The 55,265-nt window shown below is 69.1% G+C and carries 57 protein-coding genes and 1 riboswitch (1 of these 58 running past the window's edge); of the genes, 25 read left to right on the forward strand and 32 right to left on the reverse strand.

What is annotated here, in order from left to right:
• A partial coding sequence (locus VF536_RS09165; protein ID WP_331614531.1) for an amidohydrolase family protein occupies positions 1-2,032 on the forward strand: 2,032 nt, incomplete at its 5' end.
• Positions 2,033-2,098: 66 nt separating this feature from the next.
• On the opposite strand, the gene VF536_RS09170 is transcribed toward VF536_RS09165, so the two are convergent.
• From VF536_RS09170 to VF536_RS09180, 3 genes are all read right to left on the reverse strand, one after another.
• Positions 2,099-2,602 (reverse strand): hypothetical protein, encoded by a 504-nt coding sequence (locus VF536_RS09170; protein ID WP_331614532.1) that lies wholly within the window; start codon positions 2,600-2,602, stop codon positions 2,099-2,101.
• 260 nt (positions 2,603-2,862) lie between these two features.
• On the reverse strand, positions 2,863-4,758 hold the full coding sequence (locus tag VF536_RS09175) for a TonB-dependent receptor domain-containing protein (RefSeq protein WP_331614533.1): 1,896 nt from the start codon (positions 4,756-4,758) through the stop codon (positions 2,863-2,865).
• An 82-nt stretch (positions 4,759-4,840) separates the two neighbouring features.
• Positions 4,841-5,080: riboswitch (cobalamin riboswitch) on the reverse strand.
• Between the two features lie 147 nt (positions 5,081-5,227).
• A complete protein-coding gene (locus VF536_RS09180) occupies positions 5,228-6,205 on the reverse strand; it encodes a GMP reductase (protein ID WP_331614534.1) in 978 nt (325 codons plus the stop codon).
• Positions 6,206-6,451: 246 nt separating this feature from the next.
• Here VF536_RS09180 and VF536_RS09185 point away from each other — a divergent pair, with 246 nt between their 5' ends.
• Complete coding sequence (locus VF536_RS09185; RefSeq protein ID WP_331614535.1) at positions 6,452-7,573, forward strand: beta-ketoacyl-ACP synthase III; 1,122 nt, start codon at positions 6,452-6,454, stop codon at positions 7,571-7,573.
• Between the two features lie 82 nt (positions 7,574-7,655).
• Positions 7,656-8,018, forward strand: a complete 363-nt coding sequence (locus VF536_RS09190) for a hypothetical protein (RefSeq protein ID WP_331614536.1) — start codon at positions 7,656-7,658, stop codon at positions 8,016-8,018.
• Positions 8,019-8,143: 125 nt separating this feature from the next.
• On the opposite strand, the gene VF536_RS09195 is transcribed toward VF536_RS09190, so the two are convergent.
• The 12 genes from VF536_RS09195 to VF536_RS09250 form a co-directional block, all read right to left on the reverse strand.
• A complete protein-coding gene (locus VF536_RS09195; RefSeq protein ID WP_331614537.1) occupies positions 8,144-8,443 on the reverse strand; it encodes a hypothetical protein in 300 nt (99 codons plus the stop codon).
• Positions 8,444-8,474: 31 nt separating this feature from the next.
• The gene (locus VF536_RS09200; RefSeq protein ID WP_331614538.1) at positions 8,475-9,113 is read right to left on the reverse strand and encodes a glutathione S-transferase family protein; all 639 of its coding nucleotides are present in this window, start codon (positions 9,111-9,113) and stop codon (positions 8,475-8,477) included.
• 24 nt (positions 9,114-9,137) lie between these two features.
• On the reverse strand, positions 9,138-10,010 hold the full coding sequence (locus VF536_RS09205) for an AraC family transcriptional regulator (protein ID WP_331614539.1): 873 nt from the start codon (positions 10,008-10,010) through the stop codon (positions 9,138-9,140).
• Between the two features lie 156 nt (positions 10,011-10,166).
• Positions 10,167-11,816, reverse strand: coding sequence for a hypothetical protein (locus tag VF536_RS09210; RefSeq protein ID WP_331614541.1), 1,650 nt, complete (start codon positions 11,814-11,816; stop codon positions 10,167-10,169).
• Positions 11,817-11,917: 101 nt separating this feature from the next.
• A complete protein-coding gene (locus tag VF536_RS09215) occupies positions 11,918-12,913 on the reverse strand; it encodes a hypothetical protein (RefSeq protein ID WP_331614542.1) in 996 nt (331 codons plus the stop codon).
• Positions 12,867-13,406: a metal-dependent hydrolase gene (locus VF536_RS09220; RefSeq protein WP_331614543.1), complete on the reverse strand. Its 540-nt coding sequence runs from the start codon at positions 13,404-13,406 to the stop codon at positions 12,867-12,869. Before VF536_RS09220 ends, VF536_RS09215 begins: the two co-directional genes overlap by 47 nt.
• 21 nt (positions 13,407-13,427) lie before the next feature.
• Positions 13,428-14,636 (reverse strand): M48 family metallopeptidase, encoded by a 1,209-nt coding sequence (locus VF536_RS09225; protein WP_331614544.1) that lies wholly within the window; start codon positions 14,634-14,636, stop codon positions 13,428-13,430.
• Positions 14,637-14,721: 85 nt separating this feature from the next.
• Entirely contained in the window at positions 14,722-15,486 is a 765-nt protein-coding gene (locus tag VF536_RS09230; RefSeq protein WP_331614545.1) for an energy transducer TonB, read from the reverse strand.
• A 125-nt stretch (positions 15,487-15,611) separates the two neighbouring features.
• Positions 15,612-16,628: a ribonuclease T2 family protein gene (locus VF536_RS09235; RefSeq protein ID WP_331614546.1), complete on the reverse strand. Its 1,017-nt coding sequence runs from the start codon at positions 16,626-16,628 to the stop codon at positions 15,612-15,614.
• A gap of 12 nt (positions 16,629-16,640) precedes the next feature.
• A complete protein-coding gene (locus tag VF536_RS09240) occupies positions 16,641-17,432 on the reverse strand; it encodes a transporter (RefSeq protein WP_331614547.1) in 792 nt (263 codons plus the stop codon).
• A 12-nt stretch (positions 17,433-17,444) separates the two neighbouring features.
• On the reverse strand, positions 17,445-19,916 hold the full coding sequence (locus VF536_RS09245; RefSeq protein WP_331614548.1) for a PBP1A family penicillin-binding protein: 2,472 nt from the start codon (positions 19,914-19,916) through the stop codon (positions 17,445-17,447).
• Between the two features lie 144 nt (positions 19,917-20,060).
• The gene (locus tag VF536_RS09250; protein WP_331614549.1) at positions 20,061-20,903 is read right to left on the reverse strand and encodes a CPBP family intramembrane glutamic endopeptidase; all 843 of its coding nucleotides are present in this window, start codon (positions 20,901-20,903) and stop codon (positions 20,061-20,063) included.
• A gap of 173 nt (positions 20,904-21,076) precedes the next feature.
• Between VF536_RS09250 and sbcB the strand changes: the two genes are divergently transcribed.
• Both sbcB and VF536_RS09260 read left to right on the forward strand, forming a co-directional pair.
• Complete coding sequence (gene sbcB, locus VF536_RS09255; RefSeq protein ID WP_331614550.1) at positions 21,077-22,534, forward strand: exodeoxyribonuclease I; 1,458 nt, start codon at positions 21,077-21,079, stop codon at positions 22,532-22,534.
• A gap of 101 nt (positions 22,535-22,635) precedes the next feature.
• Positions 22,636-23,565, forward strand: coding sequence for a sensor domain-containing diguanylate cyclase (locus tag VF536_RS09260; RefSeq protein ID WP_331614551.1), 930 nt, complete (start codon positions 22,636-22,638; stop codon positions 23,563-23,565).
• A gap of 139 nt (positions 23,566-23,704) precedes the next feature.
• Here the strand turns inward: VF536_RS09260 and VF536_RS09265 are convergent, their stop codons facing one another.
• Positions 23,705-25,954: a TonB-dependent receptor gene (locus VF536_RS09265; protein ID WP_331614552.1), complete on the reverse strand. Its 2,250-nt coding sequence runs from the start codon at positions 25,952-25,954 to the stop codon at positions 23,705-23,707.
• 309 nt (positions 25,955-26,263) lie between these two features.
• On the opposite strand from VF536_RS09265, the gene VF536_RS09270 reads away from it, so the two are divergent.
• Positions 26,264-26,569 carry a flagellar basal body protein gene (locus VF536_RS09270; RefSeq protein ID WP_331614553.1) on the forward strand — a complete coding sequence of 102 codons (306 nt, stop codon included), beginning with the start codon at positions 26,264-26,266 and terminating at the stop codon, positions 26,567-26,569.
• Positions 26,570-26,636: 67 nt separating this feature from the next.
• Here VF536_RS09270 and VF536_RS09275 read toward each other — a convergent pair whose 3' ends face one another.
• The 3 genes from VF536_RS09275 to VF536_RS09285 are packed head-to-tail and all read right to left on the reverse strand — an operon-like array spanning position 26,637 to position 29,949.
• Entirely contained in the window at positions 26,637-28,616 is a 1,980-nt protein-coding gene (locus VF536_RS09275; protein ID WP_331614554.1) for a bifunctional 2',3'-cyclic-nucleotide 2'-phosphodiesterase/3'-nucleotidase, read from the reverse strand.
• A 5-nt stretch (positions 28,617-28,621) separates the two neighbouring features.
• Positions 28,622-29,137 carry a GAF domain-containing protein gene (locus tag VF536_RS09280; RefSeq protein WP_414710326.1) on the reverse strand — a complete coding sequence of 172 codons (516 nt, stop codon included), beginning with the start codon at positions 29,135-29,137 and terminating at the stop codon, positions 28,622-28,624.
• Complete coding sequence (locus VF536_RS09285; RefSeq protein WP_331614555.1) at positions 29,134-29,949, reverse strand: sigma-70 family RNA polymerase sigma factor; 816 nt, start codon at positions 29,947-29,949, stop codon at positions 29,134-29,136. Before VF536_RS09285 ends, VF536_RS09280 begins: the two co-directional genes overlap by 4 nt.
• A 122-nt stretch (positions 29,950-30,071) precedes the next feature.
• Between VF536_RS09285 and VF536_RS09290 the strand changes: the two genes are divergently transcribed.
• Positions 30,072-30,668, forward strand: coding sequence for an ATP-dependent Clp protease proteolytic subunit (locus VF536_RS09290; protein ID WP_331614556.1), 597 nt, complete (start codon positions 30,072-30,074; stop codon positions 30,666-30,668).
• Positions 30,669-30,680: 12 nt separating this feature from the next.
• Here VF536_RS09290 and VF536_RS09295 read toward each other — a convergent pair whose 3' ends face one another.
• The 5 genes from VF536_RS09295 to VF536_RS09315 form a co-directional block, all read right to left on the reverse strand.
• The gene (locus VF536_RS09295; protein ID WP_331614557.1) at positions 30,681-31,157 is read right to left on the reverse strand and encodes a DUF2269 domain-containing protein; all 477 of its coding nucleotides are present in this window, start codon (positions 31,155-31,157) and stop codon (positions 30,681-30,683) included.
• A 60-nt stretch (positions 31,158-31,217) separates the two neighbouring features.
• Positions 31,218-31,607, reverse strand: coding sequence for a DoxX-like family protein (locus VF536_RS09300; RefSeq protein WP_331614558.1), 390 nt, complete (start codon positions 31,605-31,607; stop codon positions 31,218-31,220).
• Complete coding sequence (locus VF536_RS09305) at positions 31,589-32,497, reverse strand: NAD-dependent epimerase/dehydratase family protein (RefSeq protein WP_331614559.1); 909 nt, start codon at positions 32,495-32,497, stop codon at positions 31,589-31,591. Before VF536_RS09305 ends, VF536_RS09300 begins: the two co-directional genes overlap by 19 nt.
• A complete protein-coding gene (locus tag VF536_RS09310; RefSeq protein WP_331614560.1) occupies positions 32,494-33,021 on the reverse strand; it encodes a DUF393 domain-containing protein in 528 nt (175 codons plus the stop codon). Before VF536_RS09310 ends, VF536_RS09305 begins: the two co-directional genes overlap by 4 nt.
• 83 nt (positions 33,022-33,104) lie before the next feature.
• Positions 33,105-33,635, reverse strand: a complete 531-nt coding sequence (locus VF536_RS09315; protein WP_331614561.1) for a GbsR/MarR family transcriptional regulator — start codon at positions 33,633-33,635, stop codon at positions 33,105-33,107.
• 181 nt (positions 33,636-33,816) lie between these two features.
• Between VF536_RS09315 and VF536_RS09320 the strand changes: the two genes are divergently transcribed.
• On the forward strand, positions 33,817-35,016 hold the full coding sequence (locus tag VF536_RS09320) for a hypothetical protein (RefSeq protein WP_331614562.1): 1,200 nt from the start codon (positions 33,817-33,819) through the stop codon (positions 35,014-35,016).
• Here the strand turns inward: VF536_RS09320 and VF536_RS09325 are convergent.
• From VF536_RS09325 to VF536_RS09340, 4 genes are all read right to left on the reverse strand, one after another.
• The gene (locus VF536_RS09325) at positions 34,981-36,243 is read right to left on the reverse strand and encodes a hypothetical protein (RefSeq protein ID WP_331614563.1); all 1,263 of its coding nucleotides are present in this window, start codon (positions 36,241-36,243) and stop codon (positions 34,981-34,983) included. The genes VF536_RS09320 and VF536_RS09325 overlap by 36 nt on opposite strands.
• A gap of 150 nt (positions 36,244-36,393) precedes the next feature.
• Entirely contained in the window at positions 36,394-38,130 is a 1,737-nt protein-coding gene (gene ybaL, locus VF536_RS09330; protein WP_331614565.1) for a YbaL family putative K(+) efflux transporter, read from the reverse strand.
• The gene (locus VF536_RS09335; RefSeq protein ID WP_331614566.1) at positions 38,130-38,471 is read right to left on the reverse strand and encodes a DUF4936 family protein; all 342 of its coding nucleotides are present in this window, start codon (positions 38,469-38,471) and stop codon (positions 38,130-38,132) included. The genes ybaL and VF536_RS09335 overlap by 1 nt, the downstream gene beginning before the upstream one ends.
• Positions 38,468-39,469 (reverse strand): folate-binding protein, encoded by a 1,002-nt coding sequence (locus VF536_RS09340; RefSeq protein WP_331614567.1) that lies wholly within the window; start codon positions 39,467-39,469, stop codon positions 38,468-38,470. The genes VF536_RS09335 and VF536_RS09340 overlap by 4 nt, the downstream gene beginning before the upstream one ends.
• A 109-nt stretch (positions 39,470-39,578) precedes the next feature.
• On the opposite strand from VF536_RS09340, the gene mltG reads away from it, so the two are divergent.
• The 11 genes from mltG (at position 39,579) to VF536_RS09395 (ending at position 47,511) form a co-directional block, all read left to right on the forward strand.
• Positions 39,579-40,574: an endolytic transglycosylase MltG gene (mltG, locus tag VF536_RS09345; RefSeq protein ID WP_414710331.1), complete on the forward strand. Its 996-nt coding sequence runs from the start codon at positions 39,579-39,581 to the stop codon at positions 40,572-40,574.
• Positions 40,575-40,670: 96 nt separating this feature from the next.
• A complete protein-coding gene (tmk, locus tag VF536_RS09350; protein WP_331614568.1) occupies positions 40,671-41,282 on the forward strand; it encodes a dTMP kinase in 612 nt (203 codons plus the stop codon).
• Entirely contained in the window at positions 41,276-42,340 is a 1,065-nt protein-coding gene (holB, locus tag VF536_RS09355) for a DNA polymerase III subunit delta' (RefSeq protein WP_331614569.1), read from the forward strand. The genes tmk and holB overlap by 7 nt, the downstream gene beginning before the upstream one ends.
• A 100-nt stretch (positions 42,341-42,440) precedes the next feature.
• Positions 42,441-42,830, forward strand: a complete 390-nt coding sequence (locus VF536_RS09360) for a PilZ domain-containing protein (protein ID WP_088407064.1) — start codon at positions 42,441-42,443, stop codon at positions 42,828-42,830.
• Between the two features lie 75 nt (positions 42,831-42,905).
• Positions 42,906-43,691 (forward strand): TatD family hydrolase, encoded by a 786-nt coding sequence (locus VF536_RS09365; protein ID WP_331614570.1) that lies wholly within the window; start codon positions 42,906-42,908, stop codon positions 43,689-43,691.
• Position 43,692: 1 nt separating this feature from the next.
• Positions 43,693-44,466 (forward strand): ankyrin repeat domain-containing protein, encoded by a 774-nt coding sequence (locus tag VF536_RS09370; RefSeq protein ID WP_331614571.1) that lies wholly within the window; start codon positions 43,693-43,695, stop codon positions 44,464-44,466.
• A 175-nt stretch (positions 44,467-44,641) separates the two neighbouring features.
• Positions 44,642-44,920: a hypothetical protein gene (locus tag VF536_RS09375; RefSeq protein WP_331614572.1), complete on the forward strand. Its 279-nt coding sequence runs from the start codon at positions 44,642-44,644 to the stop codon at positions 44,918-44,920.
• Positions 44,921-45,100: 180 nt separating this feature from the next.
• Complete coding sequence (locus VF536_RS09380; protein ID WP_331614573.1) at positions 45,101-45,781, forward strand: OmpA family protein; 681 nt, start codon at positions 45,101-45,103, stop codon at positions 45,779-45,781.
• Between the two features lie 68 nt (positions 45,782-45,849).
• The gene (locus VF536_RS09385; protein ID WP_331614574.1) at positions 45,850-46,515 is read left to right on the forward strand and encodes a hypothetical protein; all 666 of its coding nucleotides are present in this window, start codon (positions 45,850-45,852) and stop codon (positions 46,513-46,515) included.
• A gap of 225 nt (positions 46,516-46,740) precedes the next feature.
• The gene (locus VF536_RS09390) at positions 46,741-46,902 is read left to right on the forward strand and encodes a DUF1328 domain-containing protein (protein ID WP_067270282.1); all 162 of its coding nucleotides are present in this window, start codon (positions 46,741-46,743) and stop codon (positions 46,900-46,902) included.
• 60 nt (positions 46,903-46,962) lie between these two features.
• Positions 46,963-47,511: a hypothetical protein gene (locus VF536_RS09395; RefSeq protein ID WP_331614575.1), complete on the forward strand. Its 549-nt coding sequence runs from the start codon at positions 46,963-46,965 to the stop codon at positions 47,509-47,511.
• Positions 47,512-47,708: 197 nt separating this feature from the next.
• On the opposite strand, the gene VF536_RS09400 is transcribed toward VF536_RS09395, so the two are convergent.
• Both VF536_RS09400 and VF536_RS09405 read right to left on the reverse strand, forming a co-directional pair.
• Positions 47,709-47,927: a hypothetical protein gene (locus VF536_RS09400; RefSeq protein WP_331614576.1), complete on the reverse strand. Its 219-nt coding sequence runs from the start codon at positions 47,925-47,927 to the stop codon at positions 47,709-47,711.
• Between the two features lie 270 nt (positions 47,928-48,197).
• Positions 48,198-48,677 carry a carboxymuconolactone decarboxylase family protein gene (locus tag VF536_RS09405; protein ID WP_331614577.1) on the reverse strand — a complete coding sequence of 160 codons (480 nt, stop codon included), beginning with the start codon at positions 48,675-48,677 and terminating at the stop codon, positions 48,198-48,200.
• Positions 48,678-48,833: 156 nt separating this feature from the next.
• Here VF536_RS09405 and VF536_RS09410 point away from each other — a divergent pair, with 156 nt between their 5' ends.
• Positions 48,834-50,123, forward strand: coding sequence for an MFS transporter (locus VF536_RS09410; RefSeq protein ID WP_331614578.1), 1,290 nt, complete (start codon positions 48,834-48,836; stop codon positions 50,121-50,123).
• A 157-nt stretch (positions 50,124-50,280) separates the two neighbouring features.
• Here VF536_RS09410 and VF536_RS09415 read toward each other — a convergent pair whose 3' ends face one another.
• Positions 50,281-50,502: a hypothetical protein gene (locus VF536_RS09415; RefSeq protein WP_331614579.1), complete on the reverse strand. Its 222-nt coding sequence runs from the start codon at positions 50,500-50,502 to the stop codon at positions 50,281-50,283.
• Between the two features lie 337 nt (positions 50,503-50,839).
• On the opposite strand from VF536_RS09415, the gene VF536_RS09420 reads away from it, so the two are divergent.
• Positions 50,840-50,962: a hypothetical protein gene (locus VF536_RS09420; protein ID WP_331614580.1), complete on the forward strand. Its 123-nt coding sequence runs from the start codon at positions 50,840-50,842 to the stop codon at positions 50,960-50,962.
• Positions 50,959-51,351: a hypothetical protein gene (locus tag VF536_RS09425; protein ID WP_331614581.1), complete on the forward strand. Its 393-nt coding sequence runs from the start codon at positions 50,959-50,961 to the stop codon at positions 51,349-51,351. The genes VF536_RS09420 and VF536_RS09425 overlap by 4 nt, the downstream gene beginning before the upstream one ends.
• Before the next feature lie 107 nt (positions 51,352-51,458).
• On the opposite strand, the gene VF536_RS09430 is transcribed toward VF536_RS09425, so the two are convergent.
• Positions 51,459-52,154, reverse strand: a complete 696-nt coding sequence (locus VF536_RS09430; RefSeq protein WP_331614582.1) for a Bax inhibitor-1/YccA family protein — start codon at positions 52,152-52,154, stop codon at positions 51,459-51,461.
• Between the two features lie 105 nt (positions 52,155-52,259).
• Between VF536_RS09430 and VF536_RS09435 the strand changes: the two genes are divergently transcribed.
• From VF536_RS09435 to carB, 3 genes are all read left to right on the forward strand, one after another.
• On the forward strand, positions 52,260-52,661 hold the full coding sequence (locus VF536_RS09435) for a GlcG/HbpS family heme-binding protein (protein ID WP_331614583.1): 402 nt from the start codon (positions 52,260-52,262) through the stop codon (positions 52,659-52,661).
• 438 nt (positions 52,662-53,099) lie between these two features.
• A complete protein-coding gene (gene carA / locus VF536_RS09440) occupies positions 53,100-54,260 on the forward strand; it encodes a glutamine-hydrolyzing carbamoyl-phosphate synthase small subunit (protein WP_331614584.1) in 1,161 nt (386 codons plus the stop codon).
• Positions 54,261-54,278: 18 nt separating this feature from the next.
• Positions 54,279-55,265, forward strand: partial view of a carbamoyl-phosphate synthase large subunit gene (carB, locus tag VF536_RS09445; RefSeq protein ID WP_331614585.1) — the start only. The gene runs 2,280 nt beyond the window's last position; 987 of the gene's 3,267 nt are visible here — the first part of the coding sequence; its start codon is at positions 54,279-54,281; the stop codon falls past the right edge of the window.

A 55,265-nucleotide genomic window follows, 5' to 3' on the forward strand; every position in this document is an offset into this window, starting at 1 on the left:
GCATGACGATCTGGCGCGCCACTGGGCGCCGACCGCCGCCGACGCGCAGACGGCGCAGGCGGCGCAGGCCGCCTTGCCCGCGCCGCAGGTGCTGCCGGGCGCGAAGGCGCTGCTGTCGCAGGTCCAGATCCACGGCATGACCGTCGGCCGACAGGCGCTCAGCCGCCAGGGCGACGAGGTGCTGATCGACTACGCCTTCAGCGAGCGCGGCCGCGGCGACCAGCTCCGCGCGAAGTGGACGCTTGACTCGCGCGGCCTGCCGCTGCGCTACGAGGCCGAAGGCAACGACTACTGGAAAGTGCCGCTCACCGAGCGCTTCGACCGCGCCGACGGCAAGGCGTCCTGGAAGAACCGCGTGGAGCAGGGTAGCGCCGCGTGGCCGGAGGCGGGTGCGTTCTACCTGCCCGCCAACGCGCCGCCGGAGTTCACCGGCGTGCTGGCCCGCGCGCTGCTGAAGGCGCCGGGGCAACGCCTGGCCCTGCTCCCGGCGGGTGAGGCGACGCTGACGAAGGGCCCGACGATCGTGGCGGGCGGTCGGCGACTGACGCTGCACCAGATCTCGGGGATCGATTTCACGCCGGTGGCGGTGTGGCTGGACGAGCGCCAGCAGACCGCCGCCGTGGTCGACGACTGGTTCGAGGTGCTGGAAGCGCGCGACCTGCCGGCGCTGGCGCGCCTGACGGCCGCGCAGCGCGACGCGGACAAGCGCTGGTCCGCGGACCTGGCGAAGCGGCTGACGCACGTGCCGCAGGGCGACCTGCTGATCCGCCATGCGCGGCTGTTCGAGCCGCGCGACCTCGTGGCGCGTGAGGACATGCGGGTGCTGGTGCGCGGCGGCTTCATCGTGCGCGTCGAGCCCGACGACGGCTCGCCCGCGCCGGCCGGCACCGAGGTCATCGAGGCGGCGGGCCGTTTCCTGATGCCTGGGCTGTGGGACGTGCACCAGCACTTCTCCGGCACGGACGGCGTCTTCGACCTGATCGCCGGCGTATCCAGCGCGCGCGACATGGCCAACGACAACCTGCCGCTGATCGAGCGCGTGAAACGCTTCGACGCGGGCACTGAACTCGGCCCGCGCGTGGTGAAGGCGGGCATCGTCGAAGGCGTGGGCCCGCTGGCCGGTCCGACCGACGTGCGGGTCGAGACGGTCGAGCAGGCACGCAAGGTGGTCGACTGGTACGCCGATCGAGGCTACGAGCAGATCAAGATCTATTCATCCTTCAAGCCGGAGCTGGTGCGCCCCATCGCGGACATGGCGCATGCGCGCGGCCTGCGCGTCAGCGGCCACGTGCCGGCGTTCATGCGGGCGGGGCAGTTCATCGATGCGGGCGCGGATGAGATCCAGCACCTGAACTTCATCGTGCTGAACTTCTTCCCCGAAGTCGCGGACACGCGCGGCAAGGACCGCTACACGGTGATGGCGGAGAAGCTGCTGCAGCTGGACCTGGACAGCGCGCCGGTGACGGGTTTCATCGCGGAACTGCGGCGCCGGCACACGGTGCTCGATCCGACGGTGGCGATCCTGGAGGGCTTGTACTCGGGCGCGCCGGGCGAGCCGCCCGCGGCGCTGAAAGGCATGGTCGAGCGCTTCCCGCCGATCGTGCGGCGGCGGCTGCTGTCCGGCGCGGTGGCGGTGCCGCCGGGCAAGGAGGAGGCGTACCGGCAGGCATTGCCGCGGCTGCTGCAGCTGATCAAGCGGCTGCACGACGGCGGCGTGACGCTGATGCCGGGCACGGATGCTTTCGCGGGCTACACGCTGCACCGCGAGCTGGAGCTCTACGTGCGCGCCGGCATCCCCAACGCCGAGGTGCTGCGCCTGGCGACGCTGACGCCGGCGCAGGTGCTCGGCGTGGCCGGCCAGCGCGGCGAGATCGCCGCGGGCAAACAGGCCGACATGGTGCTGCTGGACGGCGATCCGCTGAAGGACATCGCCGCGCTGCGGCAGGTCGTGAAGACGATCAAGGCCGGCCGGGTGTTCGATCCGGTGCAGCTGGAGGCGGCGATGGGGATGGCGATCGGAATGGCGAGATGAAGGGGCCGCGACGGCCCCGCACCGCGACGCGTTCCGCCACCGCGCCTGACTGCGCCTGACTGCGCCTTACTCTGCCGGCCGGAAGACCAGGGCCATCGGGATCGGTGAGGCGCCGAGGTTGTAGTGATCCGAGGTGACAATCAGCACGTAGCGCTCGTCGCCCACGGCGTAGCCCGCGGGACAGACACGATTCACCGATTTCGGGCCGGTGTCGTTGATCTGGCCGCCGATGAGCTGGCAGGGGCCCTCGACGTGGCGCGTCATCACACCCGCGTCGATGGTGCCCGTCGCGGCATCCAGCTTGAAGCCGGCCGGCAGCGGATAGGTGGGCGCCTCGAGCCGGACCTTCAGGCCGCTCAGGCAGGCCTGCGTCATGCCACGCGGCTGCAGGGTCCAGGTCGTGGGCTGGTTCAGCCGATACGTCAGCGCGTCGCTGGCGTAGGTATTGGTGACGCGGATGCTGGGGGTGTAGACCACATCCGGCCGCTCGCCGGTGATCTTGCAATCGTCGCCGCCACCGCCGCAGGCGTTGAGCAGGCCAGCGACGGCCAGCGCCGCCAGAACGGCCATCACACCGCGTCCCCAGGACTTCGAAATCCGCACCATCCCCATCACCATTACCCGCTCCCCGACATGTCGTGTTTGTTGCTGAAGGGGCGGGATGCTAAAGGGGGCGCGTGTGGCTTCCGCGCGAAAGCGTCCCCCGCGTCGGGGGGAAGGGCCGTGAAGCGCTGTGATGGATGCCGCAGTGGCATCGCTACCACTGGATGCGCCTCCGATCGAGGGCCGCGCGGACGCGTCGCGCTCGGCCTCGATCGGTCTTGAAGCGCTTAGAAGCCCTTCATGTCGTAGCGCACGCCGATCCAGGCCTGACGGCCCAGGCCCTGGTACGAGTAGACCGGCTCCACGTCGCGGTCGGCGGCGTTGAGGACCTTGGCCTCCAGGCGCCATTGCGGCAGGAAGCGCCAGGTCGCGCGCAGGTCCAGCAGCGCGTAGCCGCCCAGGTTGCCTGCCGTGTCCAGGCGCTTGCCGATGTCGGTCACCGTCGCGCCGGCGCTCCACGCGCCGGCGTCGTAGTCGACGGAGACGCTTTCCTGATGCGCCGCGCGACGGATCAGGCGCGCGCCGGTCTCGTCGTTCTTCGCATCGAGGAAGTCGACGTTGGCGGCGAAGTTCCAGTTGCCCAGGCGGTGCGCGCCGGTCAGCGTCGCGCCCTTCAGCGTGGCCTTGCCGACGTTGGCGGCGCAGCCGAAGGCGAAGTCGTCGCTCGCCGGGCACAGCGTCGCATCGGGCGTGTACACGATCAGGTCCTTGACCTTGTTGCGATAGACCGTCGCCGACGCGCTGCTCGCGCCCGAGCGCCAGTTCAGTCCCAGTTCCGCGCTGCGGCCTTTCTCAGGACGGATGTCGTGATGGCCGTAGAAGGGGAAGTCGGTGTCGTTGAAGGTCGGCGCGCGGAAGGTCTTGCCGGCCAGTGCGCGGACCTTCAGCGTCGAGCTCAGCGCGTAGCTGCCGCCCAGGCTGCCCGTCGTGTTGTTGCCGTAGAGCGAGTTGTCGTCCCGGCGCAGGTTGGCTTCGAGCGCCGCCGGGCCGAACAGGCCGCTGTAGCCGGCGATGTAGGCGTTGTTGGTGCGCTTGAGCGTGCCGTCGGTGACGCCGTCGGCCTTCTCCTCGAGGCGCTCGTAGGCGAGCACCACCTGCTGGTCCGGCGCGATGCGCAGCGCGTTCTGCCAGGTGGCCTGATCGCGCGTGGTCTTGAAGCGGCCGGCGTCGGCCAGGCCGGTGACGGAGTCGTCGGTGCCGTGCGCCACCTGCAGCGTCGTGGTCCAGATCGGCGAGAGCGTGCCGCGGTAGTCGACCGCGACTTCGCGCGTCTTGAGCCGGTTGCGATAGTCGCCGGACGGGTCGGCCGGCGGGCCGAACTCGTAAGCGTCGTACTGCGCGTTGAGACGGCTCTGCGTCGCGCTGACGCCGATGCGATGGCCTTCGGCGGGCGTGAATCCCAGACGCGCGGTCGCGACCGTGCGGTGGTAGCCGTCGTCGTCCGGGTTGTAGGAGGGGCTGCCGCGATCGCCGCGCACGGCGGTCGTGCCGTCGCTGGTCTCGCGGCTGATGCTGGCGGCGTAATCGAAACCGGCCTGCGACCCGCTGACGCCGAAGTCGCCCTGGCGCGAGCTGTAGTCGCCGACGGCCAGGCCGCCGGTGACGTTCAGCGCGCCCTGGCCCTTCTTCGTGACGATCTGGATCACACCGCCGACCGCGTCCGCGCCGTACAGGCCGGAGGCGGGACCGCGCAGCACTTCGATGCGCTCGATGCTGGCCAGACTCATCGATTCGAAGGCCGCCTGGCCCAGCGTCGCGGAGCCCACGCGCACGCCGTCGATCATGACCACGGTCGAGCTCGTGTTGGCGCCGCGCAGGAAGTAGCCCGTGGTCTGGCCGGGGCCGCCGTTGGAGGCCAGTTGCACGCCGGCGTAGCGGCGCAGCACGTCGGCCACGCTGCCAGCACCGCTGTTGCGCAGCGTGTCGGCGTCGATCAGGACCACGTCGGCCACGCTCTTGCTGAGCGGCTGCGCCTCGCGCGTGCCGATGACGATGACGGGATCGAGGGAGGACTGCGCGAAGGCGATCGACGGCGCGATGGACAGGGCGGGCAGGGCGACCAGCGCGGTCGCGGAAGCACGGGCGACGGCGCGCAGCGTGGCGCGGGGAGTGGAGACTTGCATGTCGGAATCGGATGAACAGCGGCAGACGGCCGCTTCCCCGCGGCCGCATGCGGAATGGACGCACCATCCTCCTGGAAGGACGGCGACGATCCGCCTGTTGGCCGGTATCCGGGCTGTCGGAAGAATGAACCCGTGTTGCCTTCCCGGACGACCGTCCAGTGGTTCTCAGACACGAGCCGCGCGCTTTCCAGCTTTCAGAAGAAGCGCGCCTTCCGCTTACCGTTGCGGGGGCAGCTCAGGTTGGGACCGCAGTCCCTCCTGATTCCCGTTGAACTGCGCCGGCAGGGAGCCGGGCGCGAGCACCAACGGGCGGGATCATAACGGGAGGACCCTTGACGTCGTGTCGCCTGGCGCGGGCACTCCACGGTGCATGGGGCATCCCTCCGGGAACCCCAAGCACCATTCCGGCCCCAGCAGCACCCGCTGCCCTCGGGCCTTGGGCATGCGGGTGGACTGCGGGCCTTGGGGCTTACATGAACAGGTGTTCGCCGGCGTTCTCGCCGCCGAGGACCACGTAGTTCACCTTGCGCAGATCGCCGAGGGCTCGGCCACCAGCGTAGGAGATGGAGCTCTGCAGGTCCTCCTCCATCTCGCGCAGCGTGTCGGCCAGGTGGCCCTTCACCGGCTCGAGGATGCGCTTGCCCTCCACGTGCTTGTACTCGCCCTTGTTGAAGTCGGACGCGGAGCCGTAGTACTCCTTGTAGCGCTTGCCGTCGACCTCGACGGTGTTGCCCGGCGACTCCTCATGACCCGCGAAGAGCGAGCCGATCATCACCATCGAGGCGCCGAAGCGCACGCTCTTGGCGATGTCGCCGTGATGGCGGATGCCGCCGTCGGCAATGATGGGCTTGGTGGCGACACGGGCGCACCACTTCAAGGCCGAGAGCTGCCAGCCGCCGGTGCCGAAACCGGTCTTCAGCCGCGTGATGCAGACCTTGCCCGGGCCGATGCCGACCTTGGTCGCGTCGGCGCCCCAGTTCTCGAGGTCGATGACGCCTTCGGGCGTGCCGACGTTGCCGGCGATGACGAAGGTGTCGGGCAGCTTGTGCTTGATGTGGGCGATCATGCGCTGCACGGCGTCGGCGTGACCGTGGGCGATGTCGATGGTGATGTAGTCGGCGCCGACGCCTTCAGCGGCGAGGCGGTCGATGATGGCGTAGTCCGCCTCCTTGACGCCGGCGCTGATGGAGACCAGCAGGCCCTTGTCGCGCATGGTGCGGGCGAAGGCGACGGCGTCGAGGTCGAAGCGGTGCATCACGTAGAAGTAGCCGTTGGCGGCCAGCCATTCCGTGATGGACTCGTCGACGACCGTCTTCATGTTCGCGGGCACCGCCGGCAGCTTGAAGCGGCGGGGGCCGAACTCGACGGAGGTGTCGCACTCGCTGCGGCTGTTGACGCGGCACTTGCGTGGCAGCAGCAGGATGTTGTCGTAGTCGAAGATTTCCATGGTCCAAAGTCGCAAAGTCGGGCTGCGTTGATGCAGTGCACGCCCTGGGCTGCGAGCGCTTGACTTGGGACCCGGCCAAAAAAATACCGGGTCCCAAAATTTGGGCCCGGTGACCCATTCTACGCGTGCTCCCGGGACTCGCCGCCGCGCTGCGGTGCAGCATGCATCGATCAGGGGCTTTTGGGCGCAGTTCGCTAAACTTCGCCCCCTTGGCCCTGCAACGGGCGACATCAGAAGACAAGCCACATGCATTCCGTCGTCATCAGCGGCACCGGTCTCTACCAGCCCCCGCACGTCATCACCAACGCCGAGCTGGTGGACTCGTTCAACCGCTACGTGGACCTGCAGAACGCGGAGCACGCCGAGGCGATCGCCGCCGGCACGCGCGAGGCGCTGGTGCACTCCAACGTGGAGTTCATCGAGAAGGCTTCTGGCATCAAGCAGCGCTACGTGATCGAGAAGGAGGGCGTGCTGGACCCGACGCGCATGTACCCGCGCTTCGAGGAACGGGCCGACGACCAGCTGTCGCTGATGGCGGAGATCGCGGTCGACGCGTCGCGCAAGGCGCTGGCGGCTGCGGGCAAGAAGCCCGAAGACGTGGACGCGGTGTTCTGCTCGGCAGCGAACATGCAGCGCGCGTATCCGGCGATGGCGGTGGAGATCCAGCAGGCGCTGGGCGCGGGCGGTTACGGCTTCGACATGAACGTGGCGTGCTCGTCGGCGACCTTCGCGCTGGAGCAGGCGTACAACGCGGTGCGCTCGGGCGCGTCGAAGTGCGTGCTGATCGTGAATCCGGAGATCACCTCCGCGCATCTGGAATGGAAGGACCGCGACTGCCACTTCATCTTCGGCGACGTGTGCACGGCCATCGTCGTCGAGCGCGCCGATCTGGCGACCGCGCCGGAGCAGTGGGAGATCCTGGGCACGAAGCTGGCGACGCAGTTCTCCAACAACATCCGCAACAACTTCGGCTTCATGAACAAGGCCGAGGACAGCGATCCCGACGGTCGGGACAAGACCTTCCGCCAGGAAGGCCGCAAGGTCTTCAAGGAAGTGGTGCCCATCGCCGCGGCGCACATCGAGCACCATCTGGCGTCGCTGCACATCCAGCCGAACGATGTCAGCCGCTACTGGCTGCACCAGGCCAACCTGGGCATGAACCAGCTGGTGATCAAGAAGCTGGTCGGCGGCGAAGCCGGCGCGGAGATCGCGCCGCTGATCCTGGACACCTATGCCAACACGGCCTCGGCCGGCTCGGTGATCGCGTTCCACGAGCACCGCGCCAACCTCAGGCAGGGCGACCTGGGCGTGATCTGCTCGTTCGGCGCCGGGTACTCGGTGGGCAGCGTGATCGTCAAGAAGCGCTGATCGCCACGCCGGCCCTTGGGCCGGCCCGGGCGACTCCCGAGGAACGGGAGCGCTCAGGAACGATTTTCAACAGGGAGGGAATATGTCCATTGCCGTCGAATCCGACAGCTCGTCATCGCGTGGTTGGAGCGGGCCGCATCCGAGCGGCCGTGTCGCTGGCGCGCACAAGGTCGTGGGAGTGCTCTATCTGATCCTGGCGTTGATGTTCACGCTGGGGCTGGTGTTCGGGCGCCAAGGCGTGCTGGATGTCGGCATGGCCGTGGGGACTGTCGCCATCTTTGCTTTCGGGATGAGCCATCTCTTGCTGTCCCGCGCGGCGATGCGCACCCGGACATGGGCGCGAGGGCCTAGCATCCTGGTCGCGCTGCCGCTGCTGTTCGCCTTCCCGATCGGCACCTTCTTCGCCGTCGTGATCATCATCAACTCGGCGAAAAGCTGGGATTGAGCGACGGGGGGGCGCGCAGGCGCTAGTCGATGGATGCGCTGCGCTGCTATCGCCTCGGTGCACGGTACCTGGACCTGAAGGCCGCTTACCGGGCAATCCAAAGAACGGCTAACCGCTCCATATCGTCAAGCGGCAAAGATTGCCGCTTGAACCCATCGCACGCAGGCTGCGGCGATTGCGACGAGCACGAAGACAACGGGTAGGCCAATGAGGATGCGGAAACCGCTTGACCGATTGGCGAAGAAGCGCGATCCAAGAACGCCATTGCCAATCCACTCGACAAACAGCCAGACCGGCAGGCCGAGCGCCGCAAGCACGGCCCAACCGAGCACGGAATGTGGCACCGCCGGAAAGTACAGATACAGCAATCCGCACAGCAGGACTGCTGCGAGGCCGATCCATGAGACTGCTTCTCGAAGGGTCATCGGGTGACTCTATCAAGACTCATGGCGCTGATCAGACCAGCAGCGGTGTCAGTTCCGGATCGCCCTTCGCCATGGCAGCTCGATACGCTGGCCGTTCGCCGATGCGCTCGAGATAGGCTCGGATGTTTGGATACGGCGTCAGATCAATCGGCAGGAACAGCCGCATCGTCGTGAGCGAGAAGATGCTCATGATGTCCGCCGCACTGAAGTCGTCGCCGGCGAAGTAGGGCGCCTGACCGAGTCGTTCCTCCACGAGCGCCAGCACCTTGTCGAGGCGCTCCTGCGTCGCCGTCAGGACCGGATGGTCGGCCGGCAAGGCGCGTCCCAGCGTCATCCGTCGCAGCATCACCGGCTGCAGATTGCCGTTGGCGAAGTGGAACCAGTACAGGAACGGCGCGAAGTCCGGGTGTCCGGGGCCAGGTTTCAACCGGCCGCCGCCGTGGACGGCGATGAGGTACTCGACGATCGCGGCGGATTCCGCCAGCAGCAGGTCGCCGTCCTCGATCAGCGGCGCGGCGCCGAGCGGATGCAGCGCCTTGAGCTCCGGCGGCGAGAGCCGCGTCACCGCGTCGCGGGTGTAGCGCTTGAGCGCATAGGGAATGCCGAGCTCCTCGCAGAGCCACAGGATGCGTTCCGATTGGGAATGGCCGAGGTGGTGGATGGTGTTCATGACGGGTCGATGAGGGGGGGGGCGTCAGTCCGTGCGCTCGTGGCCACGGACGACGGTGGGCGCGAAGCCGAAGCGTTCGAGGAATCGGATGGCGAAGCGGGACGGGGAGTCGTAACCGACGGCGTTCGCGATCCGGGAGACGGGGTGGGTCGTCGCCTGCAGCAGGGTCAGCGCGGAAGCCATGCGGGCGTCAACGATCAACGCGGTCATCGACGCACCTTCGGCGGCGAGCCGGCGCCGCAGCGTCGCTTCGGACATCGCCAGCGCCTGTGCCACGCGCGCGGCGGTCCAGTCGTGGTCGAGCCGTCCAGCGATCAGCGCGCGGACCTGGACGGACACGTTCATCTCGGCCGGTGCGGACCGGAGCACGAGTCCGTCCTCCAGCAACCACTGCATCACCTCCAGCACGCGCAGGCGTGCGACCGCGTCGGGCAGCGCGGGGTCTGAGGCCAGGGCTTGCCGGCCTCGCTCGAAGGCATCGGCCAGATCCGTCCGTACCCGGGCCAGCAACCGCACCGGGGCGAGTGGGGAATCGACGGACGCGATCCGTGCCGCTGTCGCTCGATAGAAGGCGTCCTCCAGCAACGCGTTGTCGAGCACCAGCCAACGCGCTTCGTAGTGCTCGCCCTCGGCGACGTCGTTGGTGAAATCGACGGTCTGTTGTCCTCTCAACAGCAGCATCTGCCCGGGACGGCCGCGGACGCTCGCCCCGCGGGCCGGCCTGACGGTCTTGATACCCCGGTCGACGAGGATCAGCGCGGGCTGGTCGACCCGCATGCGCAGGATCTGCAGGCCGCGGCCTTGCAGCACGTGCGCCGCGACGCCGACACCGGCGCGGCTGTGGAGCTCGCGGGCCAGCGCGGACCCGTCGGGGGCGTGATGCGTGCTCGGCTTCAAATCGATTCCTTGTGATGGGACGAATCGATCCTAGCGGGCGCGCCTCTCGCCGGCGGTGCTGCGGCGATCAGGTTTGGTGCCGATCCGATCAAGCGCGAGCGTCGGGCGACCCGCGCGGGCCGGCACGTGCATCAGCACGTGAATCAGTCGGGGCCATCAGGCTGCTTCGTCGCCCAGCAGCGCCGCCATGCGCTCTCGCAGGCCCGCATCGGGCTCGTCACTATGGGCTTGCGTCAACTGCGCGAGCGCTTCCGGTGGCCACGCAGGCCGTCCCCAGCCCTGCAGGGCGCGCACGGCCATGTTGCGGTTGCGGGTAACCGGGCTGCGCAGTCCGGCGGCGATGAAGGCCGCCCCCTTGCCCGGAGAATGGCCGAGCTCCTGAAGGACCGAATCAAGCGCCGAGTGCTGCGCGAACGCCGGCCCCAAGCCAAGCTCTTCGCCGGGGCCCGTCGCGATCGCGGCCAGGTCGATCTGGGCGAGTGCCAGTGCCAGCGCGCGGTCGATGCGGTCCGGGTCGGTGCTGCGCATCAGCCAGAACCATTGCGGGCCCTTGCCCAGGCGCTGCCGTTCCAGGCGCGTGTCCCAGATGTCCAGGCCCAGGTGTTCCGCTACCGAGGCCGCGGTCCAGAAGGTCTCGCCGTCTTCCGCGGCGAGCGACGCCGTCGTCAGTTCCCGCCACCGCGGCGCGGCGAGGATCTCCGCGGCCTTCGCGCCGATCGCGGCGCGGCGCTCGGGGAGCCAGCCTTGAGCCGCGAGGTCCTCGCGCGCCTCATCCGCCTTATCCACGCCATCGACGAAGCCAGCGATGGCGGAGACCGCGAGGTAGATCGTCAGCGGCGGTGAGGCGCGGCCGGCGACGTGGAAGAGGAAACGCTCGACGGCCTCGACGCCGTCGTCGTAGGCCCCAATGTCTGCCACGGGGCCGCCGGCGATCAGCGCCTGCAGGATCTCTCCCGCGCCGTGGAGCAAGGCGTCGTCGACCGTGTCCGCCTGCAAGGCCTCCAGCAGGTCCCCGCCATTGGCGCAGGGGTGGGCGAGGTACTCGACCATGATCGAGTTCTTGTAGCCCTCGCGCAGCAGCCAGGCCTTGAGGTCCGCGCGGCCGGTCCTGGACAGCCGCTCGACGAGATGGATGCGTCCCCAGCCGTCCACACTGCGCGCGAGCGTCCAGAGGGCCTCCTCCGCCTCGTCCGTCGGCAAGGAGTTGCTCAGCGCGACGGCGACGTACAGGGTGAATTCGTCATGCAGGCCGAGCCGCATCAGCGCGACGGTGTCCTGTTGAGGCTGGATCAGCCCCAGCAGGGCGATACCGATCTTCACCGGCGACCGGTCCGGCGCTTCGCACATGAGCCAGCGCGCGAACAGACGCACGGCGTCGGCATCGAGGCTGTCGGACTGTTGCACCGCCTCCAGCAACGGGTCGACCAGGCTCAGCACGCGGTCGTCGTTGACGAGGTCGTAGAAGTCCTTGACGTGCTCGGGCGAGCGGGTCGTCGAGGCCGACGCCAAGGCATGGAGCGCCTGCTCGGAGGAGATGGCGTCGGACTGGCTGGTGTGATGCCCGAACACGCCGTCGAGCGCGCCCGGCGCCCAGCGCATCGCCGAGCCGCTGCGGCTGGCGATCAGCGCTTCATCGGGGAGCGTGAGGGCTGCTTCGGGCAGCCGGCCGCCGGGCTCGAGCGCGAAGTCGGCCAGATGGCCATGGATGCCGGGACGGTCCAGGTCCCACGGCGCTGGAAAGCCGTTCACCAGGGCCGGTGCCGGCAAGGAAGGCCGGCGTGCCAGCAGTTGCTTCAACCATTGCATCGTGCGTTTCTCTCCGGGGTCAGTCCGTCGTTCCAAGGTTCAGCGCTTCGGCGCACAGGTCTTCCAGCGACGCCTGGATCACCTGGTCCACGTCGGCTGGCTCATCGCGCGGACGCCTTCTTCGCGGGCGGTGCCGGATCGTCGTCCTCGATCGTGTAGTCGAAAGTGCGTTCGATGATGGTGGGAACTGCCCGATCGCCATAGGTCGCCGGGGCGTAGGTCGAGCGGCGCATCGCCGAGATCGAGGTCCCATGGAACGCCGGCGGCGCCTCCGAGTCGACGATGAAATCGGAGGCCGAGCCGTCGGCATTGACGATGTAGGTCAGCTTGACCTTCCACCGGCCGACATGGTTCATGTGGACGGCGATGATCGACGGCTGGACGTCGCGGACGATCCTGAAAGGCTTGTACGGTTGGCCGGCCAAGGCCTCCGCATCGAGCAGCGCATCGGTGCGCAACGGATAGAGCGCGCGGATCATCGCGTTGTGGTCAGCGATCTGGCCCTGGGGCACCGTGCTGGGAATCGGCGGCGCCATGACGGTCGTCATCGCGGTCAGCGGATTGCCCTTTGCGGCCGATGCGGGGCGATCACGCATGGCGCCCGGTGCCGCGAATTCGAAGACTGCCGTCTCGACGCGCGGCATCGGGAAGTTCGTGCAGCTGTACTGCAGCAAGGCCTCTTTCACGGCCTGCAGCAGCTCCGGTCGTCCGGCGACGAAGTCGACCTGTTCAGCCTGGCCGCCGACGATTCGCGCATTCACCGTGATCGAGCCGTATATGCGATTGCCGGCGGCATCGGTCGCGATCACCGGACGGTAAACCCGATCGCACTTCAGCGGCGGCATCACGCGCGCGGGCGCCGTGTCTGCGTGTGACGGGCCCGCGGCAATCGCCGTCAACAGACCCGCCAGAACCGAACCCGACAGACTCGCGACGCCTGCCCGCCGATGCAGGCCGCCCTCCAGCCGGCTCGCATGCATTTCTTGTGCAGCTTTCATGTGCACTTCCTCCTCTTCAAGACGCGCGGAGCATACAAGCGGTGTAGCGCGATCAAGCGCGCCTGCGGCGCCATGCGGCGAGTACGAGCGCGATGCCAACTGCCGCGGCTAACGCCGGCAGGCAAACCCACACCAGTTCCGACTGCAGCACCTCCAGGCCGCGGCCGCTCAACACGCGCTTCAGACTGAGCGGCGACACCTCGATCACCTGCGCGGAGAAGAAGACGCGCTCTTCCGAGAACGGCCACCACAGCGCGACGCCATGGCCGCCGTCGGTGAGCATGTCCAGCAGGCCGTGGGAGAGCCCGGACAGGGCGACGAAGGCGAAGGCCCACCATCGCGGCGCCCGGAGCGTCTTCGCAGACACGAGCGCGATGAGCCCCATCAGCAGCGCGAATGCCAGCGAATGCGACGCGCCTCGATGCCCGAACGCATCTGCATAGGGAATGCCGACGCGGAAGGCGATGACGTCGAGGTCCGGGATCACGGCGGCGGCGATGCCGGCCGCCATCAGGCGGTTGGAGACGAGCGGCTTGCCGAGCCCGAGCCGCGCGGCAACGGGGATGACGGCGTGGGTGAGGATGGTGGGCATGTCAGGGGCGCAAGGCTCCGCTCATCTGTAGATCGCTTCGAGCTGTCGCCCGACCAGCGTGGTCTGCGACATCTGCAGCAGGCGGCTGACCTCTTCGGCCAGTGCCTCCTTCTCCGCGGGGAGTAGCGTCACTGTCGGCGCGCTCTCCGCTCGCCGCAGCAGTTGATCGACCCGCATCGCCGTCGGCGGGTGGCTCGCATCCGTCCGCCAGGATTCCGATCGGGACGCCGCCCGATGGCTGTCGAGTTCGGCCTCGCTGACGGCTGCGGCGGCGTTTCGCACCGCCGGTTCGATCGCGTCGTGCGGCGTGGTCAGCGCATGCACGCGCACGGCGGCGTCGACGACCTCATGCAGATAGGTCTTCTCCAGGACGCCCTGCATGGCCGCTGTGCCGGCGACCGAAGCCGCCAGCAGGTCGGCCAGATACTCGGCGCGCTGCGACTCGCGCATGATCAGCCAGAGCATGCCGCGAGCCGCCGCGAACAGCAGCTCGGAGACGGCGAGCATGGCCAGCTCGAAGGGCAGGCCCACCAGCGAGACGATCGGTCCGCCGGCCGTGCCGTTCCCGAGCTGGCCGATGGCGAGCGGGCGCGCGGCCGTCGCCCAGGCCGCCAGCGTGTCGACCGCATGGCCGAGGAACTGGCCGCGCAACGGATCCCCGTTCACGCCATGGGCGAGCTCGTGCGCGATCAGGGCCACCTGCTCGGCGGGCGTCAGGATCGCCATCAGCGGGCTGCCGATCTCGACATGGTGCTCCCGCCGCCAGCCGGCGACGCGGTAGTTCGCAGTGAAGTCCGCCGAGACGCCGATGCCGTCGGGAGGACGTGCGCCGAGTGCGGCAGCGATGCGATCGCTCAACGCATGGAGCGCGGGGAAGCGCTCGCGCGGCAGCGGGCGATCAGGCGCCTGCACCAGGCGGGGACGGGCCGCGATGCACAACAGGAGGAGCACCACGCCGACCAGCGGAATGAAGAGGTTGGACCAGGCACCGGCCAGCAGCACGATGCCCGCCAACCCCGCGCCGAGTCCGGCACCGTGCACCAGCAGGGCCAGCAGGTAGGCCAGCGCGAGACGCCCGGACAGACGTGCGCGAACGCGTCGGGTCGCGATCAGATCTTCCCGGGCGACTTCTTCCAGCAGGTCCTTGGACAGGCGCTCGCCCAACTGCCGACGGAGGGTTTCCCAACGCCCGATGGCCGCCGGAGACGACGGTTCGATGGCCGCGGCCATGCCTCACTCCCTGGATCGTTTTATTGGATGCGGAGCATACAAGTTGCGCCTAGACGCGCCGATCATGGTCTCGCCCGCGGGACGTTCAGATGTCCAGGCCATCGTCCATGTTGAATTCGAACTCCCGCTCCACGATCGCGGGGACCGGCAGTCCGGCGTAGGTGGCCGGCGAGAACCTGGCGCGCTTCATGGCCGCGATGGACAACCGGTGGAACACGCTCGGCGCGTCCGAGATGACCAGGAAGTCCGAGGCTGTGCCATCGGTGTCGAGCAGGAACATCAACTTGACCTTGAAGGTGCCGGCGTACAACTCAGCCTCCGAGTCGAGTTCGACCGGCGAGTCCTTGAGGATGCCGACGTTTCCGTAGGCCTCGAAATCCATCGCCGGCAAGGTGAGCAGCGCATCGACACGCGTGGGGAAGTGCTCGCGGATGAAGGCGTTGTGGGCCAGCACGGCATTGCCACCGTGCTTGAAGGGCGGGGACAGGTCTTGCTCGGCACCGCCCGAGAAGGTGAGCGTCATCCGCAGCGTGCGCGGCTCGGCGAGCTTCTGGCAACGCAGTTCCCGCAGCTTGGCCTGCGCGGCCAGCAGCAGATCGGCCCGGCCGTCCCGGAATTCGACGTTGTCCAGGCGACCGCGGACGAAACGCGCGTCGATCGTGATGTCGCCGGACACGCGCTGACCGTTGGCGTCGACCGGTGCATGGGGCCGCAAGACCCGCTCGCAGTGCAGCGGCTTTTCAGCCTCCGGTTCGCCCGCCTGCGCCGACGCCATCGCGAGGGTCGTCACGAACGCCACCACGAACGTCGCCACCGGGCCCAGGCTCCAGCCGTTCCCCCTTGAGGCCATGCCTCACTCCCTGATCGACTTATTGGAGGCGGAGCATACGAGCGGCGTTCATCGCCTTGCAGTAGGGAGCACCCTGCCGGTCACGACACCGCCTGTGGCCGCTGCGTTCAAGTGCCTCGCGGCGCTCACCGCCCGCTCGCCTCGATCCTGATCTCATCCCGGCGGCAGGTGCCGCCACCGCTGCCGCTCGGCTGGTCGCCCAGCAGCTGCTTCAGCGTTCCACCGGCCTTGTAGTCTCTCGGCAGCTTCACCTGGATCTCGGTGAGGTACTGGCCCGAGCACATCAGCTTCACGCTGTCGCGGTACGCGTCGGTGCCGGTCTCGGCCTGCAGCTTCTCGTAGAAGGTCTTGCGCGAGATCGCGCCGCCGATGTTCTGCCGGATGTACTTGCCCACGCCCGAATCGTTGAACTGCTTCACCAGGTCCACCGCGCGGCGGAAATAGGCGTCCGGATTCAGCGTCGTCTGGCAGGTGCCGTGCTTGCGCCATTCGTGCTCGCCGAATCCCTTCTCGTAGAGGAAGTTCGGCATCCACGGGCCGATGTAGGCGACCGTCTCCTTCGAGAGATTCATCGGCGCGTTGCCGCAGTCGCCGTAGCTGATCCCGCATTGCTGCCGGTTGGGCCACAGGCCGTGCAGCGTCAGGTTGGTCACCTTGAGCTTGCCGTCCTCCATCGCCTCGCACTCGGGCTTGCCGCGCCGGCCGCCCGCCGTCCATTCGCAGAAGCCGGGCTGCCACGACATCGCCAGCACGAAGCTGTCGTACTGGTCCGGAGTCTTGCACATGCCTTGACCCCCTTGCGTCGCCGCCGTGTCGGCCGACGGCGCGCGGGCGCTGGTCGGGTTCGAAGGGGGAGGGGCGCCACCGCCCGCGGCCGCGCCGCAGTCGTTCTGCACCCAACGTTCCGGCGGCCGGGCGCCGGGCACCTGCACGCGCGTCCAGCCTGCGTTGTGCGACTCCAGGATCGTGTAGCCCGTGCCCGGCGACAGCTTCGCGCCGTCGGGGTTGGTGCTCTTCCTGAAGGATTGGAAAGCCTCGCAGGCGCGCGAGGCGGTGAAGCTGCCGCTCGCGGGATCGGCCCAGACCGTGGGCAGGGCAGCGAACGCCGCCGACAGGGTGAGCGCTTGAAGCAGGAGTCGCATGTCTGAATCCGATCAGAAGCCGATCGATACGCCGAGGCCCAGCACCCAATCCGCGGTCTGCCTCGTCAGGCCCCGGTTGATCGACGCGTCCAGTTGCAGCTTGCGGTCGACCAGCCAGGTCACGCCGGTGCCCGCCGAGATGCTCCGCCCGCCGTTGCGCTTGGAGGTGAGCTGGTCGCCCGCGACCTCGACGTAGCCTTTCCACGACTCCGCGATCGGCCAGCCCAGCGAGGCGCCGAGGATGCCGCCGACGAAGTGCTTGCCGTCGTCGCGGCTGTCGCGGTAGAGCCCGCCGATCAGACCGGCCGACCAGTCGTGCGGCAGGTCCCACTCCGATGTCAGTCGCAGCGACGGACGCAAGCCCTGACCCCGGAATGCCGACGAGCCGCTGTCCATGTCCACGTTGAACAGCCAGGCGAGCCCCGGCGTGTGGCGCTCGCCGTCGCCGTCCTGCACGTGCCACTTCACGCCGAGCGCCGTGTCGGCCCAGCCGCTGGCCTTCGCCGTGCCGCCGCCGTCCGACGCCCGCAGGCGCTGGTAGCCATCGGTCTCGACACGGAACTCCCAGTCTTCGGCGAAACCGAAGCGCAGCAGCGTCGGCGTCGACCACAGCCGGCTGCGCACGCCGTCGCTCTTGTCGCGCTGGTAGCCGAGGCCGGTCTCCAGCAGCGCGCGGCCCTTGCCGACCGTGCTGCTCGATTCGACGATGCCGGGCTGGTCGGGCTCGATGGCCTCATCCGCCGCCCGGACGGAACCGGCCGCCGCCATCAGCAGCGTCGCGGTGATCAACAGCGTTTTCGTCATGGGAAGCGCTCCTTATTGCCCGCCGCTGCGCTCGCCGCCCATCCACCAGGACGGCGGCACGCCGGAGGCGCCGGTCGCGGGCCCCGAGGCCGCGCCTGACGCCGCCTCCGCAGGCGGAATCGGTGGCGGCATCGGCCCGATCGTCTTCAGGCCGGCGTCGCCCGCATATTCGCTGAAGACCCAGTCGGGGCCGAAGGGGCCTTCCTCCTGCACCAGGCCGCCGTCCTTGGGCGGCTCGATCTCGGAGGGCTTGATGTCCTTCAGCGCCACCTGCATGTAGTCGATCCACGCCGGCAGCGCGACACCGCCGCCGGACTCGCCCGCGCCGAGGCTGCGCGGCTGGTCGTAGCCGATCCACACCACCGTCGCCACGCGCCGCTGGAAGCCCGCGAACCAGGCGTCCACCGCGTCGTTCGTCGTGCCGGTCTTGCCGTACAGGTCGTAGCGCTTGAGCGACGCGCTCGCCTTGTAGGCGGTGCCGCGGATGGCCACCTCGCGCAGCAGCGAGCCGGTGATGAAGGCATTGCGCTCGCTGATCGCGCGGCGCTCGTCGGTGAGCTTCTCCGGCTCGGCCTGGAACAGCACCTGGTTCTGCGCGTCCACGATCTTGGTCACCAGCAGCGGCTTGAGCAGGTAGCCGCCGTTGGCGAAGACCGAATAGGCGCTCGCCATCTGCAGCGGCGTCACCGAGCCCGAGCCCAGCGCCAGCGTCAGGTTCTCGGGCTGCTTGTCGACGTCGAGCCCGAACTTGCCGGCCCAGGTCCGGCCGCGCGCCGGCGTGAGCTGCTCCAGCACCCGGATCGTGACCATGTTCTTGGACTTGGCCAGCGCCTGGCGCAGCGTCATCGGACCGTCGAAGTTGCCGTCGGAGTTGCGCGGGTTCCAGTCGCCGACCGAGATCGGCGCGTCGTCGACCAGCGTCGCGGGACTGGCGCCGAGCTCCATCGCGCCGGAGTAGAGGAAGGGCTTGAAGCTGGAGCCCGGCTGTCGCCACGCCTGTGTCGCGTGGTTGAACTGGTTGCGGTTGAAGTCGAAGCCGCCCACCAGCGCCAGGATCTTGCCGGTGTCGGGCTCGACCGAGACCAGCGCGCCTTCGGCCTCCGGCGACTGCGTCACCGCCCACGCCCCCTTGGGGAAGGCCTTGGTCGGCGCGCCGCGCAGCACGCGGATGATGGAGCCGCGCTGGATGCGCAGGTCGGCCTTGGCCTTGGGCGACAGCGCCGATTGCACCGAGCGCAGGCCCTCGCCCGTGATCTCGATGTCGTCGCCGTCGGACAGGCTGGCCTGGACCTTGTTGTTCGCGACCTGCGTGACCACCGCCGTGCGCAGGTCGTCGTTGTCCGGATGCTCGTTGAACACCTGCGCGATGGCGGCATCCTGCTCCTGCGCGTCCATGCCGTCGGGCAGGTCCACGTCGCCTTCCGGACCGCGCCAGGCCTTGCGGCGCTCGTAGTCCATCAGCGTGCGGCGCAGCGCCTTGTACGCCGCGACCTGGTCGTCCATGCGCAGCGTCGTCGTCACCCGCAGGCCGCGGTTGTAGGCGTCCTCGCCGTACTGGGCGTGCACGACCTGGCGCACCATCTCCGTCGCGTACTGGCCGTAGGGCAGGCGCTGCTCTTGCGCGCTGCGCAGCTTCACCGGCTCCTCGCGGGCCTGCTTCGCCTGCTCCGGCGTGATCATGCCGACGTCGACCATGCGCATCAGCACCGTCGCCTGGCGACGCTGCGCCAGCTTCAGGTTGGTGATCGGATTGGCGCGGTACGGACTCTGCGGCAGGCCGGCCAGCATCGCCGTCTCCGCCGTCGTCAGGTCCTTCAGGGACTTGCCGAAGTAGGCCTGCGCCGCCGCCTCGAAGCCGTAGGCCCGCTGACCCAGATAGATCTGGTTCATGTAGACCTCCAGGATCTTGTCCTTGGACAGCTGGCTCTCGATCTTGAAGGCCAGCAGGATCTCGACGATCTTGCGGGTGTAGAGCTTCTTCTTCGTGAGGTAGAGGTCGCGCGCGAGCTGCTGCGTGATCGTCGACGCGCCCTGGCTGCGCGAGGACGAGAACAGGTTGACCCAGAACGCCCGCATCATCCCGGGCACGTAGACGCCCTGGTGGTCGTAGAAGTTGGTGTCCTCGACCGCCAGCAGGGCCTGCTGCATCTGCTTGGGGATCTTCTCCAGCGGCAGGTAGCTGCGGCGCTCGGTGCCGTATTCGGCCAGGAGCTGGCCGTCCTCCGAGTAGACGCGCAGCGGCTGCTTGGGGTTGTAGTCGGTCAGGCGGTCCAGGTCGGGCAGGCCCGGCCAGATGATCGCCGCCACGCCGCCGAGCAGCAGGACCACCGCCAGCAGGCCCGCGCCCGACCAGACGGCGATGCGTTTCCAGGTGGGCAACTGGCGCAGCGCGTCCCGCAGCGGGGCGGTGCGGCGCCAGAGCGCCAGGAAGAAGCCGGCCAGGGCCTGGGCGATGTTGCGGGCGATTTGGGCAATCTGCTGCATGCGGGGCGCACGAGTTCAGGTCGGCGGATTATCGTCAGACATCCGGGGCTGTCCCGGCCTCGGTGCGCACGGCAACAATCCGTACACATAAGACACACGGCCGACCCACAGGCGTGGGGAAAAGAGAATCCGGCCGTCAGGGCATCAACCGTGCCCGAGGTTGAGCGTCAGGAAGACCAGCGCGTTGAGCGCGAAGTGCAGCAGGATGGCCACCTCGATCCGACCGGACAGCGTGTAGGCCAGGCCGTAGCCGAGGCCGGCCAGCATGGCCAGCGCCACGTAGGCGGTCCCGCCGGCCGCGTGGGCCAGTCCGAAGAGCACGGCCGCCAGCAGGATGGGCAGCCAGCCGTTCATCGTGCGCAGGTCGGTGCCCAGCCGGCGTGCCAGCAGGCCCTGGATGACGCCGCGGAAGGCCACCTCCTCGGCGACGCAGGTCAGGAACAGGTTGGCCGCCAGGAACAGCCCGGCGTTGTCCGGCCAGCGCAGCGTCGGCCGGCCGATGCCGCCGATCGCGGCCACCAGCCAGGGCAGGGCGAGCGTCGCGACCAGCGCCGCCCCGAGTGCCCAGCCCGGCACGCCTTCCGAGCGTCTGCGCTGCTGCGACGCCAGCACCGCCAGCATCAGCATGCCGGCGACGCCCTTGTCGAAGTTCAGGTACTTGAGCGACGGCGGCCGGGCGTCGGAGGTCGTGGTCAGGTAGGTCGGATTCAGGAACCCCGGCAGCATGTGCAGCGCCAGCGCGAAGCCGATCACCAGCATCAGCAGCATCAGCACCGCCTCGCGGCGCGGGCGGTGGCGGGCCTCGATCGCCATCCAGGCCAGGGCGGCCAGCGCGGCCACCGGCACCATCGCGACGATCGTGAGCTGCCCGTGCACCAGCCCGGCGGTGACCGCCATGATCAGCAGGGACAGCCAGGGCCAGGGGGCGCGCACCGGCAGCAGGGTCGCGGCGATCGACAGGCACAGGAGCAGGTGGCTGAGCGGCATCGGGGTCAGGGGCGGAGTCGGGTTGTCAGAAGGCAATCGCGCCGCAGTATCCGCGAAGCGGCGCACCGGCCCCTTCCGGCTCCGTCGCCCGCACCATCGACCGCCTCGTCGCTCGCTCCGTCGGCGGTCCCGTTGCCCGGCGGCGGCGCCTCGCTGAGGTATCGTCCCGCCCCATGCACGAGATGACTTTCTACTGGCACGACTACGAGACCTTCGGGCGGGTGCCGCGCCGCGACCGGCCGGCGCAGTTCGCCGGCATCCGCACCGATGCCGAGCTGAACGAGATCGGCGATCCGCTGATGGTGTATTGCCAGCCGCCCACCGATTCGCTGCCCGATCCGGAGTCCTGTCTCCTGACCGGCATCCTCCCGCAGACCTGCGCCGAGCAGGGCGTGGCCGAGCACCGCTTCGCCGCCGACATCCACGCCGAGCTGTCGCGGCCCGGCACGGTCGGGCTGGGCTACAACACGATCCGCTTCGACGACGAGGTCACGCGTTTCCTGTTCTGGCGCAACCTGATCGATCCCTACGGGCGCGAATGGCAGAACGACTGCGGCCGCTGGGACCTGCTGGACGTCGTGCGCTGCGCCTACGCGCTGCGCCCGGAAGGCATCGAGTGGCCGAAGCACGAGGACGGCCGCCCGTCCTTCAAGCTCGAGCACCTGACCGCCGCCAACGGCCTGGCGCATGAGGCGGCGCACGATGCGCTGTCCGACGTGCGCGCGACGATCGCGCTGGCCCGGCTGATCAAGGAGAAGCAGCCTCGCCTGTGGGACTTCTGCCTGAAGCTGCGCCGCAAGGACGCGGTCTGGGCCGAGATCGGCACGAACCGGCCCTTCCTGCATGTCTCCGGCATGTACGGCGTGGAGCGCGGCTGCATCGCGCTGGTCTGGCCGCTGGCGCCGCATCCGACCAACAAGAACGAGTTGATCGTCTGGGACCTGGGCAGCGATCCGGCGGAGCTGCTGGCGCTGGATGCGGAGGCCATCCGGTTGCGCATGTACACCAAGCAGGAGCTGCTGCCCGAGGGCGTGACGCGGCTGCCGATCAAGACCATCCACGTCAACAAGTCGCCGATCGTGATCTCGTCGATGAAGATCCTGTCGCCCGAGATGGCGGCCCGTTGGGGCCTGGACCTGGCGCAGGGGCAGGCGCACGCGCAGACACTGGCGGCGCGCGGCGGGGAGCTCTCGCGGCTCTGGTCGCAGGTGTTCCAGCGTCCGGCCGGCGAGGGCGGCGTGGATGTCGACGAGGACCTGTACGGCGGCTTCGTCTCGAACGAGGACCGCCGCTCGCTGGAGCGCCTGCGCGGCTTGTCGCCCCAGTCGCTGGCCGACCGCGTCGCGCAGGGCAAGGTCGCCTTCGAGGACGCGCGGCTGGAGGAGATCCTGTTCCGCTACCGCGCGCGCAACTTCCCCGACAGCCTGACGGCGGACGAGCAGGCGCGCTGGGAACAGCACCGCACCGCCCGCCTGTACGGCGGCGAGGGCGGGGCGCAGACGCTGGAAGCCTTCTTCGAACGCATCGATACCCTGGCCCAGGCGGCCGAGGAATCGGAGGACGAGCGCGCCAGCGACATCCTGTCCGCGCTCTATGAATGGGCTGAACAAATCGCACCGCCGCCCCCCTGAAAGCGGGTCCAGCGGCTGACGAGGCCCGGGAACCGGGTCCTTTCCGGGCTTTCCAGGATGGGGCAAAACGGGTACACCTTCGGGATACGCCAGGAGACGACATGCAATCCCAACACGACGCCGCCGATCCGAACGCCGCCCGCATGCGGGCGATGCTGGTGCGGGCGCCGCTGGCCGTGGCCTTCGTGGCCGCCGGCCGCTTCGAGGTGGTCAGCGAGCACTTCAACCACCTGTTCGGCCACGGGGACGAGACCGACCTGACCGGCACCGACCAGCGCGCCTCGGTGGTGTCGGACTCGGCGCACCAGGCGCTGCAGGCCCGCATGGGCAGTGCCTTCGGCGCGGGGCGGCCGCTGGACGAGGAAGTGGAGTTCGTCCGCCGCGACGGCTCGCGCTTCTGGGGCCGGCTGCAGGCGACGCCCGTGCATTGGGAACAGCCCGCGGGCGAGTCGATGTGGATCCTCGAGGACGTCACCGCCGCCCGCCAGCAACGGCTGCAGCCGACCTGGTCGGCCAAGCACGACGACATCACCGAACTCGCCAACCGCCGCGAAATCGAACGCCGGCTGGCCGAACACGTCGGCAGCCGCCGGCATGAGCCGGTGTCGGTGCTGTTCGTCGACATCGACAAGTTCAGCGAGATCCAGCAGGGCATGGGGGCGGAGGTCGCCGACCACTTCCTGTACGGACTCGGTCAGATGCTCATCACCAAGGTGCGGGCCTCCGACACCGTCGCGCGGCTGGAGGGCGACCACTTCGTCGTGCTGCTGCCGGACTGCGACCAGCATTACGCCCAGATCGTCGCGGAGAAGATCCGCTCGTCCATCGCCGGCTACCGGCTGCGCTGGGGCCTGCACCGGGCTCGCGTGAAGGCGAGCCTGGGGGTGGTGCAGCTGCAGACCTCGCTGGATACCGTGGATGCGGTGCTCGGCGCGGGGCAGTTGGCCTGCACCGAGGCCAAAGCCGCTGGCGGGGATTCGGTCCGCGTGTTCATCTCGAGCGGGAGCTACGAGGAGTTGGCCGGGGCGTGAGGCCCCCGACTTCGCAACGCCAGGCGCGGCCCATCACAGGGCATGAGGGCTCCCTCCAGGACCCTCATGCCCTGTTCCGGGCCCATCAGCACCGATGCCCTCGTGAGAGGGCTGGTGGTGATCGTGAGCTCGGTCGGGCTCAGTACTCGAACGAGGCGTTCACGCTGACCGTGCGCGGCGAACCGAGCACCAGGTAGCCGCTGTTCGGGAAACCTCCCGAGGACGCCCAGTAGTTGCGGTCCGCGACGTTGTCGACGCGAGCGCGCAAGGTGACCAGGTGACCGCGGACGTCCATCGCGTAACGCGCACCGACGTCCACGCGGCCCCAGCCCGGCACGCTCAGCGTGTTCGTGGCATTGGCATAGACGCTGCCGGTGGCGATCACGCGGGCGTCTAGGGTCAGGCCTTGCACACCCGGCACGTTCCATTCGGTGCCCAGGTTCAGCATCGTGCGCGGCACGCCGATGACGCGCTTGCCCTCGGTATTGGCGACGCCGGTGCTCTTCTGCTCGGCGTCCAGCCAGGTCAGGCCGCCCAGCAGCTTCAGCCCGGCCATCGGTTCGCCGAAGGCGGTCAGCTCGATGCCCTGGTGGCGGTCCTCGCCCTGGGCCTCGAAGCCCAGCGTGCTCGTCACCACCCCGCGCGGCTTGGCCGTCGAGAAGAACGCGAGCCCGCCGCCCACGCGCCCGGCATCGACCTTCAGTCCGACTTCCTTCTGCTTGGACAGGTAGGGATCCAGCACCTTGCCGATCGCCGCGGTCGCGGTCGACGGCGCCGAGTCGCCCTGCGTCAGCCCCTCGATGTAGTTGCCGTAGACCGACAGCCACTTGCTGAACTTGAACACGACGCCGCCCATCGGGCTGGTCTTGCTGCGGTCGTAAGGCGCGCCCGGCGCGCCGGTGTTGTAGGCGTAGGTCCGCAGGTCCAGCGACTGGTGACGTGCGCCCAGCGTCACGCGCAGCGCGTCGTCCAGCATCACCAGCGTGTCGGCGACGGCGAGGCTGCGCAGGCGGGTCATGCCGGTGGTGGCGGGATCCTCCAGCCGGTTGCTGATCGAGATCAGCGCGGGCAGCGGCGCCGAGCCCTCGCCGTACAGGTTGGTCGGGATCAGGCGCGGCGTCGCGGCGGTCGTGGAGACACCGAAGGCGGCGCGCTTGTCGAGCCGGAAGGCGTTCGCCGACACCACCAGCTCATGCTTCACCGGACCGGTGGTCAGCAGGCCCCGCAGGCCGACCTCGCCGGTGCGGACCCGGTCCTCGCGGGTGTTGTCGAAGCGGGAGGTCGTGCCCGCGCCGGTCGTGCTGTTGGTCAGCGTCAGGTTGGCCAGCGAGTTGGCCTCGTCGCTGCTGCGCGCGCCGGCGGCGAACCACGCGGTCCAGCCCGTTCCCAGCCAGCGGTCGAGGTCGACCTCGCCGCGCAGCGTGCCGAACAGGTCGCGCTCGTTGGAGTAGGTCCACGGCTGCGCCCAGTTGGACTCGCTGTCCGGCGCGGCCGGCACGGCGGTGGCGGTCGCGCCCAGCGTGACGTTGGTGCGGGTGCGCTTGAGCTTGTGGTCCTGGTAACCGACGTCGGCGGACAGGCGCACGTCGCGGGCGCGCCAGTCCAGGCCGACGGAGGCCATGCCGAGGTTGACGCTTTCCTTGTCCACGCTGGTGTCCCCGGCGCGCGAGGCCAGGTTTACGCGCACGCCGGTGGCGTTGTCCGGACCGAAGCGTCGGGCGACGTCGACCGCCAGGATGGTCTGCCCGCCGCTGGCCGTGCCGACGGTCATCTGGGTCAGCGGCTGGCTGGGCGCGCGCTTGGGCAGCAGGTTGATGGAGCCGCCGATGGCGTCGCTGTTGGGCGTCGAGCCGTTGAGGAAGGCCGAGGCACCGCGCAGCACCTCGACGCGCTCGAAGAGCTCGGCCGAGATGTACTGGCGCGGCAGCAGGCCGTACAGGCCGTTGTAGGCGACGCTGTCGGAGTTCAGGATGAAGCCGCGGATGAAGTAGCTCTCCTGGAAGTTGCCGAAGCCCCGCGCCAGGCGCACGCCGGGGTCGTTGAGCAGCACGTCGCCGACGCTGTGGGCCTGCGTGTTCTGGATCAGCTCGTTGGTGTAGGACGTGGTGCTGAACGGCGTGCTCATGATGTCCTGGTTGCCCAGCAGGCCGACCCGGCCGCCGCGCGCCACCTGGCCGCCGGCGTAGGACTTGATCAGACCGCCGCGGGACGCGTCCGCGCTGGCCTCGACGACGACTTTCTGAAGTTGCGTCGTGGCCGCTCCAGACGCCGCCGAAGCCGCCGCCTCGGGGGCCTGCGGGGCCGACTGGGCGAAGGCGCCGCCGTGCAGCGCGGCGGTCAGGGCGAGCGCCAGCGGCGCGAGGGCGGGTCGGAAAACAGCAGACGACATGACGATGAGAAGAGTTCGCAGATAAGAATGTTTCGCATTATCCGGAGGCCCTGTGTCTGCCCGCTGCGGTCGTCACGTAGGGCGCTGAAAACACCCCTTCCGAGGTAGGTCGGCGGGGCGTTTGGTGGCCGAATCGCCCCGCGATGGGGCGTTGGCGTCGTTTTCAGGGGAAACCCGACCATTTCCCGATCCAGAAAAAAGCGCCGGAAATTCGTTTCTTTTCTGAAGATCGCCCTAAAGATCGGCTGGAAAGTGCCGATGACGGCGGGATGCCTGGTCGCTTGAGTCCGGGAACCTGGGAATAAAGCCATGTCCAACGTCAGCCTGTCGACCGCCTTGTCCGGCATGTCCGCCGCCAACGAGCGCCTGCGCGCGTCGGCCAACAACGTCGCCAACGCCGCCACGCCGGGCTACCGCCGCGAGCGGATCGAGGCCCAGACGGCCGAGGACGGCAACGGCGTCACGACCAAGGTCGAGAAGCTGCCGGAACCGGGCGCCGACCTGGCGGCGGACATCGTCGAGCAGAAGTCGGCGACCTACGCCTTCGTCGGCAACCTGCGGGTGCTGCAGACGCAGATCCGGGCCGAGGGCGCGCTGCTCGACATCCACGTCTGAGCGATCGCTCCCAATGACAAACGGCCGCTTCGAGCGGCCGTTGTCGTTTCTGGAGCGAGGGCCCCGTTCAGGGTTTCAGCTCGAACAGCGACGAACCGTCGCCGTTGTCCTTGACCCGGGTCACCTGGGGCGTGTCCTTCAGATGCGCCGCCGCGCCGTTGCCGGACACGAACTGCATCGCCACGCCCGGCACGGGCCGGATGTGCCAGGACGAAGCCGCGACCGCCGCGCTCAGCGACGGCTGCGCCGCCAGGAAGTGCGCCAGGGCTTCGCGCGTCTCGTCCGGGGCGTCGACGACGACCTTGTCCGCCGCCAGCGCCGGGAAGTGGCCGCCGCCGTAGGCGCGGTAGTTGTTCGTGACGACGAGGAAGTCCGCGCGCTCGTCCAGCGGCTGGCCGCGCCAGCTCAGGTTCATGACGCGCCGGCCATCGCTCACGCGCTTGCCGTCCTTGTCGAAGCGCGCAGGCTGGGTCAGGTCCAGCTCGTAGCGCAGGCCGCCGTCCTGGCCCAGCATCATGTCGAAGTTGAAGCTCGGGTAGCTCGTGTCCACGACGTCCTGACGCGCGGGCCCTTGCGGATCGATGCGGCGGAACTGTCCGGCGGACATCTCCAGCCAGTCGCGCACCCGGGCGCCGCTCAGCTTCACGACCTTGATCGTGTTCGGGTAGACGTAGAGGTCGGCGACATGCTTGATCGCGACCGGTCCGGCGGGGATGTCGGTGTACTGCGTCCAGCCCTGGCGGCCGCCGGACTTGAACGGCGCGGCGGCGCTGAGCATGGGCAGCTTCTCCAGCGCCGTGCCCTGGACCGCCTTCAGCGCGTAGGCCAGCTGCGCCTGCGCGACCAGCCGCACCGCGGTGCCGTCCAGCACTTGCGAGAAGTAGCTCTGGATCGGCTGGTCCGCGACGGCGACCTGACTGCGGACGTAGTCCAGCGTCGCCTGATGCTCGCCGGCGATCACGGCGGCCGGCATCGGGTCGGCCTCGACCAGCGGCTTGCGGGCGGCGCGGTCGAAGATTGCCCGCAGGCTGGCCTGGCTGTCCGTCACGTGCCAGGTCTTGCCGGTCTGCTTCAGCGTCAGGTCGACGATGCCGAGGTGATCGCCCCAGCGTCCCGGCATCACGGCCGGCGTGCCATACAGCCGACCCTTCGCCAGGTCCACGCCCGGATAACCGGCGAAGGTCGGACCGGGGAACTCGGTGTGGGCGTGACCCAGCAGCAGCGCGTCCACGCCCTTCACGCGGGCGAGCTGGGCGGCCATGTTCTCGGACAGCTTGGGCAGCTCGGTCTTGTCGATGCCGGTGTGGGCGATGACGACGACCAGATCGGCGCCGCGCTTGCGCAGATCGGCGACCTGCTCGGCGGCGGCGTCGACCATATCGCGCACCTTTACCTTGCCGGCGAGGTTCTGGCGGTCCCATTCCAGGATCTGCGGCGGCGTCACGCCGACGACGCCGATCTTGAGCGCGTGGGCCTTGCCGTCCTCGTCGCGCATCGTCCGCGCCAGCAGGACGCTGGGCGTGAACGCATGACGGCGGCCGTCGGCCTCCATCACGTTGGCGTTCAGATAAGGGAAGTTGGCGCCGGCGATGGCCTGGCGCAGGAAGGGCAGGCCGTAGTTGAACTCGTGGTTGCCGAGGTTGGCGGCGTCCACGTCCAGCAGGTTCAGGATCTTGTAGGCGGGGTGGACGTCCCCGGCCTTCAGCGGCTTCACGCGGGCGACGACGTCGCCCAGCGGGTTGCCCTGCAGCAGGTCGCCGTTGTCGAACAGCAGGCTGTTGGGCGCCTCGGCGCGGGCGCGGTGGATCAGCGTGATCGTCTTGGCCAGGCCGAACTCCTGGGCCGGGCGGTCCTGGTAGTAGTCGTAGTTCAGCAGGTTCATGTGGATGTCGCTGGTCTCCAGCACGCGGAGCTTGAGCTCCGCGGCGGACAGCGGCATCGACAGGAGGGACAGACCCGCGAACAGGCCTGCCACGCCGACCTGGCCGGCGAGGGCGGCCAGCCCCTGCGCCTGCCCGTGCAGGCCGCGCTTCGACGTCGTGCGCATCGGGATCAGGCCCAGTCGGTGCCGGCGACCAGCACGGCGATCGCGCGCTGGAAGCCTTCGGCGTCGATCGCGTCGAAGCGCGCGGGTTCCGGGCTGTCGAGGTCGAAGACGCCGCGCAGCGCGCCGCCGGCGACGATGGGCAGCACCAGTTCCGACCGCGAGGCCGCATCGCAGGCGATGTGGCCGGGGAAGGCGTGCACGTCCTCGACCAGCTGGACTTCCTGCGTCCGCGCGCAGGCGCCGCAGACGCCGCGGTTGAAGGCGATGCGCACGCAGGCGACCTTGCCCTGGAACGGGCCGAGCACGAGCTCCTGGTCGTCCTTCGGATTCACGAGGTAGAAGCCGGCCCAGTTCAGCGTCGGGACGGCGTTGAAGACCAGCGCGGAGAACTGCGCCAGGTTGGCGAGCCAGTCGCGCTCGCCGTGCAGCAGGGCCTGGGTCTGGGCGACCAGCGTGTCGTACGAGGCGCGCTTGGCCTCGGCGCTGGACATGTCCAGCAGCGGAGTGGGTTCGAAGCTCATGGGGCGGGATTGTGGCTGAGGTCCCGCTCGTTCCGTACGCCCAGCGGCAGCACGCACAAGGTGACCCCGTCGAGCGTGAGCACCAGGCCGAGCTGCCCGCCGACCTGCACGACGCCGGAGGCGGTGCCGCTCGAAGCGGTTTCGGGGAAGGAGGACGGGGCGGGGGCGCCGGCGACCGGGGACCTCGCCGCCATCGCGCGGATCGGCGGCTGCCGGAGCATCGCCCAGAGAGCGCGCGGATCGCGCAGGCGCAGGCCGTCGAGGTACTGGCGGAAGACGGGGTCCTCGGCCGCATCGGGGGCGGCGTCGGATGGGGTGATGGCCGCCTGACGCAGCCGTGCCAGTGCGCGGCGCAGACGCTGGCGGCTGGCGGCCTCGGACTGCCCGGTGGCGTGTGCGATCTCCGCATGTTCGATCTCGAACACCTCATGCAGGAGGAGGGCGGCACCGTCCATCGGCGTCAGGTGCGAGGCCATCAGCCGCAGCGCCTGCGCGACTTCTTCCGCCAGCGTCGCCACCAGCTCGGCCGAAGGTGCCGCGATGGACGCCGATGCCGGCGCCTGAGCGTGGGTCGCCTCCAGCCACTGCCGCATCCAGTCACGCCGCCGCAGGCGATCGATCGCCAGATGGCGCACGACGGTGAGCAGCCAGGCCTGGGCGGCGTTCAGCCCCGTCGGGGCGGTCTCCAGCGCGCGGACGTAGGCATCCTGCACCGCGTCTTCGGCGTCGGCCGGGCCCAGCAGGCGGGCGGCCGCGCGGACCAGGCCGCGGTGGTCGGCATCCAGGAGGGGGCGGGCGCTGTCGTCGTGCATGGGGCGAGCTTGCCACAGGCCATCGGTGCCGCGACCGGGCGTGATGCCGCCGCGGGCGCCGGTGTCACGCGACGCAGGTCCCGTTCGTCAAGACATCACTTCAACCACGAGGACCCGCCCCCATGGAGCATCCGACCCCAGCCGCCCCGTCCAGCGCCACCGAGCCGCGCACCTCCTATCTGGAGGAGAAGGCCTTCAAGGCCCGCACGCTGCTGATCTTCGGCACCGTCACCGACGTCCTGGCCGCCGACGTGACGCGCCGGCTCATCGCCCTGGACGCCGAGAGCACCGATCCCATCGACGTGCTGGTGAGCTCGCCTGGCGGGCACCTCGAGTCCGGCGACGCGATCCACGACATCGTGCGCTTCATCGCCGCGCCGGTGAACATGATCGGCACCGGCTGGGTCGGGAGCGCCGCCACCCACCTGTACCTGTCGGTGCCGCGCGAGCGCCGCTACTGCCTGCCCAACACCCGCTTCCTGATCCATCAGCCCAGCGGCGGCGCCGGCGGTCCGGCAAGCGACATCGCCATCCAGGCCCGCGAGATCATCAAGGCCAGGGAACGCATCGCCCGCACGATCGCGCGCGAAACGGGCAAGCCCCTGGAAGTTGTGCTCGAGGACATCGGGCGCGACCGCTGGCTCTCGGCCGAGGAGGCCGTCGCGTACGGCCTGGTCTCCCGGATCATCGAGCGCAAGACTGAACTCCGAGGCGGTTGAGGTCTGTGAGGCTCAGGCCCACAGCGCCGGCTTGTTGACCATAAGGTAGAAGACGACGAGCACCGCGATGAAGGCCGGGTAGCCCAGACCTTCCCACCAGCGTGCATAGCGCCAGTAGAGTGCCGGCAGCGGCTGGCCGCTGGCGAGCGCCGCGTCGGCCATCCGCGACAGCCGGATCTGCAGCCACACCACCGGCAGCCAGCAGGCGCCCGCGATCAGGTACAGCGCGATCGACAGCGCCAGCCAGGGCGTGTCCAGCGACCAGCCGGCGGTCATCGCCAGCCACACGCCGGTGAGCGGCTGCACGATGACCGCCGGCGTCGTGAACCAGAGGTCCGCGCGCTTGACCAGCCGCGCCACCACGGCCTGCGCCGCCAGCGAACCGCTGCGGTTCGCGAAGAACAGGTAGAAGGCCGAGCCGAAGCCGGTGCCCGCCAGCAGCACGCTCGACACGATGTGCAGCCACTTGATCACGAGGTAGGTGTTCATCTTTTCCTCCTGGAATTCTTCTTTGAGCGTCTGGTTGCCGGCTGCTTCAAGCCGGCTGCTTCAGGCCGGCGCGTCCTCGTCGAGGATCAGCAGCAGGATCGCCACCGGCAGGTTCTTGGTCAGGCAGCCCAGCGGGTCCAGCCACAGCGTGGGCAGGATCACCGTGGCCACTGCCGTCATCAGCAGCATCATCGCGCCCGCCAGGCGGTACACCCAGCGGCGGTGCCAGCGCCACATCGCCAATCCGATCAGCAGGTCGACCAGCGCGCCCGCGACGATGACCGGCGCGATCCAGGCCTCGGGTGTCTGCGCGGCGACCATCAGGTCGCGGCTGCGGCCGTCGAGCTCGATGAGACTGGCCGCGCCGGTGGCGAGCCAGAGCGCGATCAGCCCGCCGCGCGCGACGATCCGCGTGCGGCGGTGCCGGAAGTTCACAAGTCCGATGCCCATGCGGCCTCCACGAATTGTTCGACGGGCACCGCCGGCCGGCCGAGCACGCGCTCGAACGCGGCGGCGTCGCCGATGTTGTCCTGCTCCAGCAGGGCCAGGCTTTCGCTGCTCCAGGGCTGGCTGCTGACGAAGTCGCCCAGGCGTGCACTCCAGCGGCTGGGCGCGTCCGGCAACGGGATCACGCGGGCCGGCCTGGGCGCCTGCGGATCGTTCCGGCCTCGCTGGCCGCGCTGGCGCCGCAGTTCCGCGATGAACGCCGCGAGCGGCAGCGCCCGCGGCCCCACGGCGGTGACGATCTCCGGTCCGCCGTCCTGCAGCAGATGCAGCGCCGCCAGCGCGACGTCGGTCACGGCGACCGGCTGGACCTGGGCCTGGACCGCCGCGCGCGGCAGCACCAGCAGCGGCTGCCGGGCCAGGTTCATGAACAGCGCGGCGCTGGCGCCGCCGCGGCCGAAGACGATGCTCGGGCGCAGCACGACGCCGTCGAGCCGGCCTTCGGCGCGCAGGCGGAGCAGGACCTCGTCCGCGGCGCGCTTGGTGGTGGCGTAACGCGTGGGGCTCTGCGCCACGCCGTTCGCGGAGATCTGGATCACCCGCGACACGCCCGCGCGGGCGCAGGCCTCGAACAGCGCGGCGGGGGCCTGGTGATGGATGGGTTCGAGCTGGCGGCGCGGCGTGTCGCGCAGCAGGCCGACCGCGTTGACGACGGCATCGAATCCAGTGACGCGCGGCAGCCAGACCTCGGGCGACAGGTCGCGCTGGAAGTCCTGGGTGCGGGAACTGCCCGCGGTCACGGCCAGCCCCGCTTCGCGCAGCGAGCGCACGATGCGGCGGCCGACGAAGCCGCTGGCGCCGCACACCAGCACGGACCGGATGGCGGGCGTGCTCATGACGCGTCCCCGCTGCCGTCGCGCCGCACGTGATGCGGATGCGGGCGGGGATGGAATTCGCAGGCCTCGTCGCGGCAGGCGGACCGGCCGGCGCGGCGTTCGGCCGCGCGGCGCAGGCCGGTCTCGAAGACCAGCCGCACGATCGGACGAGGGATGCGGTAGCGGTGGCGGGCGACGGTGGGATAGGCGCGATCGCACAGGGTGCGCAGCACCGGCAGGTCCATGATCCGCGCGATCCAGCCGAGGTGGACACCGCGGTAGGCCAGCCGGATCGCCTCGGCGCCGATCGCGAGGCGGCCATCGGCGCGCATGCCGTGCATGAGGTCCATCAGCGCGCGCATGTCGGTGCCCGGCGGGAACGCGGTGAATCCCGGCTCCGAGATGTCCACGAAGCGCAGCAGGCCGGCCGTGTTGCGCAGCATCAGGTTGTGCATCTCGCCGCTGCAGACGGGGCAGGCGCCGTCGAAATACAGGGTCAGCGGGTAGACCGCCGGATCATGGCCGGGGTTGGGGATGGCTCGCATGGCGTCCTCCTGTTTGTGGTGTGTTTGATATTTCAGTAGAGACAGAAATTTGCACTCAAAAAAAGGGCCGGAAAAAGGCTGTATCAGGTCCCGTCCCCGCGCACGAAGCGCTGCACGCTGGCGCCGAGCTTGAGGACCTTCTCCAGCGTCGACGGCGAGAGCCGCATCATTTCCTCGGACCAGGCGCCCAGCGTCTGCATCAGGCGCAGGCACTCGCGCACGCGGTCCTGGGCGTCGGGGGATTCGTCCTGGAACCCCTCGTCGGCGACCAGCTCGGAGAGCATGCGCACGGTCGGGTCGAACTCGCGGTGCTTGCGCTCCCGGACGATGGTGCGCAGCAGCTCCCAGACGTCCGCCGTCGTCTCGAAATAATCACGGCGGTCGCCCAGCACATGGGTCACGCGGATCAGGTTCCAGCTCTGCAGTTCCTTGAGGCTGGTGCTGACGTTGGAGCGGGCGACCGACAGCGTCTCGGCCAGTTCCTCCGCGTTGAGCGGCCGGCCATGGAAGTAGAGCAGCGCGTGGATCTGCGCCACGGTGCGGTTGACGCCCCAGGCGCTGCCCATCTCGCCCCAGTGCAGGACGAAACGGCGGGCGGTGTCGGTGAGTTCCATGCATTGCACTTTAGCTTGTCAGATGTTTCTGTCAACACAGAAACTTGACGTTCGCGAACATCGCACACCTGGATCCTGCGCGCCAGGCCTGGACAAGTGAGGCGCGCATGACTGGCCACGAGCGTCTGCGAGTGCCAACGCGCGTCCGATTTCCCATACTCGCCCGTTTCATGAATCCGGATTGAACGAGATGGTCAGGCAAATGCGGGAACGGACGCTGGTGAAGGGGCGGACCGAGGCTGGAGGGGCGGCGTCCCGGCGCGGGAAGCACAAGCGTCGTGAGGAGTCGGTGACGGAAGACGGGCGGGAAGGGCGCGTCGAGACGCAGGAAGCGCCCGATGCCTCGATGGTTGAGGAGGCGGCGTTGGAAGACCTCCTGCCGTTGGCTTGGGGTGCTGTGGCCATGACGACATTCGCCGCCTTGTCCGCGAGCCCCGTCGGCGTGGGCCAGGAGCGGCCGTCGCAAGTCCGCAGGTCCGGGAATGCGCTGGAGGCGGCGCCACGCCCGGACGCTCCGCCTCAGGCGCTGGCAGTGAAAATGCCGGATCCGACGCCAGATCCGACGATGGATCCAACGCCAGCAAAAACCGGACAGAAAACAGGAGAGGTGGCGGTCGAGAAGACGGCCCCGGAGAGCGTTGCCTCCATGACTGCCGAGATCGCGATGCCGGTCGCGGGTGTCGACGAGCCGCCCGACCGGGCGGATCCGGAAGATCCTCTGCCGACGGTCCGCCTGGAAAGATCGGAGAGGTCGATCGACGGGACTTCCCAGGACGAGTTGGCGCGCCTGGTGGTGGTGCACGATCACGGTCGGATCGGCGGCCGGGACCGGTTCGGCAAGCCGGTCGACTTCGTGCTGACCAATCAGGCGGAAGTCCGGCTGCCCGACATTGAACCGGGCAGGCTCTACGAGATCAGTCGGATATCGCGCAACATGGATGGAGGGACCGAGAGAGCCCGCGTCGATGTCGACGGGCACATCGAACGGATCCCCGCCAGCCTCTTCGTCGAAGGGCCTCAGACCCTTCTGGTGGGCGCGAGAGATCCTGCCGATACCGCACCCATCCGACTGCTGCGGATGGCACACGTCTGGCTGGACACGCGGCCACCGGAAGTGCCCACCTTTTTTCCGGCTGCATTGGAAGTCACTGCCGATCTCCTGGGCGTTTCAAACCTGGAAGATCGGGCTCATCTCCAGTACCGTGCAGTGAGCGCCTCCGACTGGGTGACCGCTGTCGCCGGCAGCGTCGTCAAGGGCCCGTTGGAGGTCCGGCAGGTCGACCGTGCGGGAAACGCCGGCCCGGCTTCCGAGGTCTTCGCCCACCAGTGGCTCCACGTCCAGCCCTCACTCGCGCCGATCTCCTCGGACACTGTGCTGTGAGGCGGTGAGCTTCCCACGCGCGCCCAGCCAGGCGTCGACCGGCCCGGCCAGCCAGGCGCGAGCCGTGTCCGCCCGCTTCACCTGCAGATCGAGGAAGGCCACGCTGACCTGCTGGGCCGCGGTCATGCCGAGCTGCTGCTCGTGCAGTTGCCGGTAGTCGGGCACCGCGGGGACCGGCGCCATGCGCGTGGGGCCTTCCTGGCCGCGTCCGCCGCGACCGCCGCCGCGGCGGCCCTGGGGCTGCGATTGCGCCTGTTCCTCGGCGGCGCGGATGCGCTTCTGCTCGCGTTCCGTGTCCTCGGGTCGAGGTTCGTTGCCGCCGAGCGCGGCATGGCGGACCTCGTTCACGCTGAGCAACCAGGCGCGGTCCGCCGGCATCGCGGCGAAAGGCGCCCGGCGCCATTGCACGTCCCGCACCAGTCCGAGCACGTCGCTGTCGTCCGGGCCCGTCAGGCCGAGGACCGGCATCGAGATGTCGCGATACCGCGCCGCGTCCGGCTGCGCGAAAACCTGCGGGCTGAGCACGATCGCGGCCACCGGCTGCACGGCCTTCAGCGTCAGCACCGACCCGTCGGGCTGCCGCTCGCCTGCCAGCGCCAGGGCCGTCTGGGCGCCGAGTTCATACCCCGCGACCACCGTCTTCGACCAGTCCAGCGAGCGCCACGGCGCGTCGCCTGGGCCCTGGCCCTGGCCTGGGCGGCCCAGCCGCTGCGCCTCGGCGAGCAACTCGTCGAGCCGCGCCAGCCGCTTGCGCATCTGTGCGTCGGCGTAGTGGCGCCGGCCCAGTTCGGCGAATTCGGCCGAGCGCGCCAGATCCGACGACCAGGCGTTCGCGTCCTCCTCCAGCGGCTGCAGCGACAGCACCGCATAACCGGCGGCCGCCCAGGCGCGGCGCCAGCGGATGCCCGCCGTGTCCGATTCGCCCAGGCCCGGCAGGTACACCACGACCGGTCGCGGCGTCGCGCCCACGTTGGCTGGCAGTGTCAGGCTCACGCGCACGTCGTCGCCGCGCAATCGCCACAGGACCGGCCACACCGTCACCGCCTCGCCCTGCGGCGCGTAGCCGCGGGCGGCGAACTCGCGCTGCAGCTGCTGTTCCTCGACACGCGCCTTCGGCGGTCCGCCGCCACAACCGGCGAGCAGCACGGCCGCGGCCAGCGCGGCGGCGCCTGCGAGGGCCAGGGAGCGAGCGCGGGCGCGCAGGCGAGGGCGGGTCGTTTCGATCATGGGCGGCGACGCTAAGCGGACGATGTAAAGCGGCGATTGCTGGGTGGCCGGTCAGGCCGGCGGGCAAGAAAAAGCGACCCCGGAGGGTCGCTCATCATCGCCGCAACGGCCACCGCAACGGACATCGTTGCGAGGTCCGCGTGACGGCGCTCAATGCGCCGGTGCCGCCACCGGCGACAAGCCCTCCGGGATGTCGGCGTTGAAGCGCTGCAGCACGTGCCGGCTCATGCCCTTGGCGAGTTCCTCCTCGCCGTAGAACACGGTGCCGAGCTGCTCCTTGCGCAGCAGCTCGGACTCCTCCTCGCCGTGGGTGCGCAGCACGATCTCGATGCCCGGGTTCAGCTGACGCGCCGTGTCGGCCATCTGCCGCGCCTTCATCGAGTCGGGCACCGCCACCACCAGCATCGCCGCGTTGGCGATGTGGGCCTGGATCAGCACCATGGGTTCGCTCGCGTCACCGCTGACCGCCGCCAGGCCTCGCTTGCGCAGCGCCTCGACGGTCTCGCGGCCCTCGTCCGCGACGACGAAGGGGATGCCGCGCTCGGTCAGCGCGTCGGCGATGCGCCGTCCCACGCGGCCGTAACCGACCAGCACGACCTGACCCTCCAGGAACTGGCGATCGGTGGATTGCGGCAGTTCGGCGTAGGGATCGTCCCGCTCCTCGAGCTTGCGCGCGAAGGCCGACCGCGCCAGCACCCAGCGCTGCAGCGGCGCGATCATCGCGAACATCACCGGATTCAGCGCGATCGAGATCAGCGCCGCCGCCAGCACCAGGTTCATCCCGGCCTTGGGCAGCAGCCCCAGCTGGACGCCCAGGCCCGCGAGGATGAAGCTGAACTCCCCGATCTGCGCCAGGCTGGCCGACACCGTCATCGCCGTGTTCAGCGGATAACGGAACACGATCACCAGCGCCGCCGCCGCGATCGCCTTGCCCAGCATCACGATCGCGACCACGCCCAGGAGGTGCAGCGGCTGGTCGACCAGCGTCATCGGGTCGAACAGCATGCCCACCGACACGAAGAACAGCACCGAGAACGAGTCCCGCAGCGGCAGCGATTCCTGCGCGGCGCGGTGGCTGTACTCGGACTCGCGCATCACCGTGCCGGCGAAGAACGCGCCCAGCGCGAAGGACACGTGGAAGAGTTCGGACGCGCCGTAGGCGATGCCGATCGCCACCGCGATGACCATCAGCGTGAACAGCTCGCGCGAGCCGGTGCGCGCCACCTGCCACAGCATCCACGGCAGCACGCGACGGCCCACCACCAGCATCAGCACGACGAAGGCGGCCATCTGCGCCAGCGTCTCGGCGATGGTGCGCCACAGCGGCGCGTCCGCGGACGCCCCCGGCGCGGCGTTGCCGCCCAGCACCGACGCCAGCGGCGGTAGCAGCACCAGGATCAGCACCGTGGCCAGGTCCTCGACCACCAGCCAGCCGACGGCGATGCGGCCATTCATGGATTCGAGCGTGCCGCGCGATTCCAGCGCCTTGAGCAGCACCACCGTGCTGGCGCAGGACAGCGTCAGACCGAAGACCAGCGCCTGGCCGGCCGGCCAGCCCCACCACATCGCCAGGCCCATGCCCAGCGCCGTGGCGGCGGCCATCTGCACGACCGCGCCCGGCAGCGCGATGCGCTTGACCGCCATCAGGTCCTTCAGCGAGAAATGCAGCCCGACGCCGAACATCAGCAGCATCACGCCGATCTCCGACAGCTGCGCGGCGATGCCCACGTCCGCGACGAAGCCCGGCGTGGCCGGACCGATCGCGATGCCGGCGAGCAAGTAACCCACCAGCGCCGGCAGCTTGAGCCGCTCGGCGATGAAACCCAGGATCAGCGCCAGGCCGAAGCCCGCCGCCAGAGTGGAAATGAGGGAGACGTTGTGTTCCATCAGTGCACCGCTCCCGGACCGGCGACGGCGGCGAAGGCCTCGCGGTGACGGGGGCCCTGCGCGAACGCGCCCAGGGCGGCGGCGATCCGGCGTTCCGCGTCCGCCGCGTCGGGCAGCTCGGGGCCGTAGATCTCCATCCAGGTCTGGAAGACCGGATCGTTGTCATGGCGCTGGAGCAGCCGCACCGGCTGCGCCTGGCGCGCGTGTTCGAAGGCGGCCAGCGCGGCCGTCAGCTGGTCCGCGTGGACGCGGTAGTAGACGTAGAGCTCGACCGGTGCGGTCGAGCCGGGAACAGGACGGATGGGAGGCGCGGCGGCGCGCGTCGGCGGCGATGCATTCATTCAGGTTCTCCGATGACGTAAGGCAGGGGACGGGGGGTGAGGACGGCGCCGGACGCGCTGCCCAGGTGCAGGGTGCCGGACTCGAGCGCGGCGAGCTTCACCTCGGCCAGCAGCAGCGGGCGGCCTTCCTGGCGGCCGAAGCCGGCCACCATGCCCGCGGGCTGGTCCGGGTCGGCGCTGTGGAAGATCTCCTGGCCGGGCGTGGCGTCGGCATCGCTGCCGTCCATCGCGAACAGGTGGGTGCGGCGCTTGATCGTGCCGCGGTACTGGCTGCGCGCGACGATCTCCTGGCCCGGGTAGCAGCCCTTCTGGAAATTCACGCCGCCCAGCAGTTCCAGGTTGAGCATCTGGGGGACGAACTGCTCGACCGTGCCCTGGCGGACCCAGGCCAGACCGGCGGTCACGTCCAGGCCCTGCCATTCCTCGGGATCGATCACGGGCAGCGCGGGCGCGGGCGCGTCGGCGGGCTGCAGCAGCAGGAAACGCGGCGTGAGGCCGTCGTCGGGCAGGCGCGTGGCCAGCGCTTCGCGGCCGTCCGCCAGGGCCACGCGGGACACGGACCAGACCGCCGAGGGCACCGCCCCGGCGCCCACACCGACGCCGGCTTCAGCCAGCCAGTCGCGCGCCTGCGCGCCGGACAGGCCCCAGACGGCCCAGGCCGCGCTGTCGTCGCTCAGCTTGCATTTTGCACGAAGCACGAACATGGACAGCCGCTTGACCGTCGCCGGCAGCACCTCGGCCGGCAGGGCCAGCAGCACGGACTGGTCGTCCGGCTTGACCGCCAGCATGGTCGCGAGCAGGCGTCCCTTGGCCGAGCAGTAACCCGCCAGCCGGGCCTGCGCGCCGGTCTGCAGGGCCAGGTCTTGCGTCAGCTGGGTGTGCAGGAACTTGGCGGCTTCCTCGCCCTGGGCGCGGATCACGCCCCAGTCGGCAAGCCGGACGGCGCCCAGCGCCGAGGACGGCACGGGCGGCGGAGCGTGGTGGAGGTCTTCGATCATGGTCCGATTATCATCAGCCCCCGCATTTCACGAAGGGCATCGGGTCTTGTCACGCGCGAAAAACAGATCTCGCGGCACCGCGAGAAAAACGAAGAAGCAGTCGGGCCGCATCGGGCGCTGGCTGCTGTCCGTGCTGGTGGCGGGCGTGGTGCTGGTCGGCGGCGGCGCGGGCGCGGTCTGGTGGTGGCTGCAGGCGCCGCTGGTGCTGGAAAAGCCGGGCATCGAACTGTCGATCGAACCCGGCACGCCGCCGCAGCAGGTCGCGCAGGCCTGGGTGGCGGCCGGGGTGCAGACCGATCCCCGCTTCCTGTACGCCTGGTTCCGGTACTCGGGGCAGGCCCGGAAGATCCGTGCCGGCAGCTATGAGATCCATGCCGGCGTCACGCCGCGCGAGCTGCTCGACAAGATGGTGCGCGGCGACCAGGTGCTGGAACAGTTGCGCCTGATCGAGGGCTGGAACTTCCGCCAGCTGCGCGCCGCGATCGCGGCGGCGCCGGCCTTGAAGCAGACCACCGCGACCATGACGGACGAACAGATCATGGCCGCGCTCGGCGCGCCGGGGCAGGCGCCGGAGGGGCGCTTCTTCCCCGACACCTACGCCTACAGCCTGGGCGTCAGCGACCTGACGGTGCTCAAGCGCGCGCATGCGCTGATGCAGAAACGGTTGGAGAGCGCCTGGTCCGGCCGCGGTGACGGCCTGCCGCTCAAGAGCGCGGACGAGGCGCTGATCCTGGCCTCCATCGTCGAGAAGGAAACCGGCGCCGCGGCGGACCGGGGCCTGGTCGCGGCGGTGTTCGTCAACCGGCTCAAGGTCGGCATGCCGCTGCAGACGGACCCTACGGTGATCTACGGCCTGGGCGCGGACTTCGACGGCAACCTGCGCAAGGTCCACCTGCAGACCGACACGCCGTTCAACACCTACACCCGGGGCGGCCTGCCGCCGACGCCGATCGCGATGCCGGGCCTGGCCGCGCTGCAGGCGACGCTGCATCCGACCCCGTCCAAGGCGCTGTACTTCGTGTCGCGCGGGGACGGCACCAGCCAGTTCAGCGAGGATCTGGCCGCGCATAATCGGGCGGTCAACAAGTACCAGCGCGGCCGCTGAAGCGACCGCGCTTAGCTTTCTGAGCTTGTGCATCTGCGCTTGTTCCATCTGCGCTTCTTCCATCCGGGTTCCGAGCGAGCCGAGAGAGCACCACGCGTGAGCGGTCGATTCATCACCTTCGAGGGCATCGACGGGGCGGGCAAGTCCACCCACATCGAGTCCGTCGCCCAACACCTGCGCCAGCGCGGCGCCGAACTGGTCCAGACCCGCGAGCCCGGCGGCACGCCGCTGGCCGAGTCGCTGCGCGGCCTGTTCCTGCATCAGGACATGGACGGCCTGACCGAGGCGCTGCTGGTCTTCGCCGCGCGCCGCGACCACGTGCAGCGCGTCATCGCGCCGTCGCTGGCGCTCGGCCAGACGGTGCTGTGCGACCGCTTCACCGATGCGAGCTTCGCCTACCAGGGCGGCGGACGCGGCATGGACGTCCAGGTGCTGGCCACGCTGGAGCAGTGGGTGCAGCAGGGGCGCCAGCCGGACCTGACCTTCTGGTTCGACGTGGATCCCGCCACCGCCGCGCAGCGCCGGGCGCAGGCCCGCGACGCGGATCGGCTGGAGCAGCTGGACCTCGATTTCTTCGCCCGCGTGCGGGCCGGGTATCAACGCCGGGCCGAAGCGTCCCGGGGGCGCATCGTCCGCATCGACGCGGGCGACACGATCGAAGGTGTCGCGGCCCAGATCCGCGCCGAGCTGGAGCGCCGCGGATGGTGACCGATGCCTCCTTGAGCGCCGACGGCGCCGCGGCGCTGGCCGAAGGCGACCGGTTGCCTTTGCCCTGGTTGGCCGAGCCGCTGCATCAGGCACTGACGCAAGGCCGCAGCCATGCGCTGCTGCTGCAGGGACCGGCCGGTGTCGGCCAGTTCGACCTGGCGCTGCTGCTGGCCCAGGCCTGGCTCTGCGAGGCGCGTACCTCGGCCGACCAGCCCGGCTGCGGTCGCTGCGCGAGCTGCCATCTGCTGCGCTCGCGCTCGCACCCCGACTTCCAGGTGCTGCTGCCCGAAGCGCTGCGCGAGGCCCTGGGTTTCGGCGCGATGGAGGCGGAGGGCGAGGGCGCGTCCTCGGCCAAGGCCAGCAAGACCAAGCCCAGCCGCGAGATCAAGATCGAGGCGGTGCGCCAGATGTTGTCCTTCGCGCAGGTCAGCGCGGCGCGGGGCCAGGCCAAGGTGGTCCTGGTGTACCCGGCGGAGGCGCTGAACACCGTGGCCGCCAACGCGCTGCTGAAGACCCTGGAGGAGCCGGCCGGACTGCTGCGCTTCGTGCTGGCGAGCGCCGCCCCGCAGCAGCTGCTGCCGACCATCCGCAGCCGCTGCCAGCCGCTGCAGATGGCGCTGCCCCGGCGCGACGCGGCGCTGGCCTGGCTGACCGGGCAGGGCGTCGAGCAGGCCGGCGTGCTGCTGGACGCCACCGGCGGCCGTCCGCAGGAGGCGCTGCAGTGGAGCGAGGAGGGCATCGCCGCCAAGACCTGGCTGGAGCTGCCGCGCCGCATCGCCAAGGGCGAGGCCGTGGCGCTGACCGACTGGCCGGTGCCGCGCGCGATCGCGGCGATGCAGCGCCTGGTCCACGACCTGATGCGCATCGCCCACGGTGCCGGCCCTGCCTACTTCCCGCGCGACGCGCTGCCCAAGCTGCCGGCGGTGCGCACCGCGCTGGACCAGTGGGCGAAGACGTTGCAGCAGGCGGCGCGGCACGCCGACCACCCGCTCAACGCCGGTCTGCTGATGGAATCGCTGGTGGCGCAGGGGCAGCAGGCGATGCGGCCGGCGCGCTGATCCCTGCGCCGGTCCCTCCGCTGATCAACCTGGTAACCAAGTCTGACCCCCGGGCGCCGCGAGTAGACTTGCCCCCATGAGCGAACTCAGCCTGAAACCGATGAGCACCACGCCCCCCGCGTCCGCCCCCGTCCCGGCTCCCGCCGGCGGTGCCCGACCCAGCGTGATCCAGCTGGTGTTCAAGGAGAAGGGCGCGCTCTACGCCGCCTACATCCCGATCTTCTCGGAAGGCGGCGTCTTCGTGCCGACGACGCGCGACTACAAGCTGGGCGAGGACATCTACCTGCTGATGACGCTGCCCGAGGATCCCAACCGCTATCCGGTCGCCGGCAAGGTGGCCTGGCTCACGCCGGCCAACGCGTCGGGCGGCCGTACGCAGGGCGTCGGCGTGCGTTTCCCCGGCGATGAGAAGACGCGCGTGATCAAGCTCAAGATCGAGGAACTGCTGGGCACGGCGATCTCCTCGGCCAAGCCGACGCAGACGATCTGAATTCCGGAGGTCGGCGGCCCTCCTGCCGCCGCAGCGCCCGGCCATCCACCGCATGAGCCGGGCGGAGTTGTTCTCATGTACATCGATTCCCATTGCCACCTGAGCTTTCCCGAGCTCCAGTCCCAGCTCCCCGACCTGCTCGCCGCGATGGACGCGGCCCAGGTGACGCAGGCCGTCTGCATCTGCACGACGATGGAGGAGTTCCCAGAGGTCCGGGCCATCGCCGACGCGCACCGGCAGCTGTTCGCCACCGTCGGCGTCCACCCGGACAGCGACGAGGTCCATGAGCCCAGCGTCGACGAACTGGTCGAGGGCGCCGCGCATCCGAAGGTGGTCGCCATCGGCGAGACCGGGCTGGACTACTACCGCCTCAACGGCCGGACCGTCGAGGAAATGGAATGGCAGCGCGAGCGCTTCCGCAACCACATCCGCGCCGCGAAGCGCACGGGCAAGCCGCTGGTGATCCACACCCGCTCGGCCGCCGAGGACACCTTGCGCCTGATGCGGGAGGAGGACGCCGGCCAGCCGGGCGGCGTCGTCCACTGCTTCACCGAGACCATGGACGTGGCGAGGGCGTCGCTGGACCTGGGCTTCCACATCTCCTTCTCCGGGATCGTGACCTTCAAGAACGCGGCCGACCTGCGGGAGGTCGCGAAGATGGTGCCGGCGGACCGCATCCTGATCGAGACCGACAGCCCCTATCTGGCGCCGGTCCCGTACCGCGGCAAGCTGAACCAGCCGGCGTACGTCCCGCACGTGGCCAAGCTGATCGCCGAGGTCCGTGGCGTGCCCGTGGAGACGCTGGCGGCGCAGTGCACGGCGAACACGCGGCGGCTGTTCCAGCTGCCCGAGGCCGCCTGACATGACCGCCGGTTCGCCCCGGAAGGCCCCGGCCCTGAAGGCCCTGAAGGTTCGGGTTGCGTTCGCCGTGGGAGGAGCGCTCGCCGGCCTGATGCTGGCGGCGATGCCCGTCACGGCGGCCCTGGCGCAGGGACGATTCGGATCGCAGGCGCCGATGCCGGCATCCGGGACCGCGGCGTCGCCCGAACTGCATGTCGCCGCCCGCAACGACCACGCCGCCACGGTGATGAAGCTGCTGCTGGCGGGCGTCGATCCCAACGTCCGCGACGCGCAGGGCAACACGGCCTTGCATGTGGCGATCCGCGAGGAGTCCGGCAAAGCCTTCGAGACGCTGCTCAAAAGCCCAGGCACCGACGTCAGCGCGATCAACCAGGCCGGCGAGACACCGCTGATGCTGGCGGCGCTCAAGGGGCAGCTGGACTGGGTCAAGGAGCTCGTGAAGCGTGGCGCCTTCGTCAACGAGCCCGGCTGGTCGGCGCTGCACTACGCCGCCGCCGGACCGAACGAGCAGGTGGTGCGCTGGCTGGTGGCGCAGGGCGCGGACATCGACGCCCGGTCGGCCAACGGCACGACGCCGCTGATGATGGCGGCCGGTTACGGCGGGCTCAGCGGCGCGGAGGTGCTGATCGCCGCCGGCGCGGACGTCACGCTGCGCAACGACCACCAGATGACGGCCGCCGACTTCGCCCGCCGCGCCGGGCAGGACGAGATGGCCGAGAAGCTCGACAAGCTGGCCCGGGCGCGGCATCCGTCACGCCCGCGCACTTCGCCGTGAGGCGCCTGCTGGCAATCCCCTAGGAATCCGTCTGACACGCGGTTTGGCCCGCCGCCCACTGTCGGCGGACCGGGTCGGTCCCTACAGTTCATTCCATGCCGACACGGTGTCGGCGCCGCCCTCAGGCCCTCGCAAGCTGGCCCACGGAATCGACTGAATCCCCCTGGAGACCGACATGCTGACCACGACCCAAGCCACGACCCAAGACTTCGCCGCCAACCCGTTCGCGATGCTGCTGGACCCCGAGCGCGTCGTTCATGAGGTGGCCGCTTCCGAGCGTCTGGCCCGCCTGCGCAGCCGCATCTACCGCCCGCTGGACAAGCCGCTGATCGCGCACCGCGGTGCCGACGACCAGGCCGCCTTCGACGAGGAAGTCGACGCTGCCGAGCTGTCGGATGCCGACCTGCTGCCGCTGGACGACGAACCGTCCGACGGCGCCATGCTGAGCGCCTGATCGCTGCCGGGGCAAGGAATCCGCCGGCCGGCCGGCCCGTCGCCGAGTCGTTTGTCAGCCCAGTCTGACTTGCGCTTCCGACAGCCGACTACACCCGGCGCCCCGCGATCTCCCTAGCATGTGGCTCATCAAGGTCGCCGTATCGTGTGACCGAGCCCCACAGCCCTCCTGGAGACTGTCATGCGCCGCCCCCGAGTCCTCACCGTCCACGCCGCCGACGCTTCGCGCGTCTTGCGTGTCTCGTGTGTTTCCATCGAGAGCCGCCGGCGGCTGATGGTGGCGGTGACTCTGCCGATCCTGGCGATCGGCGTGCTGCTGACGCTGGGCGGGTGCACGACGATGGACGGTCGATCCGGCAGCCCGGGAGCGAATGCGCCGATCGGCGCCGCACCGGAGGCTGCGCCAACGGCCGTCGGCGGCAACCTCTGGTCGTCCCGGATGGAAGAACGCCGCCAGGCCCTGATCCAGGCCGGCGCCGGTGCAGGCATCAGCGTTGCCCGTACCGCGGACAACCAGCTCAAGCTGAGCGTGCCCGCCGATGCCTCCTTCGACATCGGCCGTTCCGAACTCAAGCCGGCACTGCGGCCGGTGCTCGACGAGGTCAGCCGCAACCTGGACGACACCGTCCGCGTGACCATCGTCGGCCATACCGACAGTTCGGCTGGCGATGCGGTCAACGGCCCGTTGTCGTTGGATCGGGCAGAGGCCGTGCGTGAGTACCTGGTCCATCACGGCGTCCGGCGTGGCAGATTGCTCGTGGAGGGCCGCGGTGGACGACAGCCCGTGGCCAGCAACGCCACTGAGGCCGGGCGGGCTGCCAATCGTCGGATCGAGATTTTCCTGTCGCAACCCGCGTCCTAAGTTGTTTCAAGCACGGGAGTTGAGTCATGAATGCCTTCTGCCCCCGAAACGTCCTCCGCGTCGCACTGATGCCGGCGACGCTCTCGCTGGCTTCGCTCGTTCAAGCCGCGCCTGCCGTCGACCCGACACCAAGTTCGCTCGACGATCGCGTCGAACTGTCCGGTCGCAACCTCTCCGAGCGGGCGCGTCAGCAGCCTTTGCGTGAATCCACCTCCGCTTCACGGTACACGGTGACGCAGAGCGCCGCCGAACCATTGGCCACCGCCAACCAGTCCGCGGGCGCTGCCGGTTGGTACGGGCGCGCGCCGCAAGCGACGCAGACGATGCTGTGGGCCAGGCCGGCGTCCGGCAGCGGGCTGCGGGTGGGGGTCGGCGTCGAGCAGCGTGGCGTCGCGTTCGGCGGCGGGCTGTATGCGACGCCTTACCAGAACCTTCGTCCCGGCGCGGCCGGCGATGCGGGCGTTCTGGTCGGACTGGCGATGCCGACCGGCCCTCGATCCCATGCCTTTGTCCAGACGCCGCTGCTCGAGGCGCAGCGCGCGCAGATCGACGACCTCAGCGTCCCCGGTCTCAACAACCGCGAGCGCCAGGTGCGCTTCGGTCTGGCCTTCAACAGCCGAAAGGCCTACGCGGACTTGCGCAAAGGCTTCAAGATGGAACTCAGCGGACAGTCCTCGCTGACCTTCCGACCGCGGGGCGGGCGTGTGGGTGTGACCTTCCAGAAGATCTGGTGAGACGGCGGCCGTCGAGCGCCCCGTCATCTCCACGAAAGCCGGCGTAAGCCGGCTTTTTCGTTGATGCGGCGTTGATGCGTGGTGGAGGCGTCGTCGGTAGGTCCTCTCCTACAGCGCATCGGTTGCGGCTCCGACGCAGGCTCGCGGTGCGGGACTGCCCCAGGCGAACCGGCCAGTCCCTACAGTTCATTCCATCGCGGCACGGTGCCGCGCAGGAGAACCGAGATGCTGCACTACGCCGTCGTCTTTTTCGTCATTGCCTTGATCGCCGCGCTGTTCGGCTTCGGCGGCATCGCCGCCGGCGCCGCGAGCATCGCGAAGATCCTCTTCTTCGTCTTCGTGATCATGGCCGTCGTCACCTTCGTGATGAGCCTGCTGCGAAAGTGACGTCGCGGGACCCCGTCGATCGCCTCACTGACTCCCTCCAAAAACAAGCAAAGGATGACCATGAACAAGCCCGCCACCACCGCACTGATCGCCGCCGCCCTGAGCCTGTGCGCCGGCATGGCGCAAGCCGCCAACTTCTCCAAGTCGGTCTACGACGGCGCCAAGGACGACATCAAGAAGACCTACAAGGTCGACAAGGACGCTTGCGACCAGCTGTCGGGCAACGCCAAGGACATCTGCGTCAAGGAGGCCAAGGGCCGCGAGGACGTGGCGCTGGCCCAGCTCGAATACAACTACAGCGGCAACGCCAAGGACGAGGCCAAGCTGATCGAGGCCCGCTACGAAGCCCGCTACGACGTGGCCAAGGAACGCTGCGACGACCGTTCGGGCGAAGCCAAGGACGTCTGCCAGCGCGAGGCCAAGACTTCCTACGAGAAGGCCAAGGCCGAGCTCAAGATGAACAAGAAGGTGGCTGCGGCCGTCGATGACGCGGAGGAAACCCGCGTGAAGGCCGACTACAAGCTGGCGGCCGAGAAGTGCAACACGCTGTCCGGCGATGCCAAGGACGTGTGCGTGAACTCGGCCAAGGCGCGCTACAACCAGCGCTGACCGGCCGGCAACGATTCAACCCCGGCGGGGGGCGCAAGCGATCCGAAGTCGTTCGCGCCTGACGTTGCACCGGCGGATCCGGGACCACAACTCGAACATTGCCCGGATCCCCCTGTCGACACCCATTGGAACGGCGCCCCGCAGGGCGCCGTTTTTCTTTGAAGGGTCGAATGCTGTCGATGGCGCCGCGCACGCGCTCAAGGGCCGTCGCCTCTGGACGCCGAGCCGGTGTCGGAACCCTCTGCGGGCGCGGTGACCGTTGCGCCTCTGGCGGTGGGCAAGGCGGCGAGGTCGTCGGCGGACCACACCGGCGCCGTCAGGATCAGTGCACTGGCGCCCGCGGCCACGACAACGCACAGGATCGTGCCGATGAAGCGCGAGAGGCTCCGGCTCTGCGTCGGGATCTCATTGATCATGAGCGGCCTCCGCGCCGATGACCGCGGTCAACCAGGGCGCCGAACAACATGGGTGCCGCGCCCGCGGCGATGGCGGGGCGAGTCAGCCAGGAGGCGATCAGGCGGATCAGGAGAAAGGGGCGTGTCATCAAGGAACTCCGAGGGTCAGGCTTCGACGTGAAGCGAAGCACCGATGGTCGGAATTCCTCGAGCAATGGCCTATGGCCTTCTCTGGTGGCGCATGACAACCAACTAGCAGATTGAAGTGGGTCGACCTGCTGGAATGCGTGGTCAGGCCAAGCCGGCCTTGTCCAGTCCGAAGGCCTTGTCCTGCGAACCGGGCACGCTCTGGAACGCGACGTTGAGCCGGTTCCAGGCATTGATCGACGACACCAGCCAGGTCAGGTCGGACAATTCCTTCTCGTTGAACTGCTCGCGGACTTCGGCATAGACCGCGTCGGAAACACCCGTTTCAGGGATGCGCGTGAGCGACTCGGTCCACAGCAGCGCGGCGCGTTCCCGGGCGGAGAACAGCGGGGATTCGCGCCAGATCGCGATGTGGTGCAGTCGCAGCGGGCGTTCGCCGCCGATGACGGCCTGCTTGACGTGCATGTCCAGGCAGAACGCGCAGCCGTTGAGCTGCGAGGCGCGGATCTCGACCAGGACCTGCAGGCCGTGCTCGAGGCCGCTCTCCTTCAAGGCCATGGACAGCTCGACCAGCTTCTTGAAGGCGGCGGGAGACTGTTGCATGTAGTTCAGACGTTGGCTCATGGTGGGCTCCGTGATGAGGGAAAGAAAATGAAGGGGGCGTATCCACAAGACGAGGCAGCCTCCGCACTTGTGACATCGCCCTGCGCCCAAGCCGGCGGGCCGCCTCGCTAAACTGGCCGGCGCCCGCCCAAGAAGGCCTTGAACACTTCCCGCGCCGTGACCGCACCTTCCTCACCGACTTCCCCCGCTTCCGGCACCGCGCCGGCCCCCAGGACCAGCGTCTTCCGCCATCCCGGCTTCACGGCGTTCCTGATCTGCCGCCTGGCGGCAGTCTTCGCCGGGCAGATCCAGGCGGTGGTCGTGGCCTGGCAGGTCTATGACCTGACCCGCGAGCCGCTGGCACTGGCCTACGTCGGCCTGGCGCAGTTCATCCCGATGCTGCTGCTCCTGCTGCCGGCCGGCGACCTGATCGACCGCTTCAGCCGCAAGCCGATCCTGGCGATCAGCTGGGCCGTGAGCGCGGGCTGCAGCCTGGCGCTGTGGTGGCTGTCGGGTCACGGCCACGCGGGCGTGACCGGGATCTACGCCGTGCTGGTGGTCTTCGGATGCTCGCGCGCGTTTTCCGGACCGGCGTTGCAGAGCCTGCTGCCGCAGATCGTGCCGCGCGAACAACTGGCCCAGGCGATTGCCGCCAACAGCATGCTGCTGCGCGTGGCCAGCATCGGCGGCCCGTTCCTGGGCGGGCTGCTGTACGGTTTTGGGGGATCGGGCCTGACCTACCTCGTCTGCCTGGCCTGTTTCGCGTTGGGCACCGCACTGCTGGTCGGCGCCGTGCCGGTGCGTTTCGCCGCGCCGCCTTCGCCCGCGGGCGGGAACATCTGGCAGCGTTTCGGCGCAGGCATCCACTTCATCCGGTCGCGGCCCATCATCCTCGGCACGATCTCGCTGGACCTGTTCGCGGTGCTGCTGGGCGGGGTCGTTGCGCTGCTGCCGATCTACGCCCATGAGGTGCTGCACGCCGGCCCGGAGGGGCTGGGCGCGTTGCGCAGCGCCATGGCCGTCGGCGAGGTCACCGCCGGCTTCTATCTGAGCCTGCGGCCGTTCAACCGGCATGTCGGCAAGGCGATGTTCGCGGCGGTGGCGGTGTTCGGCCTCGCCAATCTGGTGTTCTCGCTGTCGACGACCTTCTGGCTGTCATTCGCGGCGCTGGCCATCGCCGGCGCGGCGGACATGGTCAGCGTCTACATCCGCGGTGCGCTGGTGCAGTTCTCGACGCCCGATGAGATGCGCGGCCGCGTCAACGCGGTGAACATGCTTTTCATCGGATCGTCCAACGAACTGGGCGAGTTCCGCGCCGGCAGTGCCGCCGCAGCGCTGGGCGCGGTTCCCGCGGCCGTGACGGGCGCGGTGTGCACGCTGGGTGTCGTCGCAGCCTGGGCGGCCTTGTTCAAGCCGCTGCGCACGGTCGACCGCTTCGAGGAAGCGACGCCGGCCGTCACGCGCTGATCCCTCGATCTCCCAAAAAAGAGCCGCACCGGCCGAGGAGGCGCAGTGCGGCAACAGGGAGGATGCAGGGAAGCTCTGGCAAGCGGCGAACCTGCCTCGCGCCAGAACGTCGGCAGCGTCTGCCGCCCGGTCGTCGTGGCGGGATCGTTGTGGCAGGTCAGTGGTTGTTGCGACCGCGCACGGCGGGCGGCAGGTAGTCCTTGCCGACCATGGCCCGGGCGAAAAGATAGTTGTTGCGCGCCCGGGCAGGCAGGCTGTCCAGGTCGACGTGGCCTTGCGGGTCGCAAGGGAAGGACATCGCCCGACCTGCGTCGAAGATGGATTCGAAGCGGATCTCGAACTGGGACGCAGCGGCGTCGGCGGCAATCTGGAGGCTCATTTGGGTTCTCCTGCTGAGTTCCTTTGCTTTCACTATCGGCGCTGGGACTATCGCTTCCCATCAGTGCAGCGCGGTGCGCGGTGTCGGCGCGGGGAGGTGGCCTGTGTCCGACGACGTCCTACAGCTTGTGGGTACAACGGAAGTGCGTTGGCGAACGTTGACGGTGCGGCCGTCTGTCGCCCGGGACTTCACACAGATTTGCAGTCCTGTTTCGCACACCGACCTGGATGTGGGAGAGCGCCTACAGCGCGTTGCGGTGGCCGCCGCTTCGCCGCTGGGGCGGCGACAGCGAGGATGCAGGCATCGCAACCCGGTTCCGCGCCGGTTCGAGGCCGCCATGGACGACAACATGCTCATGCTGATGACGCTGTCCACCTGCACCGCCACCGCGTTGGCGCTGCGGATGTGGCAGTGGCTTGACGAACTCGCGCGGGACGACTCCCAGGAGGATTTCCCATGAGCGCCCGACCCCCTCTGCCGCCCGAGCATCCCGCCGACGCTTCCACGGTCGATCCTTCCGTCGAACGCCAGGCCAGCGAAGACCAGCCGCTGAGCCAGTCCGCCTTCATCTGCGGCGAAGTGACCTACCGCACCGGTGACGGTCCGATGATGGTCATCCGGCCCGGCACCGTGCAGGTGGAGATCAACGAGCACGACGTGACGCTGGGGTGGGAGGAGGGCGACTCGCGCATGAGCGCCCTGATGCCTCGCAGCGAGTACGCGCGCTTCATCGGCACCGGCGCGATCAAGCCCGTGGTGACGCACCGGCCGGACGAGGCCGGCGGCGCCGAAGGCACTGTCCGCGCGCAACCTGAGCTGGACAAGGCTCAGGGCAAGTCCGGGCACTGAACTGGACAACCAGCCGGGCATGGCGCCCGGCACCGTGCGCAGCTTGGAGTGCCAATGAAAAACGCCTCGGTATACCGAGGCGTTGTCGTTTGGGTCGACGCGAGGCGTCAGTCGCGATCGCCGCCGAAGATGCCCAGCAGTTGCAGCAGCGCGGTGAACACGTTGTACAGGTCCAGGTAGATGTTGAGCGTCGCGCTGATGTAGTTGGTCTCGCCGCCGTCGATGACGCGCTTGACGTCGACCAGCATGAAGGCCGAGAAGATGCCCAGCACGGCGACCAGCAGCGCCAGGTGCACGCCGGTGGACTGCAGGAAGACGTTGGCGATGCCGGCGATCATGGCGATCACGGCGCCGACGAACAGGAACTTCTGCAGGCCGGAGAGGTCGCGCTTGACCACGGTGGCCAGCGAGGCCATCGCGAAGAAGATCCCGGCGGTGCCGCCGAAGGCCGTCATGATCAGCGTGCCGCCGTTCTTGAAGCCCAGGATCGCCGCCAGCAGGCGCGACAGCATCAGGCCCATGAAGAAGGTGAAGGCCAGCAGCGAGGCGACACCCGCGGCGGAGTTCTTGGTCTTCTCCACCAGGAACATCAGGCCGAACGCGCCGACGAAGAACAGGATCATGCTCGCGCCGTTGCCCATGGCGGCGAGGATGCCGGTGCTCACGCCGATCCAGGCGCCGAGCACGGTGGGGATCAGCGACAGCGCCAGCAGCGCGTAGGTGTTGCGCAGGACGCGCTGGCGGTCGGCGGACAGCGACGAGCCGAAGCCGCCGGTGTTGAGGTCGATGATGCGGTCGTTCATGTGCGTGCGCCCCATGAAGTGAGTGTTGCTGTCGATTGTAGGCACGGGTCTTAAGGCTTCGTTAAAGTGATCGTCTTTCCTTCAATGATCCCGACGAGGCCGCAGATGAAACAGAAGCCCTTCCTGACCCTGGACGACGTCAAGCGCATCGCCGCCGCCGCGGAAGCGGAAGCGCTCAAGAACAACTGGGCCGTGACCATCGCGATCGTCGACGACGGCGGTCATCTGCTGTGGTTGCAACGCCTGGACAACGCCGCCGCCACGTCGGCCGTGATCGCGCCGGCGAAAGCCAGGACGTCCGCGCTCGGACGCCGCGAATCCAAGGTCTATGAGGACATCGTCAACAACGGCCGCAACGCGTTCCTGAGCGTGCCGCTGGAAGGGATGCTGGAAGGTGGCGTGCCTGTGCTGGTCGAAGGCTTCTGCGTCGGCGCGGTCGGCGTCAGCGGCGTGAAGTCGAATGAAGACGCGCAAGTCGCCAAGGCAGGCATCGCCGCCCTGGGTTGAGCCCACGAGGTCCGCGGTCGATCGGGGACGGCAAGGCGCGAGGTTTCGGCGCTTGACGCAGGGGGAGAGGCGGACCGAGTTCAGTCCAGTGGACTGAACGACGCCGACGAGCGCTGGAGGACCGGAGGTCTGACAGCCTTGCGCCTTGGCGGCCAAGCGCGCCGGAGCGTGCAGTCAAGGGCTGCCGACCATGTCCTCCTGATGACCCGTTTGCGCAAATCTTCTCCGTGAATACCCCGACGGGTTATACTCGTCAGGTTTACCCGCAACCTACCGCGTCCCGCAAACTTCACCCCCGATCGCATCGGATCCCACTCGGATCGACTCCCTCACAGGAGACCCGGTCGCACCCGCGCGCCAGCCGTCCATGGCGCGTGCCGGCGGCGAATCCAGGGCCCTGAAGCAGAGCCGGGCGCGCGCACAACAACGGAGTTTCCCGTGCTGCCCGATCTGCTTTCCGCTCCCCCCGCGATTCTTGCCCTGGCAGACGGCACGGTCTTCAAGGGTTCCGCGCTCGGCGCCGCCGGCCGGACCGTTGGTGAGGTGGTGTTCAACACCGCGCTCACCGGCTACCAAGAAATCCTCACCGACCCCAGCTACTGCCGCCAGATCGTCACCCTGACGTATCCGCACATCGGCAACTATGGCGTCAATGACGAGGACGTCGAGGCGTCGAAGATCTTTGCCGCAGGCCTGATCATCAAGGAGGCGCCGGTCCTCGACTCGAACTTCCGCAAGGGTCGCACGCTGCGCCAGTACCTGAAGGACGAGGGCACCGTCGCTATCGCCGACCTGGACACGCGCCGCCTGACGCGCGTGCTGCGCGAGAAGGGCGCCCAGAACGGTTGCATCCTGGCGTTGAACGCCGGCGAGCAGATCACCCAGGCGCACATCGACGAGGCGGTCGCGCTGGCCAAGGGCGCGCCCAGCATGGCGGGCCTGGACCTGGCGAAGGTCGTCAGCCGCACGGAGCGCGAAGTCTGGACCGAGACCGAGTGGACGCTCGGCAAGGGCTACGGCGAGCAGACCGCTCCGAAGTTCCACGTCGTCGCCTACGACTTCGGCGTCAAGAGCAACATCCTGCGCATGCTGGCCTCGCGCGGCTGCCGCATCACCGTGGTGCCGGCGCAGACGCCGGCCTCGGAGGTCTTCGACCTCGAGCCGGACGGCGTGTTCCTGTCCAACGGCCCCGGCGATCCGGAGCCTTGCGACTACGCCATCAAGGCCACCGCGCAACTGATCGAGGCCGGCATCCCGACCTTCGGCATCTGCCTGGGCCACCAGATCATGGCGCTGGCCTCCGGCGCGAAGACCTTCAAGATGAAGTTCGGCCATCACGGCGCGAACCATCCGGTGAAGGACCTCGACAACGGCCGCGTCAGCATCACCAGCCAGAACCACGGTTTCGCGGTCGATCCCGACACGCTGCCGTCCAACCTGCGCGCCACGCACGTCAGCCTGTTCGACGGCACGCTGCAGGGCCTGGCCCGCACCGACAAGCCCGCGTTCTGCTTCCAGGGTCACCCGGAAGCGAGCCCCGGCCCGCACGACATCTCGTATCTGTTCGACCGCTTCATCGGTCTCATGTCCAAGGCCTGATGAAGAGGGAGACGACTCATGCCCAAGCGTTCTGACATCAAAAGCATCCTCATCATCGGCGCCGGTCCGATCATCATCGGCCAGGCCTGCGAGTTCGACTACTCGGGCGCCCAGGCCTGCAAGGCGTTGCGCGAGGAGGGCTACAAGGTCATCCTGGTGAACAGCAACCCGGCGACGATCATGACGGACCCGGACACCGCCGACGTCACCTACATCGAGCCGATCACCTGGCAGGTGGTCGAGAAGATCATCGCCAAGGAGCGTCCCGACGCGATCCTGCCGACCATGGGCGGCCAGACCGCGCTGAACTGCGCGCTGGACCTGCACAAGCACGGCGTGCTGGACAAGTACCAGGTCGAGATGATCGGTGCCAACGAGCACGCGATCGAGAAGGCCGAAGACCGTCTGAAGTTCAAGGACGCGATGACCAAGATCGGGCTGGGCTCGGCCCGCTCGGGCATCGCGCATTCGCTGGAAGAGGCGTGGGCTGTGCAGAAGCGCATCCACGCCGAGATCGGCGGCGCGGGCTTCCCGATGGTGATCCGCCCCAGCTTCACGCTGGGCGGCACCGGCGGCGGCATCGCCTACAACCCGGAGGAGTTCGAGGAGATCTGCAAGCGCGGCCTCGACCTCTCGCCGACGAATGAGCTGCTCATCGAAGAGTCGCTGATCGGCTGGAAGGAATACGAGATGGAAGTGGTCCGCGACAAGGCGGACAACTGCATCATCGTGTGCTCGATCGAGAACCTGGACCCGATGGGCATCCACACGGGCGACTCGATCACCGTGGCCCCGGCCCAGACGCTGACCGACAAGGAATACCAGCTGCTGCGCAACGCCTCGATCGCGATCCTGCGTGAGATCGGCGTCGACACCGGCGGTTCCAACGTGCAGTTCTCGATCAACCCCGAAGACGGCCGCATGGTCGTCATCGAGATGAACCCGCGCGTGTCGCGCTCGTCGGCGCTGGCCTCGAAGGCCACCGGCTTCCCGATCGCCAAGATC

The organism is Roseateles sp., from assembly GCF_036486225.1.
Classification (GTDB): domain Bacteria; phylum Pseudomonadota; class Gammaproteobacteria; order Burkholderiales; family Burkholderiaceae_C; genus Roseateles.

Bases quoted from the DNA above. Each gene is read 5' to 3' on its own strand.
- VF536_RS09170 (WP_331614532.1), bottom strand. From the start codon at position 2,602: ATGGCCGTTCTGGCGGCGCTGGCCGTCGCTGGCCTGCTCAACGCCTGC.
- VF536_RS09175 (WP_331614533.1), bottom strand. From the start codon at position 4,758: ATGCAAGTCTCCACTCCCCGCGCCACGCTGCGCGCCGTCGCCCGTGCT.
- VF536_RS09180 (WP_331614534.1), bottom strand. From the start codon at position 6,205: ATGGAAATCTTCGACTACGACAACATCCTGCTGCTGCCACGCAAGTGC.
- VF536_RS09185 (WP_331614535.1), top strand. From the start codon at position 6,452: ATGCATTCCGTCGTCATCAGCGGCACCGGTCTCTACCAGCCCCCGCAC.
- VF536_RS09190 (WP_331614536.1), top strand. From the start codon at position 7,656: ATGTCCATTGCCGTCGAATCCGACAGCTCGTCATCGCGTGGTTGGAGC.
- VF536_RS09195 (WP_331614537.1), bottom strand. From the start codon at position 8,443: ATGACCCTTCGAGAAGCAGTCTCATGGATCGGCCTCGCAGCAGTCCTG.
- VF536_RS09200 (WP_331614538.1), bottom strand. From the start codon at position 9,113: ATGAACACCATCCACCACCTCGGCCATTCCCAATCGGAACGCATCCTG.
- VF536_RS09210 (WP_331614541.1), bottom strand. From the start codon at position 11,816: ATGCAATGGTTGAAGCAACTGCTGGCACGCCGGCCTTCCTTGCCGGCA.
- VF536_RS09220 (WP_331614543.1), bottom strand. From the start codon at position 13,406: ATGCCCACCATCCTCACCCACGCCGTCATCCCCGTTGCCGCGCGGCTC.
- VF536_RS09225 (WP_331614544.1), bottom strand. From the start codon at position 14,636: ATGGCCGCGGCCATCGAACCGTCGTCTCCGGCGGCCATCGGGCGTTGG.
- VF536_RS09230 (WP_331614545.1), bottom strand. From the start codon at position 15,486: ATGGCCTCAAGGGGGAACGGCTGGAGCCTGGGCCCGGTGGCGACGTTC.
- VF536_RS09235 (WP_331614546.1), bottom strand. From the start codon at position 16,628: ATGCGACTCCTGCTTCAAGCGCTCACCCTGTCGGCGGCGTTCGCTGCC.
- VF536_RS09240 (WP_331614547.1), bottom strand. From the start codon at position 17,432: ATGACGAAAACGCTGTTGATCACCGCGACGCTGCTGATGGCGGCGGCC.
- VF536_RS09245 (WP_331614548.1), bottom strand. From the start codon at position 19,916: ATGCAGCAGATTGCCCAAATCGCCCGCAACATCGCCCAGGCCCTGGCC.
- VF536_RS09250 (WP_331614549.1), bottom strand. From the start codon at position 20,903: ATGCCGCTCAGCCACCTGCTCCTGTGCCTGTCGATCGCCGCGACCCTG.
- sbcB (WP_331614550.1), top strand. From the start codon at position 21,077: ATGCACGAGATGACTTTCTACTGGCACGACTACGAGACCTTCGGGCGG.
- VF536_RS09260 (WP_331614551.1), top strand. From the start codon at position 22,636: ATGCAATCCCAACACGACGCCGCCGATCCGAACGCCGCCCGCATGCGG.
- VF536_RS09265 (WP_331614552.1), bottom strand. From the start codon at position 25,954: ATGTCGTCTGCTGTTTTCCGACCCGCCCTCGCGCCGCTGGCGCTCGCC.
- VF536_RS09270 (WP_331614553.1), top strand. From the start codon at position 26,264: ATGTCCAACGTCAGCCTGTCGACCGCCTTGTCCGGCATGTCCGCCGCC.
- VF536_RS09275 (WP_331614554.1), bottom strand. From the start codon at position 28,616: ATGCGCACGACGTCGAAGCGCGGCCTGCACGGGCAGGCGCAGGGGCTG.
- VF536_RS09280 (WP_414710326.1), bottom strand. From the start codon at position 29,137: ATGAGCTTCGAACCCACTCCGCTGCTGGACATGTCCAGCGCCGAGGCC.
- VF536_RS09285 (WP_331614555.1), bottom strand. From the start codon at position 29,949: ATGCACGACGACAGCGCCCGCCCCCTCCTGGATGCCGACCACCGCGGC.
- VF536_RS09290 (WP_331614556.1), top strand. From the start codon at position 30,072: ATGGAGCATCCGACCCCAGCCGCCCCGTCCAGCGCCACCGAGCCGCGC.
- VF536_RS09295 (WP_331614557.1), bottom strand. From the start codon at position 31,157: ATGAACACCTACCTCGTGATCAAGTGGCTGCACATCGTGTCGAGCGTG.
- VF536_RS09300 (WP_331614558.1), bottom strand. From the start codon at position 31,607: ATGGGCATCGGACTTGTGAACTTCCGGCACCGCCGCACGCGGATCGTC.
- VF536_RS09305 (WP_331614559.1), bottom strand. From the start codon at position 32,497: ATGAGCACGCCCGCCATCCGGTCCGTGCTGGTGTGCGGCGCCAGCGGC.
- VF536_RS09310 (WP_331614560.1), bottom strand. From the start codon at position 33,021: ATGCGAGCCATCCCCAACCCCGGCCATGATCCGGCGGTCTACCCGCTG.
- VF536_RS09315 (WP_331614561.1), bottom strand. From the start codon at position 33,635: ATGGAACTCACCGACACCGCCCGCCGTTTCGTCCTGCACTGGGGCGAG.
- VF536_RS09325 (WP_331614563.1), bottom strand. From the start codon at position 36,243: ATGATCGAAACGACCCGCCCTCGCCTGCGCGCCCGCGCTCGCTCCCTG.
- ybaL (WP_331614565.1), bottom strand. From the start codon at position 38,130: ATGGAACACAACGTCTCCCTCATTTCCACTCTGGCGGCGGGCTTCGGC.
- VF536_RS09335 (WP_331614566.1), bottom strand. From the start codon at position 38,471: ATGAATGCATCGCCGCCGACGCGCGCCGCCGCGCCTCCCATCCGTCCT.
- VF536_RS09340 (WP_331614567.1), bottom strand. From the start codon at position 39,469: ATGATCGAAGACCTCCACCACGCTCCGCCGCCCGTGCCGTCCTCGGCG.
- holB (WP_331614569.1), top strand. From the start codon at position 41,276: ATGGTGACCGATGCCTCCTTGAGCGCCGACGGCGCCGCGGCGCTGGCC.
- VF536_RS09360 (WP_088407064.1), top strand. From the start codon at position 42,441: ATGAGCACCACGCCCCCCGCGTCCGCCCCCGTCCCGGCTCCCGCCGGC.
- VF536_RS09365 (WP_331614570.1), top strand. From the start codon at position 42,906: ATGTACATCGATTCCCATTGCCACCTGAGCTTTCCCGAGCTCCAGTCC.
- VF536_RS09370 (WP_331614571.1), top strand. From the start codon at position 43,693: ATGACCGCCGGTTCGCCCCGGAAGGCCCCGGCCCTGAAGGCCCTGAAG.
- VF536_RS09375 (WP_331614572.1), top strand. From the start codon at position 44,642: ATGCTGACCACGACCCAAGCCACGACCCAAGACTTCGCCGCCAACCCG.
- VF536_RS09380 (WP_331614573.1), top strand. From the start codon at position 45,101: ATGCGCCGCCCCCGAGTCCTCACCGTCCACGCCGCCGACGCTTCGCGC.
- VF536_RS09385 (WP_331614574.1), top strand. From the start codon at position 45,850: ATGCCGGCGACGCTCTCGCTGGCTTCGCTCGTTCAAGCCGCGCCTGCC.
- VF536_RS09390 (WP_067270282.1), top strand. From the start codon at position 46,741: ATGCTGCACTACGCCGTCGTCTTTTTCGTCATTGCCTTGATCGCCGCG.
- VF536_RS09395 (WP_331614575.1), top strand. From the start codon at position 46,963: ATGAACAAGCCCGCCACCACCGCACTGATCGCCGCCGCCCTGAGCCTG.
- VF536_RS09400 (WP_331614576.1), bottom strand. From the start codon at position 47,927: ATGATCAATGAGATCCCGACGCAGAGCCGGAGCCTCTCGCGCTTCATC.
- VF536_RS09405 (WP_331614577.1), bottom strand. From the start codon at position 48,677: ATGAGCCAACGTCTGAACTACATGCAACAGTCTCCCGCCGCCTTCAAG.
- VF536_RS09415 (WP_331614579.1), bottom strand. From the start codon at position 50,502: ATGAGCCTCCAGATTGCCGCCGACGCCGCTGCGTCCCAGTTCGAGATC.
- VF536_RS09420 (WP_331614580.1), top strand. From the start codon at position 50,840: ATGGACGACAACATGCTCATGCTGATGACGCTGTCCACCTGCACCGCC.
- VF536_RS09425 (WP_331614581.1), top strand. From the start codon at position 50,959: ATGAGCGCCCGACCCCCTCTGCCGCCCGAGCATCCCGCCGACGCTTCC.
- VF536_RS09430 (WP_331614582.1), bottom strand. From the start codon at position 52,154: ATGAACGACCGCATCATCGACCTCAACACCGGCGGCTTCGGCTCGTCG.
- VF536_RS09435 (WP_331614583.1), top strand. From the start codon at position 52,260: ATGAAACAGAAGCCCTTCCTGACCCTGGACGACGTCAAGCGCATCGCC.